49 protein-coding genes and 1 tRNA gene (2 of these 50 only partly in view) are annotated in these 57671 nt (G+C 31.4%); 16 read left to right on the forward strand and 34 right to left on the reverse strand.

What is annotated here, in order from left to right:
* On the reverse strand, window positions 1-184 hold the 5' portion of the coding sequence (locus G9F70_RS20050) for a hypothetical protein (protein WP_164946912.1). It extends 188 nt beyond the left edge of the window; only the first 184 of its 372 coding nucleotides appear in the window; it begins with the start codon at window positions 182-184; the stop codon falls past the left edge of the window.
* 330 nt (window positions 185-514) lie between these two features.
* Here G9F70_RS20050 and G9F70_RS20055 point away from each other — a divergent pair, with 330 nt between their 5' ends.
* From G9F70_RS20055 to G9F70_RS20075, 5 genes are all read left to right on the forward strand, one after another.
* Entirely contained in the window at window positions 515-1369 is an 855-nt protein-coding gene (locus tag G9F70_RS20055; RefSeq protein ID WP_164946913.1) for a Rossmann-like and DUF2520 domain-containing protein, read from the forward strand.
* Complete coding sequence (panB, locus tag G9F70_RS20060) at window positions 1370-2197, forward strand: 3-methyl-2-oxobutanoate hydroxymethyltransferase (protein WP_164946914.1); 828 nt, start codon at window positions 1370-1372, stop codon at window positions 2195-2197. It begins immediately after the preceding gene.
* A gap of 83 nt (window positions 2198-2280) precedes the next feature.
* A complete protein-coding gene (gene panC, locus G9F70_RS20065) occupies window positions 2281-3129 on the forward strand; it encodes a pantoate--beta-alanine ligase (RefSeq protein WP_164946915.1) in 849 nt (282 codons plus the stop codon).
* 21 nt (window positions 3130-3150) lie between these two features.
* A complete protein-coding gene (panD, locus tag G9F70_RS20070) occupies window positions 3151-3534 on the forward strand; it encodes an aspartate 1-decarboxylase (protein WP_125004503.1) in 384 nt (127 codons plus the stop codon).
* An 81-nt stretch (window positions 3535-3615) separates the two neighbouring features.
* A complete protein-coding gene (locus G9F70_RS20075) occupies window positions 3616-3837 on the forward strand; it encodes a DUF378 domain-containing protein (protein WP_125004501.1) in 222 nt (73 codons plus the stop codon).
* Between the two features lie 82 nt (window positions 3838-3919).
* Here G9F70_RS20075 and G9F70_RS20080 read toward each other — a convergent pair whose 3' ends face one another.
* Window positions 3920-4357: a hypothetical protein gene (locus G9F70_RS20080; protein WP_164946916.1), complete on the reverse strand. Its 438-nt coding sequence runs from the start codon at window positions 4355-4357 to the stop codon at window positions 3920-3922.
* 59 nt (window positions 4358-4416) lie between these two features.
* Here G9F70_RS20080 and G9F70_RS20085 point away from each other — a divergent pair, with 59 nt between their 5' ends.
* Together G9F70_RS20085 and G9F70_RS20090 are read left to right on the forward strand one after the other, a co-directional pair.
* Window positions 4417-4725, forward strand: a complete 309-nt coding sequence (locus tag G9F70_RS20085) for a hypothetical protein (RefSeq protein ID WP_164946917.1) — start codon at window positions 4417-4419, stop codon at window positions 4723-4725.
* A 183-nt stretch (window positions 4726-4908) separates the two neighbouring features.
* Complete coding sequence (locus G9F70_RS20090) at window positions 4909-6357, forward strand: NADP-dependent glyceraldehyde-3-phosphate dehydrogenase (protein ID WP_164946918.1); 1449 nt, start codon at window positions 4909-4911, stop codon at window positions 6355-6357.
* 40 nt (window positions 6358-6397) lie between these two features.
* On the opposite strand, the gene G9F70_RS20095 is transcribed toward G9F70_RS20090, so the two are convergent.
* Window positions 6398-7126 (reverse strand): lysophospholipid acyltransferase family protein, encoded by a 729-nt coding sequence (locus G9F70_RS20095; protein WP_164946919.1) that lies wholly within the window; start codon window positions 7124-7126, stop codon window positions 6398-6400.
* Between the two features lie 247 nt (window positions 7127-7373).
* Between G9F70_RS20095 and G9F70_RS20100 the strand changes: the two genes are divergently transcribed.
* A complete protein-coding gene (locus G9F70_RS20100) occupies window positions 7374-8246 on the forward strand; it encodes a ComEC/Rec2 family competence protein (protein ID WP_164946920.1) in 873 nt (290 codons plus the stop codon).
* Between the two features lie 152 nt (window positions 8247-8398).
* On the opposite strand, the gene G9F70_RS20105 is transcribed toward G9F70_RS20100, so the two are convergent.
* Window positions 8399-8475 (reverse strand) — tRNA-Ile (locus G9F70_RS20105).
* 186 nt (window positions 8476-8661) lie between these two features.
* Here G9F70_RS20105 and G9F70_RS20110 point away from each other — a divergent pair.
* Entirely contained in the window at window positions 8662-9072 is a 411-nt protein-coding gene (locus G9F70_RS20110) for a helix-turn-helix domain-containing protein (protein ID WP_164946921.1), read from the forward strand.
* Window positions 9073-9413: 341 nt separating this feature from the next.
* On the opposite strand, the gene G9F70_RS20115 is transcribed toward G9F70_RS20110, so the two are convergent.
* The 5 genes from G9F70_RS20115 to G9F70_RS20135 all read right to left on the reverse strand — a co-directional run bounded on the left by G9F70_RS20115 (window position 9414) and on the right by G9F70_RS20135 (window position 16702).
* On the reverse strand, window positions 9414-10196 hold the full coding sequence (locus G9F70_RS20115) for a serine hydrolase (protein ID WP_164946922.1): 783 nt from the start codon (window positions 10194-10196) through the stop codon (window positions 9414-9416).
* A gap of 538 nt (window positions 10197-10734) precedes the next feature.
* Window positions 10735-11562: an undecaprenyl-diphosphate phosphatase gene (locus tag G9F70_RS20120; protein WP_164946923.1), complete on the reverse strand. Its 828-nt coding sequence runs from the start codon at window positions 11560-11562 to the stop codon at window positions 10735-10737.
* Window positions 11563-11662: 100 nt separating this feature from the next.
* Complete coding sequence (locus G9F70_RS20125) at window positions 11663-12775, reverse strand: hypothetical protein (RefSeq protein ID WP_164946924.1); 1113 nt, start codon at window positions 12773-12775, stop codon at window positions 11663-11665.
* Between the two features lie 163 nt (window positions 12776-12938).
* Window positions 12939-14516: a phosphoenolpyruvate carboxykinase (ATP) gene (gene pckA / locus G9F70_RS20130; protein WP_164946925.1), complete on the reverse strand. Its 1578-nt coding sequence runs from the start codon at window positions 14514-14516 to the stop codon at window positions 12939-12941.
* 482 nt (window positions 14517-14998) lie between these two features.
* Window positions 14999-16702, reverse strand: coding sequence for a tetratricopeptide repeat protein (locus G9F70_RS20135; RefSeq protein ID WP_164946926.1), 1704 nt, complete (start codon window positions 16700-16702; stop codon window positions 14999-15001).
* Between the two features lie 248 nt (window positions 16703-16950).
* On the opposite strand from G9F70_RS20135, the gene G9F70_RS20140 reads away from it, so the two are divergent.
* From G9F70_RS20140 to G9F70_RS20150, 3 genes are all read left to right on the forward strand, one after another.
* Window positions 16951-18126: a CapA family protein gene (locus tag G9F70_RS20140; protein ID WP_164946927.1), complete on the forward strand. Its 1176-nt coding sequence runs from the start codon at window positions 16951-16953 to the stop codon at window positions 18124-18126.
* A 133-nt stretch (window positions 18127-18259) separates the two neighbouring features.
* Window positions 18260-19564 carry a Mur ligase family protein gene (locus G9F70_RS20145; RefSeq protein WP_263484341.1) on the forward strand — a complete coding sequence of 435 codons (1305 nt, stop codon included), beginning with the start codon at window positions 18260-18262 and terminating at the stop codon, window positions 19562-19564.
* Window positions 19565-19611: 47 nt separating this feature from the next.
* Window positions 19612-20340, forward strand: a complete 729-nt coding sequence (locus G9F70_RS20150; protein WP_164946929.1) for a type 1 glutamine amidotransferase — start codon at window positions 19612-19614, stop codon at window positions 20338-20340.
* 70 nt (window positions 20341-20410) lie between these two features.
* Here the strand turns inward: G9F70_RS20150 and G9F70_RS20155 are convergent, their stop codons facing one another.
* The 4 genes from G9F70_RS20155 to G9F70_RS20170 all read right to left on the reverse strand — a co-directional run bounded on the left by G9F70_RS20155 (window position 20411) and on the right by G9F70_RS20170 (window position 24408).
* Window positions 20411-21688 carry a helix-turn-helix domain-containing protein gene (locus G9F70_RS20155; RefSeq protein ID WP_164946930.1) on the reverse strand — a complete coding sequence of 426 codons (1278 nt, stop codon included), beginning with the start codon at window positions 21686-21688 and terminating at the stop codon, window positions 20411-20413.
* A 67-nt stretch (window positions 21689-21755) separates the two neighbouring features.
* Entirely contained in the window at window positions 21756-23054 is a 1299-nt protein-coding gene (locus tag G9F70_RS20160) for a helix-turn-helix domain-containing protein (RefSeq protein ID WP_164946931.1), read from the reverse strand.
* Between the two features lie 196 nt (window positions 23055-23250).
* On the reverse strand, window positions 23251-23427 hold the full coding sequence (locus G9F70_RS20165) for a YtxH domain-containing protein (RefSeq protein ID WP_164946932.1): 177 nt from the start codon (window positions 23425-23427) through the stop codon (window positions 23251-23253).
* An 18-nt stretch (window positions 23428-23445) separates the two neighbouring features.
* Window positions 23446-24408 carry a viroplasmin family protein gene (locus G9F70_RS20170; protein WP_164946933.1) on the reverse strand — a complete coding sequence of 321 codons (963 nt, stop codon included), beginning with the start codon at window positions 24406-24408 and terminating at the stop codon, window positions 23446-23448.
* 358 nt (window positions 24409-24766) lie between these two features.
* Here G9F70_RS20170 and G9F70_RS20175 point away from each other — a divergent pair, with 358 nt between their 5' ends.
* Window positions 24767-26527: an ATP-dependent metallopeptidase FtsH/Yme1/Tma family protein gene (locus tag G9F70_RS20175; RefSeq protein ID WP_164946934.1), complete on the forward strand. Its 1761-nt coding sequence runs from the start codon at window positions 24767-24769 to the stop codon at window positions 26525-26527.
* 82 nt (window positions 26528-26609) lie between these two features.
* On the opposite strand, the gene G9F70_RS20180 is transcribed toward G9F70_RS20175, so the two are convergent.
* The 6 genes from G9F70_RS20180 to G9F70_RS20205 form a co-directional block, all read right to left on the reverse strand.
* Window positions 26610-27614, reverse strand: coding sequence for a rhomboid family intramembrane serine protease (locus G9F70_RS20180; protein ID WP_164946935.1), 1005 nt, complete (start codon window positions 27612-27614; stop codon window positions 26610-26612).
* 50 nt (window positions 27615-27664) lie between these two features.
* Window positions 27665-28723, reverse strand: coding sequence for an HD-GYP domain-containing protein (locus G9F70_RS20185; RefSeq protein WP_164946944.1), 1059 nt, complete (start codon window positions 28721-28723; stop codon window positions 27665-27667).
* A 16-nt stretch (window positions 28724-28739) separates the two neighbouring features.
* Window positions 28740-29138 (reverse strand): DUF6762 family protein, encoded by a 399-nt coding sequence (locus G9F70_RS20190; protein ID WP_164946936.1) that lies wholly within the window; start codon window positions 29136-29138, stop codon window positions 28740-28742.
* A 15-nt stretch (window positions 29139-29153) separates the two neighbouring features.
* On the reverse strand, window positions 29154-29579 hold the full coding sequence (locus G9F70_RS20195; RefSeq protein WP_164946937.1) for a Fur family transcriptional regulator: 426 nt from the start codon (window positions 29577-29579) through the stop codon (window positions 29154-29156).
* Window positions 29580-29772: 193 nt separating this feature from the next.
* Window positions 29773-31233 (reverse strand): aminoacyl-histidine dipeptidase, encoded by a 1461-nt coding sequence (locus G9F70_RS20200; protein ID WP_164946938.1) that lies wholly within the window; start codon window positions 31231-31233, stop codon window positions 29773-29775.
* 17 nt (window positions 31234-31250) lie between these two features.
* Window positions 31251-31799 carry a manganese efflux pump MntP family protein gene (locus G9F70_RS20205; RefSeq protein ID WP_125004453.1) on the reverse strand — a complete coding sequence of 183 codons (549 nt, stop codon included), beginning with the start codon at window positions 31797-31799 and terminating at the stop codon, window positions 31251-31253.
* Window positions 31800-32060: 261 nt separating this feature from the next.
* Here G9F70_RS20205 and G9F70_RS20210 point away from each other — a divergent pair, with 261 nt between their 5' ends.
* Window positions 32061-32996 (forward strand): magnesium transporter CorA family protein, encoded by a 936-nt coding sequence (locus G9F70_RS20210; RefSeq protein WP_125004451.1) that lies wholly within the window; start codon window positions 32061-32063, stop codon window positions 32994-32996.
* A gap of 130 nt (window positions 32997-33126) precedes the next feature.
* Entirely contained in the window at window positions 33127-33501 is a 375-nt protein-coding gene (locus tag G9F70_RS20215; protein ID WP_164946939.1) for a hypothetical protein, read from the forward strand.
* An 83-nt stretch (window positions 33502-33584) separates the two neighbouring features.
* Here the strand turns inward: G9F70_RS20215 and G9F70_RS20220 are convergent, their stop codons facing one another.
* The 15 genes from G9F70_RS20220 to G9F70_RS20290 form a co-directional block, all read right to left on the reverse strand.
* A complete protein-coding gene (locus tag G9F70_RS20220; protein WP_164946940.1) occupies window positions 33585-33998 on the reverse strand; it encodes a hypothetical protein in 414 nt (137 codons plus the stop codon).
* 55 nt (window positions 33999-34053) lie between these two features.
* Window positions 34054-34638, reverse strand: a complete 585-nt coding sequence (locus tag G9F70_RS20225; protein WP_164946941.1) for a hypothetical protein — start codon at window positions 34636-34638, stop codon at window positions 34054-34056.
* 16 nt (window positions 34639-34654) lie between these two features.
* Entirely contained in the window at window positions 34655-35485 is an 831-nt protein-coding gene (locus tag G9F70_RS20230; protein ID WP_164946942.1) for an SLAP domain-containing protein, read from the reverse strand.
* 412 nt (window positions 35486-35897) lie between these two features.
* Entirely contained in the window at window positions 35898-39551 is a 3654-nt protein-coding gene (locus G9F70_RS20235) for a 5'-nucleotidase C-terminal domain-containing protein (RefSeq protein WP_164946943.1), read from the reverse strand.
* A gap of 428 nt (window positions 39552-39979) precedes the next feature.
* Window positions 39980-42208 carry an S-layer homology domain-containing protein gene (locus G9F70_RS20240; RefSeq protein ID WP_224617706.1) on the reverse strand — a complete coding sequence of 743 codons (2229 nt, stop codon included), beginning with the start codon at window positions 42206-42208 and terminating at the stop codon, window positions 39980-39982.
* A 130-nt stretch (window positions 42209-42338) separates the two neighbouring features.
* Window positions 42339-44837 (reverse strand): ABC transporter permease, encoded by a 2499-nt coding sequence (locus G9F70_RS20245; protein ID WP_164947965.1) that lies wholly within the window; start codon window positions 44835-44837, stop codon window positions 42339-42341.
* A gap of 32 nt (window positions 44838-44869) precedes the next feature.
* On the reverse strand, window positions 44870-45553 hold the full coding sequence (locus tag G9F70_RS20250) for an ABC transporter ATP-binding protein (protein ID WP_164947966.1): 684 nt from the start codon (window positions 45551-45553) through the stop codon (window positions 44870-44872).
* A 20-nt stretch (window positions 45554-45573) separates the two neighbouring features.
* Complete coding sequence (locus G9F70_RS20255; protein ID WP_164947967.1) at window positions 45574-46908, reverse strand: efflux RND transporter periplasmic adaptor subunit; 1335 nt, start codon at window positions 46906-46908, stop codon at window positions 45574-45576.
* Between the two features lie 211 nt (window positions 46909-47119).
* Complete coding sequence (locus G9F70_RS20260; RefSeq protein WP_164947968.1) at window positions 47120-47683, reverse strand: transposase; 564 nt, start codon at window positions 47681-47683, stop codon at window positions 47120-47122.
* Window positions 47684-47855: 172 nt separating this feature from the next.
* Window positions 47856-50168, reverse strand: coding sequence for an S-layer homology domain-containing protein (locus tag G9F70_RS20265; protein WP_224617707.1), 2313 nt, complete (start codon window positions 50166-50168; stop codon window positions 47856-47858).
* Between the two features lie 11 nt (window positions 50169-50179).
* Window positions 50180-51727, reverse strand: coding sequence for an efflux RND transporter periplasmic adaptor subunit (locus G9F70_RS20270; RefSeq protein WP_164947391.1), 1548 nt, complete (start codon window positions 51725-51727; stop codon window positions 50180-50182).
* 138 nt (window positions 51728-51865) lie between these two features.
* On the reverse strand, window positions 51866-52450 hold the full coding sequence (locus G9F70_RS20275) for an efflux RND transporter periplasmic adaptor subunit (protein WP_318011005.1): 585 nt from the start codon (window positions 52448-52450) through the stop codon (window positions 51866-51868).
* 91 nt (window positions 52451-52541) lie between these two features.
* The gene (locus G9F70_RS20280) at window positions 52542-54530 is read right to left on the reverse strand and encodes an ABC transporter ATP-binding protein (protein WP_164947393.1); all 1989 of its coding nucleotides are present in this window, start codon (window positions 54528-54530) and stop codon (window positions 52542-52544) included.
* The gene (locus G9F70_RS20285) at window positions 54527-56254 is read right to left on the reverse strand and encodes an ABC transporter ATP-binding protein (RefSeq protein WP_164947394.1); all 1728 of its coding nucleotides are present in this window, start codon (window positions 56252-56254) and stop codon (window positions 54527-54529) included. Before G9F70_RS20285 ends, G9F70_RS20280 begins: the two co-directional genes overlap by 4 nt.
* A gap of 44 nt (window positions 56255-56298) precedes the next feature.
* Window positions 56299-56748: a MarR family transcriptional regulator gene (locus tag G9F70_RS20290; protein ID WP_164947395.1), complete on the reverse strand. Its 450-nt coding sequence runs from the start codon at window positions 56746-56748 to the stop codon at window positions 56299-56301.
* A gap of 673 nt (window positions 56749-57421) precedes the next feature.
* Between G9F70_RS20290 and G9F70_RS20295 the strand changes: the two genes are divergently transcribed.
* Window positions 57422-57671, forward strand: partial view of a YhgE/Pip domain-containing protein gene (locus G9F70_RS20295; RefSeq protein WP_224617708.1) — the 5' end (the start) only. 1880 nt of this gene lie beyond the right edge of the window; 250 of the gene's 2130 nt are visible here — the first part of the coding sequence; the start codon lies at window positions 57422-57424; its stop codon lies off the right edge, out of view.

A 57671-nucleotide genomic window follows, 5' to 3' on the forward strand; every position in this document is an offset into this window, starting at 1 on the left:
CTACATATTTTGGCATATTTGGGCATATTATCGTAGGAAGCACAAATGATGCCATAGCTATTCCAAGTACTACCCACTTGTTAATCTTTATCTTATATAGTACATAAGTTTTTAAAACATTATATAACACAAGCGAAAGAAGTGAAACTGCCACAATGCTAAGTATTGTTATAAACATATTCATTTTATCCCTCTTTTCTATAGTTCACATTAAAATAAACGTATACTATACATTATCAAACATTTTTTAATATATATCAATAGCTTATGCATTAATTAATTTATATATTTATATTTGTATTAAGAAAAATATTATGCTAAAATATTTGTGGGTAGTATCGAACACGAACTGCACCGAATTGTTTAACATATTATTAGTAGCGGTTTAATCCACATTAGTGGTTTAATTTGTTTTTTTCTGCTCATATCTTTATGAATGAGACAGCTATACAGGAGTCTTCCACCCTCAGATACCTGAGGTGCTTTTACTTTGTATTACATTGGAGGCGATATTATGGTTATCGGCTTTATTGGATGTGGAAAGGTAGGTTTTTCCCTTGGAAAATATTTTTCATTAAAAGGAATAACGTTATCTGGCTACTATAGTAAATTTTATAAAGATGCTAAAGAAGCATCTAAGTTTACTAACTCAAAAGCTTATGAAAACATTAATGATTTGGTACGGGATAGTTCAATAATTTTTATTACTACTCCTGATGATTCCATTCATGAAGTTTTGCAGAGATTGTCAAATTTTGACTTAACTAATAAAATAATATGTCATACTAGTGGTTCCTTAACCTCTAGCATTTTTTTAGATATAAACAATTCAGATGCATTCGCATATTCAATTCACCCTATTTTCCCATTTTCCGATAAATATAACTCCTATAAAACCTTACAAAATGCTCGTTTTTCTATTGAAGGACCCGAAGAGCATATACCTGTGCTCAAAGATTTTATTCAGTCTTTAGGTAACAAATCCTTTACTATTAACAAAGAGGATAAGGCACTTTATCACCTAGCTAGCGTCACAGTATCAAATTTAGTACTATCTTTAATTAATACTGGGTGCAGTTACTTAAGTCAATGTGGGATTAGTGAAAATGATGCGCTTCAAGCATTACTGCCCTTGATCCAAAATAATATTGATAATATAAAAACCAAAGGCTTTATAAGTTCTTTAACTGGTCCTATTGAAAGAAATGATTTGAATACAGTAAAACAACATATAGGGGCCGTACCTACTGTAGATGTGAAAACATATAAAAATTTATCATTAAATCTACTATCCTTATCACAGGAGAAGCATAGTAATAAAGACTATAGCAAACTTAAAGAATTTTTAAAGATGCAGGAGGATAACTAAGTGAAAAATTCTATTTCAACCTTTATATCCGCAAAACACAACCGTGAAAAATTAACAATGCTCACAGCTTATGATTACTCCATGGCAAAACTAATTGATGAATGTGGTGTTAATGGGATTTTAGTTGGGGATTCTTTGGGCATGGTCTGTCTGGGCTACAAGAACACCTTAAGTGTCACTATGGAAGACATGTTACATCATACTAAGGCTGTTGCCAGGGGCACCACAAATGCTCTTGTAGTTTCTGATATGCCTTTTATGTCCTATCAAACTTCACTATATGATGCAGTTAAAAATGCAGGAAGATTTGTACAAGAGGCTGGAGCGGAGGCAATAAAACTGGAGGGTGGTGCTATAGTTTGCCCACAAATTCAAGCTATAGTGAATGCTCAGATCCCTGTAATGGGTCATATAGGGCTAACTCCTCAATCTGTTAATATGTTTGGAGGCTTTAAAGTCCAAGGTAAAAATATTGTTGATGCAAAAAAACTTATTGAGGATGCAAAAAAAATAGAGGCTGCAGGCGCATTTGCTATTGTACTTGAATGTATCCCATCTAAACTTGCAGATATTATATCAAAGGAAATATCTATACCAACTATTGGCATAGGTGCTGGTGGTGGCTGTGACGGACAAATTTTAGTATATCAAGATATGCTTAATATGTTCTCAGATTTTAAACCCAAATTTGTGAAAACCTTTGCAAATATTGGAGACCTCATGCGCGATGGTTTTAAATCATACATTAAAGAGGTTACCCAAGGAACTTTCCCAAGCGATGAACACTGTTTTAAAATAGATGATGAAATTTTAAGCAAATTATACTAATCTTAATTTATTTTTATTTAGGAAGGAAGTGAAGCGGACATTAATAGTGCGTGTAAAATTACACCTTATTTTGTCCACCAAAAATGAAGACTGTAAAAACTATTTTAGAAGTTAGAAATCAAGTACAAGCTTGGAAAAAAGAAGGCTACAGCATTGCCTTAGTTCCTACTATGGGATATTTACATGAAGGTCATGCAAGTCTTATAAAACGTGCTGCAAGTGAAAATGAAAAAGTTGTAGTAAGCATATTTGTGAACCCTATTCAGTTTGGTCCAAAAGAAGATCTAGCTTCTTATCCAAGGGATTTAGATAGAGATACAATTCTATGTGAAAGTGCTGGAGCCAATTTAATTTTCACTCCAGAAGTTTCAGAAATGTATTATGTAGATGCTCTAACAAATGTCTCAGTAAATGGCCTTACAAATGGCTTATGTGGTGCTAAAAGGCCTGGCCATTTTGACGGCGTATGCACTGTAGTTTCAAAGCTATTTAATATAGTTTTACCTGATAAAGCTTATTTTGGAGAAAAGGATGCTCAGCAATTAGCTGTAATTAAACGAATGGTTCACGATTTAAATTTCCCTATAGAAATTATTGGGTGCCCTATTGTGCGTGAAGAAGACGGTCTTGCAAAAAGTTCACGTAATAATTATTTATCCTCAAAAGAAAGAAAAGCAGCTTTAATTTTAAATAAAAGCTTAACTAAAGGTAAAGAGTTGTTATCAGCTAGTGAAAAGTCTGCTGAACTTTTAAAAGAAATCATAAAAAATGAACTTGAAAGCGAAGTTTTGGCTAAAATAGATTATATCGAAGTTGTAGATGCCCTATCCCTCACTACTATAGATATCGTTGACAAACCTATTCTTGTCGCTATAGCTGTATATATTGGCAAAACAAGACTAATAGATAATTTTATATGGGAATCAAAATAAAAAAAAAGGGAGGGTCAACAATTGATAATAACTATGTTAAAATCTAAAATACACAGAGCCACTATTACAGAAGCTAAATTAAATTATGTGGGAAGTATAACTATAGATAAAACCCTAATGGACAATGCAAATATCCTAGAATATGAAAAAGTTCAAATAGTTGATATCGACAATGGAGAAAGATTTGAGACTTATGCCATCGCTGGAGAGCCTGGTAGTGGAGTTATTTGTATAAATGGTGCCGCTGCAAGATGTGTTCAGCCTGGAGATAAAATAATAATTATGACTTATTGCCTAATTAATGAGGAAAAAGCTAGGAAATTTAAACCTCTAGTAGTATTTATTGAAGGCACCAATGTGATAAAAGAAGTTACCCACTATGAAATACATGGCGAAATAAAATAATTTTTTTTATAATCAAGTAATAATTTTTTAAAAATTGTAAACACTAGTACTGAAAACTATATTAAAAAGGAGATGTATACGTTGAAAGCATTAGATACTACTGCACTCGTATTAGTTATTATAGGAGCTGTAAATTGGGGACTAATTGGATTTTTCCGATTTGACCTAGTATCAAGCTTATTTGGTACTGGTACTGCATTCACTAGGATTATATTTGCTCTAGTAGGTATAGCTGGTCTTTATTCCTTATCTTTATTAGGAAGAGGCAGAGATACAGACAGAGACAGAACTGAAGTTAAATAAATGTGCTAAACATAATAAAAAAGAAGTTGAAGTTTAAAATTCAGCTTCTTTTTTATTGAAATAAATTTTACTTTAAAAACTTTCAAATAAACCTTAACTGAACTAAAGCAGTTTTATCCCTAACTCTTATTACAATTAAGCTATAGGAATCTTTTTTGTCTATCTCTTGTATAATTGTTAAAAATTTTTCATCTACCACCATTAATCTAATGCCTGTTTTGCTTTGAAGTTCATAACCCTTTGAACCTTTTACTATAAATAGATTATCCCAAGGCTTAGGAATATAATCACTAAAATTTATTTCGAAAATTAACCCTTCTTTCTGAAGTAATCTTATTAGACTATTATATTCATCATATAATACATCATTTGTACACTTTAATTTCTGCACTACAGAATTATTATGCGCCAGCAAATTATTTTGCTGCATTATTTCTAATTCGTATTGGGTCTTTTTAAGCTCTAGCTTCCTCATCTTATTTTTAATTGTCTCTAAATAATAATTATTATTTTTATCCATTAACTTTACCTTGCCTTTCCTAGTATTCTTTAGGTAGAATATAATTGAGGTGATTATATATGAATAAATTTATAGATTGGATTGTTTCTAATTTAAAATATATAGGTGAAAAAAATAAATTATTTCTAATACAATTTTATAATAAAATAAACTTTTTAATCAATAAAAATCTTACTTTAAACAAAATGTATCAACCAATTATTAGAGAACAAATGGATACAAACAAAAATTTACAGAAAACTTTAAAAATTCTAGAAAACAAAAATAATCAAGTCCAAAATAATATATTAAAACTAGAAAATCAAAATTCATTACTAGAATCTAAAATATCTATAATCCAAAATCTAATAACCAAGCGTCATGACTAATCATCACTTTGGTGCTGTAATCATCACTCTGACGCTGAGGTAATCACATACATTGCCAATCAATAATATACTTATCTTTGGTAAATACTATAATGAGACGCAAACAAACAAATTGCAAGCAAGTATTCTTGTTATTTGTTTGTTTATGCCAAACCTAACAATTTTAAAGCGAGGTGTTTCATATTGTTCAATAGTATTGTCAAAGATAAAAATTACAAAAATTTATTTAATGGTGATTGGGTTACATCTAATAATACCATAGATATTCTCTCTCCTGTAGATAACAGTTTAGTAGGTACAATACCTGCTATGAGCAAAGATGAAGCTAATATAGTTATTCAAAATTCAAAAACTTCTCAAAAAAATTGGGCTAATATGGCCATTAGCTCCCGTGCATCAATTTTGCATAAAGCGGCTGCCCTACTGGATGAAAATGTTGATTACTTGTCCCAGCTCATGCAAGTGGAAATTGCTAAAGATAAGCACTCCTGCATTGCTGAGATAAAAAGAACTGCGGATTTTATTAGATTTACTGCTGATGCTGGCAAATATTTAGAAGGTGAAACTATAGGTGCAGATAATTTTCCTGGTTTTAAGAAAAACAAAATATCCTTTGTCACCAAAGTACCAGTAGGCGTTGTCCTTGCTATTTCACCTTTTAACTATCCCATTAATCTTTCTGCATCTAAAATTGCGCCAGCCCTTATTGGTGGGAATAGCGTAATTTTAAAGCCTTCCACTCAAGGAGCTATTAGTGCACTCCATTTGGTTGCAATTTTTCATGAAGCCGGTGTTCCCCATGGAGTAATAAACACAATAACAGGTAGAGGCTGCGAAATAGGTGATTATTTAGTAACCCACAAAGATATTAATTTTATCAACTTTACTGGAAGTACTCAGGTAGGAAAACATATAGCTGTAATTGCTGGTATGGTGCCTATGATTATGGAGCTTGGTGGCAAAGATGCAGCTATAGTACTTTGCGATGCTGATATCGAAAGTGCTGGCAGAGATATCGTTACTGGGGCCTTTAGCTATTCTGGTCAAAGATGCACCGCAGTTAAAAGGGTTTTAGTTATAAATGATGTTGCAGATAGCCTTACTTACGAATTAATGAAAAATATCAAATTGCTGAAAATTGGGAATCCAGAAGATGATTGTGATATAACCCCACTCATAGATAATAAAGCTGCAGACTACGTTCAAGAACTCATAGATGATGCCCTAGCTCATGGAGCTACGCTATTATGTGGAAATAAACGAAATGCTAATTTAGTTTACCCAACCTTATTTGATAATGTAACTACAGATATGAGGCTCGCTTGGGAAGAACCCTTTGGCCCAGTGCTACCAGTGATTAGAGTTAAAAATATTAAGGAAGCTATAGATATAGCTAACAGATCTGTTTATGGTCTTCAAACTTCTGTTTACACTAAAAATATAGATGATGCCTTTAATATTGCCAATAAACTCGAGGTAGGTACCGTTCAAATTAATAATAAACCTGAAAGAGGTCCTGACCATTTTCCTTTCTCAGGGACAAAATCCTCTGGTATGGGTACTCAAGGCATAAGATATAGCATTGAAGCTATGACTAGGTTAAAATCTACAGTTTTACTCATAAATCCATAGAGAAATTTAAAGAAGCAGCTTTTACAAACTGCTTCTTTCTTTATTTTCTTTTATTCTCCATATTAATATTTGTTTGGATTATATTTTTTACAACTTCTGATATCTCAGCTTTCTCTTCCTTTGACATTTTATCCATATATATTGGTTTATCAAATATAAGCTTGGCATTTGCCTTTTTAACTTTTCCATTATTACCTTCCATAGCTTTATGCGTATCATAAAAGGTTATAGGAACAATCGGAACCCCAGCTTTTATTGCCAGTCTCATACTACCTTTTTTAAATTCCCCTATATTATTACTTCTACTTCTAGTACCTTCTGGAAAAATAATCATAGAATATCCATTCTTTAAATTTTCAACACCTTCTGAAATTGATTTTAAAGCCTCTCTTGGATTTTCTCTATCCATAAATACAGAATGAATTTGCCTCATCCAATAACTCATTACTGGTATTTTTTCCATCTCTTTTTTAGCAACTGCACCAGTAAGGCTATTCATATTAGCTAATATCACTGGTATATCAAGATTACTTTGGTGATTTCCCACAAAAACGCAAGGCTCTTTTGGTATGTTTTCTTTGCCTATAACGGTTAAATTTAAACCTGCAATCCTAATTACAAAATTAGACCAATTCCTAACCACCTTAGCTAAATAAGCATCCACCTCTTCTGTAGTTTTATGCTTTTTTATGCTATTAAGTTGTATTTTCTTAAAGGCTTTCCCAATCAAATCAATAATAAAACATAAATAAAAATATCCCGTTCTCATATCTCTGTTCCTTTCATTTTAAGATTAAATCATCATCTGAAATGTGGTTAAACTATAACTATAACTATAACTATAACTATAACTATAACTATAATTATACTATTTAATATGCCTTATTTCAAATTTTTCCACTAGCGCATGAGTAAATTGCAATTTGGAGCATCTTTTTTCTTAGATTTTGATATTTTTTTATTTAAATGGATAAAATTATTTATGTACTTGAAATATTATATAGGAGATTAATCATATGCCAAAGAAACCCTGGTTAAAATACGCCTTAATTTGCACTATATTAGTTTTTGTAAGTATAGCCGTAGCTGTAATTTATAAATATAATATAAAAACTAACATAAACCTTAAAAACAACATGGTCACTCATTTTATTGATGTAGGACAGGGTGATTGTACCCTTATTCAAGTAAATAATAAAAACTTATTAATTGATAGTGGTACCAGCGATTCAAGTAGAAAAGTAATTAGGTATCTAAAAAAAAATAAAATTACTAAGCTAGACTATTTAATTGCAACTCATCCCCATGAAGATCATATAGGGGGTATGGCTAGTGTAATTAAAACTTTTAAGGTGGATGAATTTTATGCCCCTAAAGTTACATCTGACACACAAGCATTTGTTGATATGATTAGGGCTTTAAAAAATAAAGGTCTTAAAATAAAAATAGCTAAACCTAATATAACTTTAGATTTAGGCCCGAGTGTCACCTGTCTTATGCTATCACCTAGCAAAACCACCTACAAAGATACTAATAATTACTCTTGTGCGATAAAAATATCTTATAAAAATTCGACTTATTTATTTACGGGTGATATTGAAAAGCTAAGTGAAGATGAGATATTAGATAAAGGTTACGATTTAAGTGCTGAGGTTCTCAAAGTAGCTCATCACGGTAGTCATTCCTCAACCACGCAAGAATTTTTAAATAGAGTTTCTCCAAAAATTGCAGTAATAAGTTGTGGAGCCTATAATAGTTATGGTCATCCAAATAGTGAAACTCTAGATAAACTTAAAAAGTTAAATTGTATTATCTATAGAACTGATTTAGAGCAAAATATTGTACTCATAAGTGATGGTATAACCACAAGTAGATTGGTCGTAAAGTGAGCCTGTTTTAAAATTGTACCTTCCATTTTATAATGTATAAGCTAATGAACTCTTTTTAATTTTATGCATAAAAAAATAACCAGCACAATAGCTAATTATTTTTTCAAAATTCCTTTTAAAATATTTCTTTTAATTTAATCCAAAAATAACAATGGTGGGTCTAAATGGACTCGAACCATCGACCTCACGCTTATCAGGCGTGCGCTCTAACCAGCTGAGCTATAGACCCATGATATCCTTATCAAACTGTGACTTTATAAGTATAATATCTATTTTTTACTTTGTCAACACCTTTCTATATTCTTATGATTCTATGATTCATTTATGATAATGTCTTAATATACCGCATTTGATTATGTCCCCAATATAAAAATGCTGTATAATAAACCTCATGACTAGAGATGAGGTGCTGATAATGAGAAAGATGAATTTAACTATGGAAGAAATGGATAAGTACTCTACTATAAAAAAATTAATAGAAACAGATGGCAATAAAAAGCGGGCAGCTATTGCTCTCAATTGTTCGGTTAGGCATATTAACAGAATGATTAAAAGGTATAAAAAAAGTGGAAAGGAATTCTTTATTCATGGTAATAGAGGGCGAAAGCCCGCACATGCTCTTGATGCTAATACCAAGCAGTTAATCCTAGATTTACACTGCACCAAATACCCTGAAGCCAATATTACTCACTTCTCTGGATTGCTAAAAAAACACAAAAATATAACGGTTTCTGCTAGCGCCATTCATTCTATCCTTATGCAGGATTTCATCCTGCCAACGCTACATACCACCAATGAGTCATCCTTGGAAACAAGCTTCATTTGAGAATAAAATTCAAAATATAATTAAAAGCAAATACAAGGGTTTTTAAATCTATTGTGCGGAGTATGATTTCTAAATTAAGTATTTTTTCTTATATTATGCTAACAAAAGTATATATTGCGTAGAATGCTTCTGAACAAGCCTTAGTAATTCTTAATTTATTTTATTTATAGATGCGTAAAGAAAATCACATGTTTGAGCGTTAGCGAGTTTGTGATTTTTAGCATCTATAAATAAAATAAATTTTAGAATTACTTGGCGAAGTGAAAGCATTCCTAGCAATATATACTTTTCGTTATAGCATAATATAAGAAAAAACTCTTAATCAAAATTCATTCTCTATCCTACTTCCAATCTTTATCTATAATATCCCACATCATCTTCCCAACCCTAGATATAGTAGTTATTCCATAAACATTGTTAGGTAAGTTGTTAGCCATTACTGTAAAAAGGAAATTTCCTTTTTCAATCATCATTAAAGTTGTATCATTTTCAACAGTTTCAAGGCTACCCCCTTTATTAGCAATATTCTCTTGGATCTGCTTTGGTGCATAAAAAGGCAATTTATTTGTAACCTGTTGTTTCTTTAATATTCTTATAAGCAAATCACTATTTTCTTCATTTAAGTATTGCTTTAGATATAATAGTTTAAAACACTTGCTTAAGTCAAAGCTACTAGTAGTATTCTCCAACTCTTCCTGTTCCAACTTAATATCTGTTGTAATCCTTTTCAATTTTGTGTTTTTAAGTCCCATATCTTTAAATAATTCGTCTATTCGCTGCATGCCCAAAACTTCAATTATTTTATTTGCTGCAGTATTATCACTTTGTATAAGCATTGCTATTAATAAGTCAAATATTGAATATTCTTTTCCTGAAAATTCATGTATAATTCCATTTGAGCCATGAATTTTATCCCCTGATTTTATTTTAATTTTGGATTGTAAATCTATTTTTCCATTTTGCACTTCTTTAAGCAAACTCATGGCTAGTGGTAACTTTATACATCCAGCCGATACCATTTCTTTATTCTCATTAAGACCATATAGATATCCACTATTTATTTCTTCAAAATAAAAACTATAATTACCTTCTCTTGTTTCTAAATATTTTTTTATTACTTTCATAATATCCTCCTGGTTTTTGTCTAGAGTATAGCAATAATCAATTGTTATCCTCAATATTTTAATTGCACTACTAAAAATCTCCAAGTTAAATTCCAATGCTTCTAGCTACTTTAACTAATTCTCCGCTGTGGCCTACATTTTTGGTATCCCCCATAATATTTTATTTCCTGTAAGACAATCCCTATTCCCAAATTTTGCAGTGTTAACTAAATCCACAGCCATCAGTCAATATTCCTACTATTTTTATATTTTGTACCATATACACTCCCCCAAACTCTATTTGACTTATTATACACCTTAAAGCAGAAAATATAAATGATACCTGCCTATTAGTTAAATATTCTCAACTTTTCACAAATAGCATAGCTTAATAAAAAAAACATCATATTATATAAATATTATAGGCTATAAAAGGCGAAAATCTAAATATTACTAGAGTATTGTGTAGCATATTAAATCTTTAATCAACATATTACTGTAATTACTAACTAAAGCTAAAGAAATTATTCATCAGCTTTAGTCCTCAAAATATTATTATTTATAATGAAATATTCGCAAATTTAATTATAAATAGCAATGTTATACCCACAATTATTCTATAGATGGCGAAAACCTTCATAGGTTTATTTTTTAAATAAGAAACAAATTTTTCAACCACAATTAATGCGACTAAAAAAGCAGTTACAAATCCAACACCCAAAGTAATAATTTCCCCATTACTAAAATTCATTCCACTTTTATATAGTGTTAATCCTGTGGCTCCTACCATAGTTGGTATGGCTAAAAAGAATGAAAACTCAGTTGCAGCAACTGTAGAAACACCACTAATCCACCCTCCCATTATAGTAGATGCAGACCTAGACATACCTGGCCATAGTGCAAAACATTGAAATAATCCTATTTTAATTGACTGTTTAATTGTTATTTGCTCTATACTTTTTGTTGTATCCTTTGATCTAAATTTCTTTTCTATAATAATCATTAGAATTCCACCAACTACTAAAGCCAAGGCTACAGTTCTTGGATTAAAAAGATATTCATCTATTTTATCATTTAGAAGAAACCCAAAGAATGCAGCGGGAATAAATGCAACTATTATATTAGTCCAAAACTTAATTCCTGAAGGTCTCCCCTTAAAAAACTCCAAAACTGAAGTCCATATTTTATTCCAATATAAAACTATAATTGCAAGAATAGCCCCCAATTGAATGACTACTTCAAATGAATTTGCAAATTCACCTTTGAAATTTATCATATTTCCCACAATGATCATATGCCCCGTGGAAGAAATAGGTATAAATTCTGTTATTCCTTCTACTATAGCTATTATTATAGCTTTTAACACCAATATAACGTTTAAATCCATGTATTATCCGCTCCTTACGACAATAATTTATAAAATCTTTTCTATTATACTATATTCAAGCAGTTAATATAGTTAGAATTATATTTTATTGTTTAAATGTTTATTTTTCTATTATAATTTCCTTCTGCATCGTCTTGCCATCTAGTGATAATTTAATAGAATTTATTCCTTTGACAATTTGTAAATCTACAAAAGTATCTACCTTTATATAGTCGCCGCCATTGATGCTTATAAAATATTTTTTAAGCATATAACTATTGATAAAAGCTCCCAGGGTAAATTTTTGTCCTTCTTTTGTGTCATTTTTCAAATCTCTCTTTGCAAGTATTAAAGTTGGAATTTTCTCCTCACCTTTATTCACATATTGTATTTTCGGAGATATATTAAAAACCTTTGGGTTATTAACAAAGATAGTAGGTTGAATAAACCCCTCCTTTGTTTCTATCTCTGGGAGCTGCCCTTGTTTCAAAAAAGTAAGTTTAGAATTGCTCCTCAGCTCCCCATATTTATTATTATCCACAGATATACTATAACTTTCATAGTAGCTCCCCATACTTTTAATATACTTCTTACTATCTTTTAAAAGATGGATTTTAACTTTTCCTATTCCCTTGCTTATTATTTCAATAGCACTTAGTGGAATCTCTTCATCTGTCATATACGTTCCATTGACACCATCTATCATTATCCATTTATTGTATTTACTGCTCCATATTTCACATACATTAAAATATGATTTTCCACTAATTTTTTTATCAGTACTTCTCAATACTCCAGGACGTACATTAATTCCAATAGAAGCTAAACACTCCTCATAAATAGTTGCATAATCACTGTCTGATATTTTATTTTCAGAAGTAGCTGCCTCCATTATTTCTAAAGCACTTTTATCACTAGTCATGGAGTTACTTTGAGCTTTTACTTTTCCATTAATAAATTCCATAATTTTTATGGAGTTATCAAATTGGTCCTTCTTTCCATCTATAAGTTTATCTAGTCCATAGTTTTTCTTAAGTTTTAATAAATTTTCATTTTGGGGATTTAAGTAGTAAAAATGAATATTATCTCCAGTATAAAAATTTTCCCATTTAGTAACTCTTAACCCTTCTTCCCTATTATTTAAATCAGCTCTAGATTTAAAACTCAAAAAAATTATAGCCGCTGTTATGATAATAAAAAATAAAATTCTATAAAGAATGCTATTTTTTTTCATAATTCCTCCTTAAGTGTTCTTATTGTTAATAAGAATAATTTATAAATTGTTATCTACACTACAGCAGATTCACATTTATTTAATGAGTATATCATATTTATAGCAAAATTTACATAAAAAACCCCAACGGATTTTAAAGCTTTTTAGCCGTTGGGGGTTTTTATTATATACTTATAGGACCAGCTTCTCTTATACTTTCTGGAACTCCTTTGAATTTACTGAAGTTAAGGGTAAATTTAGAAGCGAGTTCACTAGCTTTTAACTTATACTCCTTTTTATCTACCCATGTATTTTCTGGATTTAGTATTTCTGACGGAACATTTGGCACAGCCATGGGCACGGCTATTTTAAATATTGGATGCTGTGTATATTCTATTTCTTTAAGCTTGCCTTCAAGAGCCGCTTTTACCATGGCTCTTGTATAAGAAAGTTTCATTCTTGAGCCTACCCCATATCCTCCACCACTCCAACCTGTGTTTATTAAAAATACCTCAGTATCATGTTTATCTATTCTCTCACCTAAAAGCTTTGCATAAACTGATGGTTTCATTAGCATAAACGGTTCTCCAAAGCAAGATGAAAAAGTGGCTTTTGGCTGCGTAATTCCTCGTTCTGTACCTGCAAGCTTACTTGTATATCCTGAAATGAAATGATACATAGCAGCTTCTTTCGAAAGCTTTGAAATCGGTGGAATAACTCCAAAAGCATCTGCTGTTAAAAATATTATGGTACTTGGATGTCCACCAATTCCACTTAATTCTGCATTTGGAATGTATTCAAGTGGATATGCCCCACGAGTATTCTCTGTTAAGCTACCATCATCATAATTAGGCATCTTATCATCATCAAGTACAACATTTTCAAGCAAGGCACCAAATTTTAATGCGCAGTAAATTTCACTTTCTTTATCTTTATCTAGTTTTATAGTTTTAGCGTAGCATCCGCCTTCAAAATTAAAAACTCCACTATCACACCAACCATGCTCATCATCGCCAATAAGCTTTCTTTCTGGATCTGCTGACAATGTAGTTTTTCCTGTACCAGACAAGCCAAAAAATACTGCTGTCTCGCCATCTTTACCAATATTTGCAGAACAATGCATTGGGAATACACCTCTTAGTGGCAATAAAAAATTCATTATTGAAAAAATAGATTTTTTAATTTCTCCTGCATACTGTGTTCCACCAATTAACACAATTTTCTTGTCAAAATTAACTATTATAAAAGCTTCTGAGTTTATTCCATCAATTACTCCTTTTGCCTTAAATCCAGGTGCTGCAATAACTGTGAATTCAGCCTTGTGGTGCTCAAGCATTGCTTTATTTGGTCTTCTAAATAGTTGATTAGAAAGCAATGCCTCTGAGGCAAGCTCATTTACCACTCTAATAGGTAGTTTATATTCTTCCATAGCACCTACGTAACCATCAAACACAAATAACTCTTTATCGCTTAAATATTTACAAACCTGCTTATATAACTCATCAAAAACGTTTTCTTCTATAGGTAAATTTACCTCTCCCCAATTTATTAATTTCACAACACTTTCTTGTGAAACTATAAATCTATCTTTAGGTGACCTTCCTGTATACTTTCCTGTTTTTACAGCTAATGCACCAGTTTCTGTTAGAGTACCTTCTTCTCTTAGTAATGCAAACCTTACTAAGTCAGATACCGGTAAATTCCTATATATTTTTTTTGATGTTGCTATGTTTAAATAATCTAAGTTTTCTAAACAATCCACAATATTACCCCCCAATTACTATATTCACACGCTTATTAATTTTAGTTATTATACTAATATATTACAACATTTTAATAAAAATGCAAGAAAAAAATTATAAAAATATTAATTTAGTGTTTTTATGAATACGTTCCTTCATTATGCTGAATTATTGCTATTATAGCATATTCTTTTTATATTTTATGATGCAGTAATATACATTCTAATTATAGTACCCTTATTGTGGCTATAAGTTACCTCCAAGTACATATAAAAATATTACCTCCAAAGATATCCACTTTCATTCTGCTGCTTCTAGGTTATTTTCTAGATTAAATGCATTATTTAATCTTTATCAAAATGAATGATATTAGTTTTTAAAAATCACGCAATAAAAAAAATATATATTAAACCAAATAAGTTTGATTTAATATATACTTCACCCAAGATGATATTTAATTCCACCCTATAGTAAATTTTTTCCACAAATTACATGTTACAGTTTAATAAAATAGTGCAAACTCAGGAATTTTTAATTCTTGATTATCTTTGCCCTTAACATAACTTTCTTTAAGTTTGTGAGCCTTATCATAATTTTCAACAATCATTTTTTTAGTGTAATCATCATAGGAGTCATTTAAACCCTTATAGGCTTTGCTTATATTGTAAAAGCCTTTTTCTAAATCCTGCTGAAAAGTGATATAATAACATCCAGCATTATTTAAAGTCAAAATATCTTTTTCATCTCCTTGAGATGCACTTTCAATTTCTGCTTTTGCTTCCACTGCCTTATTTTTAGTCATGTATATAGTTGCTAAGGTTCTATGATATTTAGGCACTACTTCATTTAATTTACTACATATTTTTAAGATTTTTATAGCATCCTCCAGTTTTCCTTCAGTCAGCTTTATTAGTGCCATATTGTATTTTATCTCTGCATCCTGTGGTTTTATAATTGATGCTAAATTAAAATATTCTAGGGCTTTTCCCCTATTATCAGTCTTGTACCAATAATAGTTTGCTAAGTTAAGCATTATATTATAATTATAAGGCTCTTTAGTTAATGCAGTTCGAAAATAAGGCTCCACTGCGAGTTTTGCGGACCCTTCTTTCAATATTTCCGGCATTAAAAATCCATAGTTATCTGGGTATTCGCGATTAAGCTGAATAGATTTATTACAATATTCTTTAGCCTTTTTATAATCTTTCTTGTAAAGATAATAAAAGCCTGCACTATGATAGGCTCCGTAATCATCTGGATGCTGCGAAATTACATTTCTCATTAATCTATCAGACTTTTCTAGCTCATTCATGTTTTTGCACACATTAACTTTTATTAATTGGATTTGCATACTTCCTACATTTTTACTAGAGAGTTCATTAATTAATTTATTTGCTTCATCTACAGTATCTACGCTAAGGGAATATATCTTAGCTAACCACATTTTATATGCTAAATCATTAGGGTATTTTTTTGAAAGAGCAGTTATATTTTGCAATAGGGAATCCTTATTATATAATGCTACTTGGGCTAAAACATCATATATCTTGTATTCCTCTTTATTTAATTTCCATGCGTTTTTTAATTGAATATATCCTTCTTCCCATTTCCCCACAAGCATTAACATTCTAGAGTATTCTGCGGTATCGTAGGAAGACTTTGTATCCACAGGATATCTTGCCATAAGTTCATTTGCAACCTGGATTTTCTTATTTCCCATGTAAACAGTAAACATAGTTTTTATTAAATTTTTGTTTTTAGGGTATTTACTTAATGCAACCTCCCCATCTTTTAGTGCAGCATCATATTCTCCATTTATAAATTCCGTAAAAATAATAGAATTATAGCTCTCACCATCTATTGATTTATATTTCTTTGAGATATCAATATATTTTAATGAGTTCTTAAAATCATTTTTAACAGAATAAATCTCAGCTATTTTAATATTCCATTTTGGTGACCTCACATCTTTTTTTGCAAGTTCAATGTATTTCCCCATAGCCAAATTATATTCCTGTGCGAAAAAATGGGTTTCGGCCTCTGCAACTAATTTACTTAACTCTAACCTTTTATGTGTTATAGTTATAAATATAATGCTTATAACTGTAACACATAAAATAACTAAATAAAGAGCTATTTTTTTAACTCCTAACTCTTTTAGTTTACTGCTGCTTAATAAAGACTTTAGTTTATCTAATTTCACCATAACTCCACCTCTTTATAAATTTGGCAGGATTTTAATATATTACTAAGACTATTTATAATTTATTTTTCTTTAAATATACACTATAGTAATATTCTAACAAATTTATAAGTAAAAAGCTAGAATATTTAATAAAACGTTACATTAATAAGTTAGACAAACATACAATAATGTTATAAAATTATATTGACTTGAATATAGAATTATTTATTGGAAAGCAAAGTGCACTTATATAAAATGGGGGTGTGTTTTTGAAAAAATCACGCAAGAGAAAATTAAACAAAAAAAAGGCAATAAGAAATATATCTTTATTACTATTTGTTTCTGTAATTTTAACCACAGTTGTGGTTAAAACTATTTCTTTTTCTTTGAAGAAGTTTAATTGGAGCCATGCTACTTCTAAGGAGGAAAAAAAGAACCCTAGTGATAAATATACTTCTAATAATGAAGTTGCGAAAGCAAACACAGTAGAGAAAAATACTGAAGTACTCCTCTCTGCTGTTGGGGACTGTACTATAGGAACTGATAGTAAATTTGATTATGCTACTAGTCTTCCGGCTATGGTAACAAATTCTAACAAGGATTTTTCCTATTATTTTAAAAATGTACATAGTATTTTTAGCCGCGACGATGTTACCATTGCTAATTTAGAAACAACCTTTACAGACTCAAATGATAAAGAAGAAAAGCAATATAACTTCAAAGCCACCAGTGATTTTGCTAAAAGTTTAACTCTAGGTTCTATTGAAGGCGTGAATCTCTCTAACAACCATATTTATGATTATAAAGAAAAGGGATTTCAAGATACAAAACTTGCCCTTGAAAAAGAAAAGGTTAACTTTTTTGGAGAAAAAGCCAAATGGATAACCAAAATAAAAGGGAAGCCCTTTGGTTTTTTAGGTTACAGAGGTTGGTCCTTAGACCAAAGTTTTCTTGATAAATTAAAGGAAGATATTCTTGAATTAAAAAAGACTAACTCAGTTATAGTTATAAACTTTCACTGGGGAAACGAAAGAGAGTATTATCCAATAGATGCACAAAAGAAGCTTGCTCGCTTTGCTATTGATAACGGCGCAGATATAATCCTTGGACACCACCCCCATGTAATTCAAGGCATTGAACAATATAAGAATAGAATTATTGCCTATAGCTTAGGGAATTTTTGCTTTGGTGGCAACTCTAACCCTAGTGATAAGAGGACCTTTATTTTTCAAAATAATCTAAAGTTCACGAATAATACTTTAACAGCTATAGGCGTAAGGGTTATCCCTTGCAGTATATCTTCCGTGGATTATAAAAATGACTATTGCCCAACGCCACTTGATGGTGATGCTAAACTAAATTTACTAAGTAATTTAAACAAACTCTCACCAAATTTAGGTTTTAAAATAAGTGATGAATTTTCCTATATTAATGTCAATAATTAACTATAACAATTAAATAATAATATCTAATTGAATAATTACAAATAAATAATACTTAAGTCAATAAGTACAATTAAAGGATGTGTTGGAAATTAAAATTCAGTCATTGGTCAGTATACTCGCTTCAAAATTTATTATGAAATTATCAAAGGTTTTATTTAAAGGTGGCACAAATTTCCCAGGCAAAATCGCCTTAAAGCTTGATCCTGATATTTTGAAAACCATAGCGGCGAGTTATGAGGTTATTCTTGTAACGGGTACAAATGGAAAAACCACCACCACAAGCATGATTTATAGCATTATAAAAGATAGTAATAAGCTAGTAATTACTAATAACACTGGTGCAAATATGTATACAGGAATAGTTGCTTGTTTTATCTCTAATTTTTCTTTTAAAAAATCTCCTGAGAAAAAAATTGCCGTTATAGAAGTAGATGAAGCCAATCTTAAGTTTATAACTGATTATATCTCCCCAAGTATCATTACTATTACAAATTTGTTTAGAGATCAACTGGACAGATATGGAGAGGTCTACACAACTCTTAAGAAAATCCTGGAAGGCGTAGAAAAAGCCCCTAATTCCACGCTTGTTCTTAATGGGGATGAATCGCTACTTGGAAACTTAAACCTTAAAAATCCTATAGAGTACTATGGTTTTGCTACTAAGGTTAACGAAACCAAAATTGTAGATATAAATGCAGATGCTAAGTTTTGCACAATCTGCAAAGCTCCTTATGAATATAACTTTATTACCTATAACCATCTAGGTGATTTCTATTGCAGCAAATGCGGATATAAAAGGCCAGCACTTACATATTCCATAAATAAAATTCTTGATTTAACCACCAGTGGTTCTACTGTTCATATAAATAATAATGAATATTATATAAACCAGCCAGGTACTTATAATATTTATAATGCCCTATGTGCATATTCTGTAGCTAAGGTACTAGGCATTCCGGATAAAACTATAGAGCATTCTCTTAAAACTGTAGCCAGTAGCTTTGGTAGACAAGAAACATTAAAGATTGAAGGGAAAGAAGTTAAAATAATATTGGTTAAAAATCCCGCGGGCTATGATGAAGCTGTAAATACTATTAATCTGGACACAAGAAAAATAAATTTAGCTCTTCTACTAAATGACAATTATGCAGATGGAAAAGATGTTTCTTGGATTTGGGATGTTAATTTTGAACGTTTAACTTCACTTAATATTAATAAAATTATGATATCTGGCATACGCCTGTACGATATGGCAATTAGACTTAAAGTTGCAGGTTTTGAAGCAGACTCCTTCCTCTTATGCAGCCATGATGAAGACCTGCTAACTCAAATTAAATCTTATGATGGCGAAATAGTTTATATACTAGCTACCTATACCGCCATGATAGACCTAAGAAAATTTTTATACGCTAAAGGCTACATAGATAAGATTTGGTAATATATCAAACTTCAAAGATTTAAAAATTCAAATAGAAGGTGAATAATATGGAAATTAACATTTGTCACTTATATCCTGATTTATTAAATGTATACGGGGATGTAGGAAACATTTTAATATTGAAGCACAGAGCAGAAAAGAGAGATATAAAAGTAAATATTGTTAATATATCAATGGGCGATATTTTTAATGCAGAGGATTATGATATTGTATTTTTTGGCGGAGGACAAGATTATGAGCAAGCCATAGTTTCGCCAGACTTAATAGAATTTAAAAAATCTGCTATTGATGACTATATACAAAGTGGAAAAGTTTTTTTAGCCATTTGTGGAGGATATCAATTGCTTGGGAAATATTATACTACTCCAGACGGCGAAAAGCTTGATGGTCTTGGTATTTTAGATATTTATACCGAAGGCGGAGATAAGCGTTTTATAGGAAACACAGTTATTCATAATGAGGCTTTTGATGAAACCTATGTAGGTTTTGAAAATCATTCTGGAAGAACTTATATTAATGACTTAAAACCACTTGGCAAAGTTCTAGTAGGATATGGTAACAACGGAGAAGATGGTTATGAGGGCTGCGTTTATAAAAACACCTATTGTACTTATTTTCATGGCTCCCTTTTATCTAAAAATCCGGAACTTGCGGACAGGATACTTACACTAGCATTAAACAATAAGTATAATGAGGTAGCACTAACAACCCTTGACGATAGTTTAGAACTTAAAGCTAAAGAATTTATAATAAATAGGGAAACCTCAAATAAATAGAATTTTTTCCGGTAAATTTATACTGATATTTAAAATAAAAAAAAGATGTAGACTTAAGAAAATCTTAAACCTACATCTTTTTTTCTAATTGCAACGCTAAACTAAAATACTTTATAGACTCAGCTACACTAGCAAGTTTATGGTACATACTTCCCATTTCTAAGTAGCGCATATATATATCTTGCTTTCCACCAAATTTCAATAGGGAATCTAAAGATAAATTCATGTACATCTCTGCACTAGATGACTGTCCTTGTTTATCAAGAATAATAGCTTTGTAATAATAAGCTTTTTCAATAAATTTAATATCATCTAAATTAATTGCATAATTTAGAACTTCATCAGAAATAGTCTTTGCTAGTTCCAATACATCATTTTCAATGAGCTCATTAACACAATCAAGCATAAAGCTAACAAGTCCTATCATATTATCCTTAGGATAGCAGGCGAGTCCCTTATTTACATATTCAATCCCTTTATCTTTCATATTACAGTCAAACATTGTGGAACCATAATTGTAAATAGCTGTTGCCATGCTAGACGCTTTATCTTTATATAACTCATATGACTTCTTTTCATATTCCCCAAACTTGCCATTTTTCATTCTTATAGATAACATAGCCAACATATGATATATTTCAGCTGCTTTAAATTCAGTATCAACATACTCTACCAAATCTAATAATTTTATTCCTACTTCATAAGCCTTTTCATAATTTTTCAACATAATATTACAAGCCGCTTCATTATAAGTGACTACAATTAATTTTTTATAATTAGGAATTTCACTATCGCTTAACCTTATCCTAACATTACAATAGTAGCTAGATGCTTGAAGGTATTCTTCTTTTATATATAAATGCCTTGCCATATCTATATAGTAAGTCAGCTGGTTATCCTCTATAGTTGTTTTTAAATATAAATCGTAATACTCTGAAGTAATTGCTTGAGTCTTCTCAAAGGCTCTTTTATCTAAGTAAAAATTAAACAACATGTGTACTAGTTCAATAGCTAATTCATAGTAATTATACTTCTGTGCAAATTCCAAATTGTAGCATGCTTTAGTTTCAAACTCATCGCCTTTAGAATCTTGGCCACTCTCTACCTGTTCTCTCAATGCCTTAATATTTTCATCCACTTGTTCCTTTACATTTTCATTTAAATATGCAATATCTATGTCTAATTTTTTGCTAATCAATTCTAAAATCCAAGGTTCTGCCATAACCTTGTTGTTTTCTATACAACTCATTTTAGATACTGAAATTTTGTCATCGCACATCTCTCTTAATGTATACCCCTTATATATTCTAGTTCTTTTTATCTTTTCTCCCGTTGATAATATCTCCATCCTCATCACCTATCTACAGATTAAATAACTATTCTATGAAACAAAACATAAAATAGTTTCATTAAAATTATTTAATTATTCCTAATTTGTTAAATAATTCCACACCTTCATTTAGATATTTAGCTGCATCCTTGTCTCTTCCACCATCAATATAGAACTTTCCAAGCATTATATATATCTCGGCCGCTTCCTTTACTTTCTCTTGCTCTCTTACAAAATTTAGTGCCAATAATAAAGTGTTTTCTGCTTCATTCATATTTCCTTCTAATAAATCAATTCTATATTTTAATAAATAATATTGTTGTAATGCTTTATAATTACCCTCTTCTACATATTCTAAAATTTGCCCAAGTGCTACCTTCGCTTTATTTACATCCTTAAGCTTAATATAATTTTCACATATATTAGCCAATGTGTCTATTAACTTTGAGTCATTGCTTTTTTTTCTAATTTCCTTTGCTTTATTTAAGTGTATAAAGGATTGTTCCACGTTTTCAAACTCATAAAATAATCTCCCTAAATTGTTCTCAATTTCAGAAATATATTTTAAATTATTAATTTCATAGAATACTTTTAAAGTAGCCTTTGAATACTTTATAGCATTTTTAATGTCGCTTTTTTCATTATATTCATTAGCGAGTAATAAAAGTGAATTAGCATATTCTTTCTTACTATCTATTTGCTTAAACTTTTCTTGAGCTAAATATGAATATTTTATAGCACTGTCCACATTTTCTAATTTAAAATAAGTGTAACCTATATAGTAGTATATTTCACCGAGTAGAAAATCATTTCCCATTTCGTTGTCTACAAAAACCTTTTCAGCTTGCTTAAAATAACTTGAAGCAGACTGATAACCCTTAAGTTCAAGCGCTATTTTCCCAAGTTTTAGAAAAGTCTTAATTACCTCTTCATAAGAATTATTTTTGATGAAAATAACATTTGAGGAAAGAAAAACTTGTTGAGCTAATGCAATCTCTTCCCTAGCCATGTATATATCTCCTCTTAAGGATAAGTTTCTTGCTTTTCTATATTCCAATTTGTATTTTTCAGAATAATATAGTGATTTTTCAATGTTTTGCTCAGCTTGCACTAAATCGCTATTTAAAATAAGCGCTTCAGCAATATTTTCATAATACAAACATATTTTTTCGGCTTGAGTTTCTTCTGACTCCATTAGATATTCCACAGTTGTACTTAGTGCATTTGCTAAATATTCTAATAAATCCATGCTAGGATTAGATTTGCTAGACTCAACAAGACTAATTTGTCCTGGAGTTATTCGATCTCCTGCAAGGTCTTTTAATGTCATATTAAGCTCTTTTCTTTTTCGCTTTATTTTTTCACCTAAAGACAATATTTCCATAATCACTCTTCCTTTACTGGATGGTAATCTACATTCTATTAATATTTAAACCATGCTTAGACAATTTTAATTCAATTATAACATAGTTTCTATTTAAACTGCAAAATTTTTGAATAAAATATGGAATTTTTAACTACAAAATTAAAGACTCCAAACCACACATTTTTCAATATGGTTTGGAGTCCTTTAGTTATGTTTATAAAATATAATCCTTCACGCTATCATACATATCTTCTGCCATGTTTTTTACCATTTTACCAGTTTTTCTAACTCTCCTTTTTGTACTTCTATCCATATTAGGAGCAATCATCGCACCTGCAACTACACCAATTATAGCACCTGTTGTAATTGTTGATATAAGTTTACCACGCATAAATAACACATCCTTTCTTTATTTATTATTTATAGCATGTGCATTTTTAAAATAATTAGTCTGTTTATTGCCCTCTAATAAAAAAATAATAAACTCTGATTTTTCTTTGCTAGTAAAATTTTCTATTAAATTCTTAGCATATTCCGGCTTTATATTATACGCGCAGGCAATCTCATCATACCCATATATTTTAGTTTTATCAGTATTCTTTTCATCATAATTAGAATTTATAACATTTATATTTTTTTCTCCCATAGGAGCTATTTTTAAAATTTCTCTCTTTACATCATCACTTGCTACATTTATAATGTTTTTCGATAGCCACTTTTCTACAGTCTTGTCTGAATTTATCTCTAATTTTTCTTTACATTTTTCATCAACAAGTTCATTAAATAAATCGCCCGTGTGACTATCTACCTTTACAAATATGATTTCTAATCCACTGCTCATGAGTTCTTGCATTTTCTTGTAATATTCCTTTGAAGATTCTTCGCGCCGCACCCAAAAACCTGTAGCATGGTAACAAATACCTACATAATCATGGAATATTACTACCTTGCTTTCACCACTCTCCAGGGCATACTGAGCCCCTTTTATTGCTCCTTCTAGTTCCCCTGCTATTTGTCTTATGTTTTTTGCTGAATCACTTTTCCCAGCTCCACTCTCTATATGTACAACTACATCCTTTTGCACAGCCACCATTCCATAGGAATACTCCTGTGTTGAAGCATTATAGCTTCCATCAACATAAACATGAAGACAATCTTTAGGATAAGTGTTATCTGCTTTTGCACGTGAGTTTCCTGCATCACTTAAAAACTTTTCAGCTTCATTTATATCCTCAAAACTCTTATATTTAGCTCCTTTTACGCCTTTTACATATTTTAAGCACTCTGCCCAAGTGTTAACTATTTTATTTTCTATTTTTTCATTGGTAATAGAATTAAATCCTTCCTTTATTGCATAAACTTTCTTTCCCATTTTATCAATTCTCCTTATTTTAAATCTATCGTAAATAAATTATACAACAAATCATGAATTTATCAATTGCAATTTTTACAATATTTACATTTCCAAATTCTATGAGTATCGTTGGACAAGTCTTTATAAAAATATTATAATAGCCCTTATAGTCCACATGGATTTTTAGTACAGACTATATCACTTCAATATATTTTTGGTACAGTTTATAACATTCATAAACTAATATCAGCAACAAATATAAAAGTATACCCAATAAATCAGTAAAAATAATGTAAGATATATTACGCGAAAGGATGGTGAATGAAGCGACGTAAAAGCTATATTAAAGCTATAGTGGTTTTCTCGCTTCGAACTTATGAATAAAATTAAAAACAAGTATATTTTATTTCCTGTTATCACTGCAATTTTTTCCTTAGTATTTCTCGTTTTTGTGAGTAATACCTTTAAACTATCTAAAGATAAATTGTATGTGGATTTTCTTAAAGATACTACCTCAAATAATATATCCAGTGTATACGTAACTACTTCTCCTAAAATTCAAGTTAAACTTAAAGATGGTACTGTTTATCAGACTGATAATCCAAGAACAAATAATTTTAAAGAAAATTTATTAAAAAGTGGTATAAATGTTTCTGAGCAAACTCTAACTAATCCTGCTGAAATAGCTTCCATTGCAGGTTTTGTAATATCACTTATAGTTCTTGGAATTATGGCCTTCAAATCTTCAAAGATAAAAACAAAAAGTATGTTCTCAGCTACAAATCTTGATGTAGCCGCAGTAGAAGATATAGGTTTTAACTTTGAAAATGTAGCAGGCAACGAAGAAGCTAAAGATAGTGTACAGGATGTAGTAGATTTCCTTAAAAACCCTGGAAAATATTCTGCTTATGGCGCTAGAATGCCAAAAGGAATAATTTTATATGGAGATCCAGGAACCGGTAAAACCCTACTTGCAAAAGCTGTAGCTGGAGAAGCAAATGTACCTTTTTATGCGGTCTCGGGTTCTGATTTCGTACAAGTATATGTAGGGGTAGGTGCTGGCAGAATTAGAAGCTTATTTAAGAAAGCAAGAGGTCACGGCCGCGCAGTTATATTTATTGATGAGATCGATGCTATTGGTAAGAAAAGAGATAATGGAAGTGGTGGTGGTTCTGACGAAAAAGATCAGACACTTAACGCTCTTTTAACAGAGATGTCTGGTTTTAATGAAACAGAAGGCATAGTTATAATTGCAGCAACTAATAGGCTTGATATGCTAGATCCCGCTCTACTGCGCCCTGGACGTTTTGATAGACATATTGAGGTTACCTTACCTGATGTATCTGCCAGAGAGAAAATTTTAAAACTTCATCTTGAAAATAAACCTATTAAGGATATAAATTATGGTGAATGGGCACACAAAACTTCCTATTTTTCAGGTGCAAAACTAGAGAACTTAACCAATGAAGCTGCTATTATTGCTTGCAAGGAGAATTCTTCATTTATTGAAAATGAACATTTGGATAAAGCTTATTCAATAATGCTAGCTGGTTATGAAAAAGTTGACAGAGGTTATATTAAAGCTGAAGATAGAAAAATTACTGCCTTCCACGAAGCAGGACATGCCTTAATTTCACTTAAAATGCTACCAAAGGATAAAGTATCTAAAGTTACTATAATTCCAACTACCAAAGGTGCAGGCGGTTATACTTTGAGTATCCCTGAAGATAAGCTATATCAGAACAAGGAACATTTAAAGAAAAGAATAATGGTACTTTTAGGTGGTAGGGCTGCTGAAGAGATTATTTTTGGACAGGACTCCGTAACCACAGGTGCTTGCAATGACCTTCAAAGAAGTACTCAGCTTGTAACAAACATGGTAACAGAATATGGTATGGGTGAAGCATTAGGACTCCTCACTATGGATAAACTAAGTGATTCAGGTCTTACAAATCAAGAAGCAGTATTTTCAGAATGTAAAAACTTAATCTCAGAATTATATGAAGAGGTTAAAAATATTCTAAGGGATGGAAAAGAATCACTAGAAGCTGTGACAGATTTATTAATCCAAAATGAAACTATATATTACGAAGACCTAATTAATATTATCGGAGACAAAATCCATAATGTTGCATAAAATCATTCAGCCCCCCAAGGTAAACCTCTGGGGGGCCTATTTATTATATTTTCTAAATCATAACTTCAGAGGGTAACCCCCATTACTCTTCTGCTTTAAAACTAACTAAAAAGGCTATAAGCATTCCACCAATAAGTCCACCTATATGAGCAAAATTATCAATATTTGGTAATGATACTCCAATAAATATATTTATAAATATAACTGATAAAATACTTCTTATAAACCCCTTTCCAGTTCTACCTTTAGACTTAATTGCAAAAACAAGTACTGCACCCAGTAGTCCAAAGATTGCACCAGATGCTCCAATTGAAACACTTGTTGAAAAAATATAACTAAATATAGAAGCGCATATGCCAGAAATAAAATAAATAGCAATATACTTTACCTTTCCATAAACCTTTTCAACCATTGGCCCAATAGAATAAAGTGAATACATATTCACACCCAAATGCACAATGCCACCATGTAAAAACATACAGGAAATAAACCTATAGTATTCTCCCTTTGCGATTAACTCATTAACCTTAGCACCAAGTAGAACTAAAACATTAATATCACTGTTAAACATACTCCCTTTTGCATAAACATAGCTCAAATAAGCAGTAACTAAGTACATTATAACATTTATAGCGATAATACCTATCGTAACCCAGGGTTTATCAGCTAAATTTGTTTTTTCACTATTGCTTTGCAGATTGTTATTACTCATTACGCTTGCCAGTTCCTGTACCACTTGCAAATTTACATTTTCGCAGTAGTTCACTTTTTTATCTTTTATATCTACTCTAATCAATGGTTTTTCTAATAAATTATTTATTGAAAGAGCTTTTGTATCACTTTCCATACTGAATTCATCCTCAGAGAATAATATATATATATTGTTTTTGTCCTCTGGAATATCATATTGTTTTAATCCATCTAAGCTTTGCGAACTAATAAATATTAATCGATAGGTCACCCCATTAATATCTTTACTCACTGTCCACAGCTCAGATTTACCATCCACACTTCTAATGTCCTCTAATAAATATCCATATTGCTGAGTAATGCCCTCTATAACAATTTTTATAGTTTTTTCTTCCATATTTTACTCCTATAGGGTGCCACCCACATAGCAAGTGAGCAGCACCCGTATCATATTATTGACTTGACTGTAATGTTTTTGCACTCAAGTAAATCTATTTCATAAAATTTAATAGGTTTCCTAGTCTCAGTTTCATAAAGCACCCTTATTACAGGTCTATCAGGAAAATTTTTATTTTGCTTAATTACATATCCTTCAACTCCGTTGGATAACCTTAAACAAACACCTAATGGAAATACTGAAAAGGTTTCTTTGAATCTTCGTACTATTTCTTCATCAAAGGCATTTCCACTTCCTGCTAAAATTAACTCGTAAGCATCACTAGGATTAAATTTTTCTCTATAAGTTCTATCATTACTTACAGCATCATAAACGTCACAGACACAAATTATTTTTGCAAACTTAGAAATTTCATTGCTGGTAAGTCCAAAGGGATATCCCTTTCCATCAACTCTTTCATGGTGATGTTCCACTGCTTTTAAAACTTCAGTAGATATGGACAAATTCTTTTCTAAAATACTCCTCCCATAAATAGGATGTTTCTTAATTTCTTCAAACTCTTCAACTGTTAACTCGCCCGCTTTAGTTACTATCTCTTTAGGAACTTTAGTTTTACCTATATCATGAAGGATTGCTCCTATGCTCAATTCTTTTAATTCACTTTCCTTAAGATTCATTGACATTCCAAGAAAAATAGCCATAATTCCAGTATCTATAGAGTGGAGATAAGTGTAATTGTCATAAGTTTGAACATCGAACAAACTTTTATTTACATCACCCAACTGAATAATATAATTAACTAAGTCTTCCACTACTGCTAAGGACTCCTTAGTACCTTTCTTATCTCCCCCAGTTACATTTTTCATTATTTTAGACATATTTTTCATAGTTATTGATTTTAAGTTACTTAATTTTTCGTCTTCTATGGATATATCATCTAATCTAGCATCTTCCACATATACAAAAAAAACACCTAATTGTTTAAGTTTTTCGATATATTGCTGCGTCAACTTAACTCCTGTTCGTAGTAAGATACTTCCGTCATTTGTAAGTATATTTCGCCCTAGAATTTCATCAACCTTTATACTATTAATAAATTCGAGTCTCATGGCCACTCCTATACATCTATTTGTATTCTTCTTGTTTTCCTTTGATTTTTTCAAAAACTTCCCTGAGTTCTTGCTTTATTAATTCACATATTTCAATTATAGCTTCATTAACAGGCATATGATCTTTTGAATACTCGAATCTAACTACCCATGTTGGGTTATATTCATCATCCACAGCCTCAATAGAATATCCTTTATCTCTAAAGGCTTCTTCATTAAAATAATCATAAATTGCTGTAAATTGCCACTCTTCCACATCATCATGAGTATCAAAAAACAAGTTTATGAGTTCTCCATAATAATTTAATTTTGTAACAAATTCTGCACCTTCAGAAGCTTCATAGCTTCCAAGTTCCTTAACAAATTGATTAGTCTCTTTATCTATTTCCATTAAAACTAACGAAGAAAATTGCATAAAACTCACCCTCTCTTACTTATTATATTTATTACATTCTTTACATTCCCTACAAATTCCTTTTAAATAAACATGACTTTCTGTAAGCGTTATTCCTGTCTTTGCTTTTATTTGTTCTTCTATTTGAGGTATTGGGCAATCTATAACCATTTCCTTATGACATAAATCACATTGAATTATATGTTTATGAGCATTTGTAATTAGGGTATAGTTATACATATTGTTTCCCAAGTCAAATTTATTTAAAATCTTTTTACTTTCAAGCAAATCTAAAGTCCTATATACCGTGGACAAGTCTATTTTTATGTTGTCCTTTGTAAGTATAGAGTATATGAGATTTGCATTTATAGCCTCACTACTTGCAAGTATAATTTCCAGTATGCTTTTTCTTGGTTTAGTAACCTTAATATTATTGTCTTTTAAATATGAAATTACATCCATCTACATCACCTTACTACATTATTATAACAATTATAATATACCTCAATCCGCTCACCAATACAAGCAGTGCTTGAAATATTGCATTAAAAGTTTATTTTTAATTATGTACCCCTATCTTACAAAAAGGCTCCTACAAAAGTAGAAGCCTTTCTAAATAAAGTAAAATGGGTTTATCCACAATAGCGGATTTTGATTATTTTATTTCCGTAAGTATTGCCACTAAAAAACTCCACATTCTATCTGTTGAAGATATACTTAGGTGTTCTTTAGGAGTGTGTACATCATATATATTAGGTCCGAAAGATATTTGATCAATCTTACCTCCAAATTTTTCACTAATTAATCCACACTCAAGGCCTGCATGTATAGCTGCTATTTCAGGCTTGTTGCCATTTATATCATTATATACTTTTTCTAGTATAGTTCTTATCTGAGATTTCGGATTATATTGCCATTCTGGGTAATCAGATTGAAATTCTATAGTTGCTCCTGTCATTTCTGCAAGTACTATAGTTTCATCACATATAGCTTTCTTTAATGTCCTTACGGAACTTCTTACTGCAGAATCAAACACTACCTCTTTACCAGAAGTTGTAAGAACTCCTATGTTGGTTGAACTTTGTACCAAGCCTTCAATTGCCATACTCATATTTTTAACTCCATTTGGAATGAGGAAAAGTATTTGAAGTGCTTTTGTTGCAGTGTCATCAGAAAAAGTTCTTTTTACTTTATTGCCCAGTATTTCCATCGCTAAATTAACTTTTGGGTCAGTTACAGTTAGTTCGTCTTTCAATATAGTATTCCACTGTGCTATCTTTTCATTAACTATTCCTTTATCATTTTCTCTAAACAATATAATAGCATCAGCTTCACGAGGAATTGCGTTATTTTTAGCTCCTCCATTTATGCTGTTTATTTTGAAGTCAATAGCTGATTTTAAATCCATTAAGAAACGTCCCATAAGCTTTATAGCATTTCCTCGCTCTTTATTGATTTCCATTCCAGAGTGGCCACCACTTAAACCGATTAATTTTATTTCACAGTTTATAAAGTTTTTATCTGCTTCTTCCCAAGTTATTGGAAGCACTATTTTTTCTCTTACTCCACCTGCACAACTTACTAAAAGTTTGCCTTCTTCTTCTGAATCTATATTTATTAATATTCTTCCATCTAAATTTTTAGGATCTATAGCCTGAGCTCCACCCATACCTGTTTCTTCTTCAGTAGTCACTAATAATTCTAGTGCTGGATGAGGAATATCAGTAGCTGCAAGTACCGCAAGACCAAATGCCACTGCAATACCATTGTCTGCACCTAAAGTAGTGCCACTCGCTCTTAAAAAATCTTCTTCTACAATAAACTCAATAGGATCTTTTTCAAAATCATGCACTACTTCTGTGTTTTTTTCACAAACCATATCCATATGACCTTGAATTATTATAATTGGGGCTTTCTCATAGCCTTTTGTAGCAGGTTTTTTAATTATTACATTTAATGCACTATCTTGTATTACATTTAAATTATGCTTTTTAGCAAAGCTTACTAACCAATCGCTTATTGCTTTCTCATTACCAGAACCTCTTGGAACCTCATTCATCTCTTTGAAATATTTAAATGCCTCATATGAATTTAAACCTTTTAATTTTTCTAACATTTTTATCATCCTTTCTTTTAAAAAAACATCATTTTTAGCCCGAAAATTATTAGGATTGTTCCCCCAATATAATCTGCATATTTGCCTACAACTTCTATCTTTTTTAAATATCTAGAAATTATAAAGGCTAGTGTAGACATTATAAGGGTTATTCCCCCAATAAACAATGTATCTTTAAATAATACAACCTTTGTTATATTATTTAATACTGTAAAGCCTACCACCATTGCATCTATACTTACAGACATTCCCAAAATAAGATACATCTTAGGTTTAAGTAGTGGACACTTGCCTTCATTTTTAAAACCTTCCACAATCATAAGTACTCCAACCAAAGATATAATCATACCGCCAATTATGATTGGCAAGGTTGCTACATATGTGTTAAAAAGGAATCCAACATAAGCCCCTATATATGAAAATAAAAATTGAAATAACCCAAATGAAATAATAAAGCCTATCTTATTTACTGATTTAGTTTGGTTGTTTAAGCCTATACATAAAGCTACTCCAAAAGCATCTAAAGATAGTGCTAAAGCAATTGTAAATAATGGGTATAATTCCATAGTTTTCCCTCCCAAGGTAATACTCTACAATATGTTTAGTCTAATTTCACTATTATTATTCCAATTTTCTGATTCATCATGTATAGCTTTTCATATATCATTATGGATTATTATGTCTTTCTTGTCAACTGTCATTTAACGACAGTTGACAAGGAAATTAACCCATTTATGCAATCTAATGTCATACAATTTAATTATTAGTTGTGCATACTACCTCTTATGGCTTATAATATAAAGGGACTTATACTAGGAGGTGCAAATATGCTTTCAATATATAGCAGTGCAGAAAATAGACAGTTAACTAAGCTTGAAAATATAGAGCCAGGTTGTTGGATTAATATGATAGATCCCTCAGATGAAGAATTAATATTCGTATCTAAAAAGACAAATGTGCCTATGGATTTTTTAAAGGCTGCTTTAGATGAAGAAGAAACCTCTCGTATTGACATAGAAGATTGCACATTAATTATACTGGATATCCCCTTTACTGATATGGATGATAATTCATTAACCTATGATACTTATCCTTTAGCTATGATCCATACTGATAAAGTTATAATCACAGTATGTTTAAAAAATAGCAAAATATTATCAGATTTCACTGAAAGAAAGGTTGGCTCCTTCTTTACTTTTAAACGTTCAAGATTTATGTTACAGATTTTATACAGAATTGCTAATTATTACTTAATATACTTAAGACAAATTGATAAGAAAAGCTCTATAGTAGAAAAACAATTACATAAATCTTTAAAAAATAAAGAGCTTCTTCAATTATTAGCCCTGGAAAAATCTCTTGTGTATTTTTCTACTTCTTTAAAAGGAAATGAACTCACCTTAGAAAAAATGCTTAAACTGGATATTCTTGAAAAATATGAAGACGATAGTGATGTTTTAGAGGATGTTATTATTGAAAACAGACAGGCTATAGAGATGTGTACTATTTATAGTAATATTTTAAGTGGAACTATGGGTGCCTACGCTTCTGTTATATCAAATAATCTTAATATAGTAATGAAATTACTAGCTGCCATTACTATAGTTATGGCTGTGCCTAATATGGTTTCTGGATTATATGGTATGAATGTAGTTGGGATACCCTTCGCTACAAACCCTTTAGGCTTTTGGTATGTAGTTGCACTAATTGGAATTATTGGTGTTTTCGCCATTTATTACTTGAATAAAAAAGATATGTTTTAAAATAATTGAAACTAAATTGCTTTTTAAAGCGTAGTATACTATGGTATGATAAAACTACATATGAACTCATATTATTCACAGATAATGCATTTGTGAATTTAAAATTTATAAATGAAAAGGGGATATACTTATGAGAAGAAAAAAAATTCTATGTGCAACTCTTATTATAGCAGGACTTTCTACTATGTTTGCACTGAAAACTTATGCAGCTGAAGCTTCAATGCCCAACGGTACTGTAGTTATTGGGGCTAAAGCCTTTGATTTGGCTTATGCTAATGACCCTAAAAACCTAGATGAAATTAACGCAGCATTAGTGGCTGGTGGCAGTGTATATGTTAAAGATTTTACTGCAGTTTGGATTGACAATAATAGCGCTAAAGCTGTAAGCGCTACATCTATTCCTAGTGTAATTTATAAAGGACCAACTGGTACTTTAAGCAATTATGCAGTTGGAGATATATTAACCGATACTACGACTTCATTAGAAGTAATTAGTATAGAGTAATATCTTTATAAATAGAAGAGGAGAGATAGTTTTTAAAACTATCTCTCCTCTTCTATTTATAAAGACGATTTTTAACCTTGATTTTATTTCACATCAGTTCCCTTTTGCAGATTTAACTCTACTGAACCTACCTCTTTACCATCTGCTTTTATAAGCTTAATTTCTACTTTATCCTTTTCTTTTCTAGCGGGGAAAGCTGTGGTAGTTTTACCTATCACTTCTTTTTGTGTTATAGGTTTCTTGTCATAATAAACCTGGTATTTTGTAGCATCCTTATACTGTTTTTTCCCTGCATCTGAAAGATTTACATTTACTACAGATCCAAAAGAAGCCTTTCCTACAGTAGCAGTAATAAGTGCACTAACATCAGTTTTAGCTTTTGCATCAACCGAGCTAGCCTTGTGGTTTTTATTTATGTAAACCATACCTACAACTGCTACCATAATTAATACAATAACCGATATAATAACAACTTTTTTATTCACGTTCTTTTTCATTTATTCCTTCACTCCTATATTTCTCATGTATACTATAATACATTGATTTACTTTATTATTTATCATTTAATATTATTTTTAATTCCTTAATAACTTTCTTGTTTTCACCCAATAGCTTTAGTACTACTTCATTTCCAGCTTTTTGGTCTGGAAAGATGGTTGTCTCATTTTTTGTAATACTTACAATATTTGATATTGGCTTATTTCCCAGGAAAAATTGATAGTATTTATAACTAGTATTATCATTAGTACTATCCATAAGAATTTCTGCTATAGAGCCAAAGTTCCCAGCTTTTACAAAAACAGAAAATCCCTCTTTTTTATTGGTAGCTTTTGTAGCTTTGTCCTTCTGGCCCTCTGTAGCTGCTACTTTTTTTTGTTCTTTTGTATCCTTATTAGTTTCACTTGTAACCTTTTCTCCAGCTTTCTCTTCATTGGTTGTAGCCTTTCCTTTAGCAGTTTCTCCATCCTTCTTTTTTGACTCTTCAGTATTTATAGCGCTTTTAGTGCTTTTATCTTTGTTATCACTATTAACTTTATTATCCTTAGATTTGTTGAAAAAGAAAAATAAAATTATTACCAATATAATAACTACTAATGAAATTACTATTTTTTTATAATTTTTTTTATCAACTTTCATATTTTGTCCTCCTATACTATGCTTTAAAATATACTTTACAGTTACTTATATCGTAATCCTTGTTAACAATATACTCTTCTGTTATAGTAAAATCATAAATTTTCGCTTTATGAGGATTTACATTTATATTTTCAATATCAAATATTCCTTTAGCCACTACTTCCCCTTGTTCATCCACAATTAATATTGGAAGTCGCTCTAATTTTACAATTTTATCGTAACCATTAAGAATTAGAAAAACTATAGAAATAGAATTATCCATGCACCTTAAAGTTTTAAACACCTCAATATTAACATCTCCAGATCTTATTAAAGGTAATTTATTCAAGAACTTTATAAAGCTATTTTTCAAATCACGGTCCATATTTTTTGGCATCTCGTCAAGTTCAACCTTTACAGTTTTTATAGCACTAATAGATTTTTCAAATTGTATTTTCCAATCATCCATTGGAATTGTATCAACAAATACATTTATCTTATCAAAATAAACTTTATATGGTCTTGCAGAAAAAGGAGGCAATATTCCAAAATCATGCATGTCCATAATTTGCTTTGCTAGTACCTCACCCTTTTGGTTTATAATTACTAACGGAACTTTGTGAAAATTAATTTGATTTGCCAGTCCATTTCTTAAATAAACACTAACCTCAATTTTATCTCCCATATCAAAGGTGTATACACCATTGATAGATACTTGTCCATCTTCCAGTGGTGGCATACCAGCTAACTCTTCACTTAAAAAGTCCTTTTGAAAATCAGACATAACCCCTTTATCATATTCATTAAGATGCAGATCTATATTTACTGCCTCTTTTTCTGATATTATTACAGTATCAGTGTTTTTCATACTAAATTCCTCCTAATAGGTTCAATCCTAATATTTATCGTCAAAGATTACAGTTTATTATATCATATACTTTTGAATTAAATAATAAACTTTCGTTTTATTTATGCATTATAAACTACGTTAAAACTTGCAAATAGTTGCACTTAATTTTTAACGAGATGATATTTCACCCTTAGTGTCAATTTTATCTCCAGTATTTTATCAAGGAGTTTCAGTTTTTGCTCTTAAATTGTATTACAATTCTTACATTAAATCATCACTTACGGTGCTGCAATATCGTTAACTCAATTAAAAATGCCAAGTGACATACACTTGGCATTTTTAATTTATTATTTTTTTCCGTTTATATCAACAACTTTGCAAATTGCCTTATATTATCCACCTAGAGAAGTAACTGTTATTGTTTTTTGTATTACTTTGGCATTGCTGATAATCCTGTACGATTGTCTATCCAATTACCTGTAAAATCTTTAATATAAATTGCACCACCACTCACTATTGCACTATTGATTTCTAAAGCATGTAATGGATTATTAGCATAATTTAAAGTAAATGCTTTAGTTCCTATTAATACAGTTCCATTAACCATTGCATCAAAATCAGTTTGAAAAAGATTCGTATTTTGAGTCACAAAATAATCACTACAATAATTTATTTTAATAGTAATATACCCATCAGAATCAATTGAACCTGTTGTAATTGTTTCATAGGTATTCTTTTCTTCAAAGTACTTACAAACAGTTGCAGATTTCCCTGCCCAGTTCTTGCTTATATAAATTTTCACCCTTGCAGTACCTGGTAAATTACCATTATAATTAAAAGAAAATGGAATTAATAATTGATCCTTTCCTGTAACTTGATAAGCCTTTGTAATCTCCTTATTTCTTAAAACATCTGACACTGTCTTTAATGATAAATCTATATCATAATTTACAACTGAAGTAATGTCTTTTCCATTAAATGTCCAGCTTATTCCATTTTTTTCAAAAGTAATATTTTTATCTTGACCTTTAATAGTATTAAATATACCCTTGCTTACCACTGAATCAATTGTTAAGTCAACTTTAATATTTGAGCCAATTGCTGAATTATTAATGCTATTGATTATTGTAGCCACCGTTACTGAAGGCACAACTTTATTCTTATTACTACGCCCATCGTGTTCTTTTTTTCCTTTAGAAATACCACTAGTTTTAACTACATCCGCCGCACTACCAACTGCTAATTGTGAGTCAGTGTTATATTTGGATACTGCTGCTGTTATATCAGCGGTATCATTTACTGCCAATCCAGCTACTACTGGCATTGCATATACATTTATACTTCCTGTGGAATCTTTTATCGTAGATGTCTTTGCATTATCTATACTTGTGAATGTTACATTTTTAATTTTAACCAATTGTCCTTGTAAAGAGTCATTAATAACACCTACAGTAACTTCTTTAGGTGTAACTGCATTACCTGTACTTACTGTTACTACAGCAGCAGCAGAAGTTGGCGTTACTTCCAATAAACCGTTATATGTTGATAAGTTTCCTGTCACTGTAATTTTATCGCCTTTTTTAGCAGTAAAAGTAGTCCCAGCTTTGTTAAATACACAAATTCCTGCCGCAGCATCTTGCATAAATACATTATTACCAGTTACTATGGAAACTATTCCTGTAAGTGTAACTGCTGTTTTAAGTGTGGTTCTAGCTTCTAATATAGTCATTACTACAGGTTTTTCAACTACCATTTGATTATCTATTCTATTATTCATTACAACTGTCATTTTGCCTTTTGCTCTAACATCAGCATTTAAAGCATCACGTACAGTCTCATGTGAATCTACTAAGCTAGCTACTATCTCTGGTGCTAAGAACCCTGTAAAAGTATCTCCCCCAGTTGCAACAAAATCGGGTGCATTTACTTTTAGTATATCAGTATCCTTAACTATTGTACCGTTACTTTCTCTAATTATGCTTTGCACTCTTTGACCTGGTACTTCTAGTTTATATGATGGTTTTGACGAATCATATATAAATTTAACTCCAGAAATTTGTATTCCTTTACCATTAGTTTGAACCGCTTGTTCAAAAATGAACTTTAGCTGTGCCCCTGTCATGGTTGTTGTACAAATTGTATTATCAAAAGGCATAATATTAAATATTGTTCCAACAGTTATATCTCCTGCTACAATTGGACTTAATCTAATTCCACCATTATTCACCATCCCTACGTCTGCTGGTGATTTTGGATAGTTCTTTACGACATCTGCCATCCAGTTTCCAAGTTGTGATTCACCATAAGGTGCATCAACTTGGTCTTTATTTAAAGCAGTAGCATTTGTTCCAATTTTTTCATTAAATATTGGTAGCAACGCGTTACTAGCATCATCAACAATTTTCTTACAATCAGGGTCTATTGCTGATGCTATTTCGGTTGTAAGTGCATTCCAGTTTGAACCTTTAGGTGAAAAACCTATTATTTTATTTGCTTGGTCTACTGTAATCTTTAAATTAATAAAACCTTTACCTGTAGAAGCTGCATTTACAGTAGGGACATCTTTACCGTCGGCATCCTTGTTTACAACATCACCGCTAGTATGTGTATGTCCACCCAACACTGCATCTACTCCATGTAACTTATTAACTATAGTATTAAGTGATGAACCACCATCATGTATGTCTGCTAATACTATATCAGCTAAATGATTAGTTCTTAAATCTACAGCTACCTTATTAACTTCTGTAGCTACATCCTTAAAATCGTAAGGTGATGTCATAGCTGGCATAATTATAGATGGAGCTTCTTGAAGTATACCTCCAATAACTGCTATTTTCACTCCATCCTTAATAATTATTTTATATGGTGCATACGGCCTAGTATCTTTACCCTTGTTATACATGTTAGCACATACAATGCTGTAATTTGCATCTTTCATTGTCTCAGTATTAATTACATTAAGTCCCCAATCAAATTCATGATTTCCTAAAGCTGTAACTTCCATTCCTATGTTAGACAATACCTTTTGAACTGGAACCCCATGTAACACATTAGATATTGGTGTTCCTTGATATAAATCTCCTCCACCAATTATTAATGTTCTATCTGGATTTGCAACTTTTACGTCCTTAACTACTTTTGCAAGTGCTGCTCCTACAGGTTTTGTATTAGTGGAATCTAAAAGTTGTCCATGAAAATCTGTAATTTCTATTATATTAAATACTTTGTTTTTGGGTGGTGCGTTTGCAGTAACTGTAACTACGCATAATGATGTTTTAGCTCCATCCCCTGTAGTTACTGTTATTGTTGCAGTACCTTCAGTAACGCCTGTAACTACTCCATTAGCTACTGTTGCTACAGCTGTATTATTTGAAGACCAAGTAAGGTTTTTATTTGTAGCATTGGACGGTGCTATTTTAGCTACTAAAGGTGATGTTTTTCCAACACCTAGGGATAATGTAGCTTTATCCAATGACACTCCGTTAACGGTTACATTTCCAGCAGGAGTTGCATCTTGTAGGATTTTAACATCGTCTATAGCCACATTGCCTACTACCTTATTAAGGGTAAATCTAACTTGCTTTATATTACTATCTAATGTATAAGTTTGTATTCCCTTTGTTTCTGCAGTTAACTGAATGTCTTTTACAGTACTCCAAGTAACACCATCACTTTGCTCAACTAATACCTTTGAAGTACAAACAGATGGTGTACCACCACCTTGACCTTTAATCCAAAAGGAGAGTGTTGCTTTTGCTGTTAAACTAAAACTTGGAGAGGTTATCTGATTACCAGTGTCTTGCATCTTTACAGATGGAGATGCTACCCCAAAGCTAGTATTAGAAGTATAACATCCTATATTAGTACCAGTACCCTTTGTAAAAGTCCAATTTATTGCGGATGACGTTGTAGGCACTACAACAGTATTATCTGTTACTGCTATGCCGTCAAACCCTTCACTTAAAACAGTAATTACGTCTGCCTTTACAATTTGAGCTCCAATAAGCCCATTAAAATTAAATAACATTAACGTTAATGTCATTATCAAACTTAGTATCTTTTTCTGTTTCTTTTTAAACATCTAATTACCCCCAATTTGAGATTTTGATCCTTTTAAATTAGCCTCAAAATAATGATAATCCGATTCTATTCACACCTCCTTAAGCAAATTTCCAATATTTAATTTCGGCACTTAATTATAACTTATTTGTTAACTTTTTACAATGAAGGTATTGTAAAATACACTTTATTTTAATTATTATTCATAATTATTTCAATCCTCATCATCAGCCTGCAACATAGTTCATAATAATAAATATACTTAAACAGTTGTTTAAATACAAAAAAGATAAAGACAGTTGTGGAACTGTCCTTATCTTTTTATTCATTATTTTTCACTGCTATATCTTAATCCTAAGTTTTTTTATCAAGACCTTAAGGCTAACCCTGTATTTACCGTTAAATGCCTATACATATTTACCCATATTTACCCAAGGGTCTGACCCCTTCTTAATAAATGTCAACTATCTTACCATCAACACCTAAAACTAAGGTTTTAAAATCTTTAATATTAACATTAGTTAAAAAATTCTCTATACTGCCATCATAATTATTAAGTCTAGCTTTATTGAAATACTTACTAAAGGTATAGTTTACATTATTTATTGTTAATCCTGTTGGATTAAGCATATCTGGTGTGAAGGCTGAAATAGTTCCAAGCACGACCCTATCATTTACATAAATGAAAGTGTTTTTATTCCAGATATCTGATACAAAATAAACCACGTCATAAGCATTTAAATTAGATTCTTGTATATTAGCGCCTCTATAAATATGAGAATATCTTGTATTTTTAATCTGCTCTAGAAGTTTCGCATTATCAGCTTTATAGATCTGAGGTACACCAAAATTAGGATCCACAACAACTGCATAATCATAGCCTGATTTATCATCTTTCTTTATCAAAACAATTGAAGAATAAGCTCTAATAGCTTTTGCCGCAACTTCATAATCTACAGATACTCCATGATAGTAGTATAAATTAGCTTTTGGCAGTGTCATAGTTTTGGCTAAGTTATTGTCATCCTTATAAACTACTATTGAACTCGCTACACTTGTTACCGCATAATTTTCTACTGAATTTTCTTTTTTATCAATTTCAGTAATTACATTATTATTAGTATATAATTTGTACTTTCCACCGATTTCAAGAGGAGCAACACCCGTCTTATAGGTTAGTGTTCCTTTATCAGTAAGAATTTGATTATCTGCTAGATTATCTGACGTCTTATAATTCCCAAGTATTGTATATTCTGCAATGCTTCCAGTCTTATCATCTATACTTCTTATATCAACTACCTTGCCATCATGACCTAGTATTATAGATACTAAATCACCTTTACTAAAGGAAGAAAGCTTAGTAATATCCATATCATCACTGTAGTTATAAGTAACATTGTCTATTTTAATACCATTTGAACTATATGCATCAGCAAGTAAAGCTGTAATATTGCCCTCTACATAATTTTCAACCACAAGGATATACCTATTATCATTATTTATATCTGTAATACTATAAACTACATCCCTATCTTTAATATCACCTTTTGTTATAGGCTGACCTTCTTTTATAATCTTTGTATTTTCATCAAAGGTTATATCGCCTAGTTTATCTAACTTGGAATTAAAACCTAAAGCCAGCTGTGGTTTACTATAAGTAGCCTCGGTTATTACTGCATAACTAGATGCCACTTTATCATTATAATCAAATATTATTGACATATTCGCTAATAAAAGACTGCTTAAGCTAGCATAATCTTTCTTTACACCATGATAATAATACGTGATACTAGAAGGTAGCGTCATACTTTTTTCTTTGCCACTTTCCTCATAATAAACAATATTACCAACTATGCTGTTTACAGTTACGGTTACTGGTTGTCTTACCTTACCATAAACCTTTGTAATTTCTGCATCTTCTATTTTAAGTCTATAAGTTGCTCCCACTTGAAGTAATGTTTTGTTGTCTCCCACAGAGAGAACACCTTTATTTGTTAGCACTTCACCCGTTGCTAGGTTGTCATAGGATTCCGAATTGTCTTGTATAATGCAATCCGAATATAAATTTACTGCATCAGAAAAGATTATTCCAGGGGTCGTAGCCGTAGCACTCTTTACATTAGTGTCAAGAAGTCTATCAAACATTACTGCTGCGGCCCTAATTGTCGCCTTATCACTTTTTTTAAAGACTAATTTTTCTGTGATTTTTAAATTTTGCGCCTTACCCAAATAATTTAATGGCCAAGTTCCTGTTAAATCACTGTCTGCATACCCTAATAATTTTACAAGCACAGTACAAATTTCTGAATAAGTTATGGAAGCTTCAGGGTGAAATTTTCCATCCGCCATACCGCTGATTAGTTGTTTATTTAGCAATATATTTACATAACCACTTAGATCACTATAAGATGCAATATCAGCAAACACAGTGGAACCCTCCATACCAGAGGCTTCATCTAATAAATTATCCACTATTACTACAGCTTTAGCAAATTGACCTCTTGTCATATCCTTAGTAACATTAGTTATTGAGCTGTCCATTATTCCAAGTTGCTTCATCCTTGAAACTGCTGCTACGTAGTCAATAGTATCTGCTGCAAAGGCAAAGCTTGAGCTTATTGTACTTATTAATATGGTTAGTATTAGAAAAATACTCAATGTAGATTTTCTGATTTTCATTTTTACACCATCCTTTTTATTAATCACATTAATATATAAATTAGATTCTGTCCTAGGAGTCTGGTCTAACCCCATATTTTCCCAAGGGTCTGACCCCTAACAGGTTTTCCCAGGGGCCTGACCCCGGGTTTTATTCATATTTTATAGCTTCTATAATGTTGAGCTTCGAAGCTTTTGAAGCAGGTCCTATTGAAGCTATAATCATAACAAGTGTACCCAATATAAATGCTACAGAAAAAGTCTTTACGGAATAATGCATTGGCAATAAGAAGTTCAAAGTAGAATTCATTAAATATTGAGTAGTAGAAACCAATAAAATGCTTGAAACAATTCCTACAATTCCTCCGATAGCTCCTCCTGTAAAGGATTCAATAAAAAGTATTTTTATGTTTTGACTTTTGCTCATACCTAAGGAACGAAACATAGCTATAGATCGTTTTCGCTCAATAAAACTAATCATAAAATTATTAATTATGCCAAAGCTTCCGATTATCATTGCCATAATTGCAAAGCCGTTTAATAATGTCATATACATAGCATTACCTTCAACATTAGCAATAGTCATAGCCTCAATAGTCTCTGTATACATTCCACTTTTAGAATACTTTTTATCTATGGCTTTTTTTACTCCACTGGCTGCTATATTTGTTTTAACACAAAACTGAGAATACTTTTGTACATTCATATCCTGTTTAAAATATTTATCTGATATAAATGCCATATTTCCATTGTTCCACTGATAATCAACAACTCCAACTACAGTGTATTCTCTTTTGGTTTTGTTTAGTTCCAAAGTAAGCTTATTTCCTTTTACTAAATTTAGCCTATCCCCTAAACTTTTTGTTATAATCATATTTCTACCCATGGAAAGATCCGTAAGCATTGCTTCTTTATCCCCTAAAAATTTCATATCATAATAATCTGAAAATTTTCTATTGTTAACCCCGTCTACTTCACCAATAGTTTCTTTACTGTTATTAATTTTCACTTGAGAAGTTTGGTAAATTCCATAAACACCTTCTACGCCTTTTACATTTCTAATCTTATTTTGAATTTCATTATTTAATTCACTTCCATAAATAAACATTTCAAATTTCATTTGTTTATAAACCCTAGGAATTTCTATAGCCATACTACTACTAATTGTACTTATCATTAGTAATGCAGACATGCCTATAGCCAAAAGGGCAATATTATTAAGTACACTCTTATTACCTTTTAAATTTTTAGCTGCAATAACTCCTTCATTTCCAAAAATATAGCTATACAATTTTTGAAGAACAACTACAAAAATGCTAGTTATATAGGGTACCAAATAAACTGTCCCTATAAATACAAGTAACATAGCTAACCCATCAATTAAACCCGCTAAATTTTTTGGTACAATTCTAGGTGCTATGATAGCAAATAAAATAGCTATTATACCAAAAATCAGTTTCCAATGTTTATTTTTTCCGTTTTTTGTAACATTATTTAATACAATATCTTTTACAGATATTTTAGATATATTTATAATTGGTATCATAGAACTTACAAGGGATAATATAACTGACAGAATAAAAGCACCTATCATTTGACTAGTGGTATAATTAATAGTAGTCTTTATTCCCCCAAACATTTGGGCAAATACAGTTGCCATTAAATACAATACTCCAAATCCTACGATTATCCCTGTTATTCCGCCAATAATACCATATATTATACTCTCACCTAAAAGTACTAAATTCATCATTTTTTTTGTAGCACCTATACTTCTAAAAGTACCGACTATAGGTATTCTTTCTGCAGTTATTACCTTAAATGCGGAGTAAATTATAAACATACTAATAGCAAAAACAACCATTCCCATCATTTTTAAAGGAACTACTATACCATTAGAAGCATCCGCTAAATCTTTATCAGTTATTGGTTCTTTTACAGAATAATCCTCATAGATCTTTGATAACTTATCTATAGTATTTTGCTTTTGGAGAGGATTTTTAGTTTTAATATACAAAATCGAAACCTTACCGCGTCCCTCCCCCATATTATACAAGACGTCCTTTGGAACTATCCCCATAGTATTCTGTTTTTCTGACAAAAAAAGCCCTGCAATTTTTGCTATACCCACAACTTCAAATCTGGACCGGCCATCCTTTATATCTACATTTATAAAATCCCCCAATTTAAGTTTATATTTCTCTGAGGTATTTTTACTAATAATAATTTTTTTACCAACAAAACTTTCTGGTTTCACCTCATTTTCAAATACTAAGGGACTTAGTACTTCCAGTTCTTTTAAGTCATATCCATTTAAGTTTATATTTACGTTTACGTCCTTATCAAATGCATCCTTAAAAGATCCTGTAAGCTGAATTGCTCCTATAATATAATCCATATCTCCTTTAATAGCATCAGCCTTTTTCGCATACAAAAATGCTGAGGGAGATTTTTCATTTGCTGTTACTATAATTTCTGCACTTCCCACATAGCTGGTTATATAACTTGAAAACATATCTACTATGGTAGTTGACATAGCACTAGATGCAAAATACAGCGCAGCTGACATCATAATTGAAAATATTATAAGAAAAGTCCTAAATTTCTTTTCTTTTATGTTGTTCCAAAGAAATTTAACAATTATTTTCATTTTACCACTCTCCAGTTAAATATTTTAAACTGTCATACTATATTTTGCTGTATCTTCCCATCCTTAACATATATTATTCGCTTACCATATTCTGCTGCTTCTTTTGAGTGAGTTACCTGAACAATTGTCTTACTATTTTGTATATTTATCTTTTGTAAAAGTTCCATTACATCTGTTCCTGATTTACTATCCAAGTTTCCTATAGGTTCATCCGCAAAGATAACATCCGGTTCATTAATTAATGCTCTTGCTATTGCAACTCTTTGCTGTTGTCCTCCTGAAAGCTCCCTCGGAGTATGTTTTCTTCTACTAGAAAGATCAACAATATCTAATATATCATTTAACCTATCTTTATAGTCTTTCATCCTTTTTCCATCAAGTAATATTGGAAGCATAATATTTTCTTCTACATTTAGATTAGGAATGAGATTATAAAACTGAAATACAAAACCCACATCACGTCTTCTCATTATGCTCTGCTCTTTATCTTTCATGTTTGATAATTCTCTTCCATTTATTTTTATACTCCCTGAACTAGGTTTATCAAGGCCACCAAGGAGATATAGTAGTGTACTCTTACCTGATCCAGAAGGTCCCATAATGGAAACAAAATCACCTTTATGTATATTTAAGTCTATATTATTTAGCACTTCTACTTCTATATCCCCTAATTTAAAGCTCTTATATAATCCTGCAGCTTCAATAACCACATCCATTATTTTATAAGCCCCCTTTATTATTTTTTAATTTTAATTTTTATTTCTATATTTGCATTCATGCCACTTTTTATTTCAGCTACATTACTAATTGCAAAAGTTACAGGATAAGTAGTTGTACCATTTACTGTAGTTCCTTCGACTGCAATGCTTGTAACCACAAGTTCTAAAGGCTTTGTGGATGTTTGCGGAAGTGCATCAACCTTAACGCTTGCCTTTTGTCCTACTTTAATCTTTACAATATCAATATCATCAATAGGAACCACGAGTTCCATATGCATTAAATCAGACAAGTAAGAAATCGCCTCTCCAGCTTTTGGTATTTCCCCCACCTTTATGTTTTGTTTTGATATTATTCCATCCATAGGTGAATATATTTTATAATCCTCAAGTTGTTTTTTTGCATAATCAAGCTGTGTTTGAAGGTCCTTTATTTTAAGTTCTGATGCATCCTTTGTAGCTACAATAGCTTCATTTGTAAGAGTCATAAGCATAGTACCCTTATTTACAAATTGATCTTCCTTCAAATCTATATTATCTACTTTACCATCAGAATCACATTGTATAACTTGACTACTAGCATAGGATAATAAACCACTTTCTGGACTTGATATAGGCCCTTTAGCCCCCTGAATATCTGCGCTAGCTTTCTGTCCATCTTTTATTGCACCAGGGTTGTTTATTAAAATTTCTACACTAAATAATTTACCATTCTGTTCTGTAGAATGTGAGTTAGAATTTATATATGATACTATTCCTGTTACAGACTGACTTGTAGAGGTTAAATACACTGTTGCTTTAAGTCCAATTTTAACATTTTTTATTTGCTCACTATTAAAAGACACCGTTAATTTTAATTTAGTTCTATCAGCTATAGTGACTATGGGAGCTCCCTTTAAAATTATATCCCCTTTTTTTACAAGTATATTTGATACTTGTCCACTAATTGGTGCTGTTGATGCTAATTTTCCTATTAGAGCAAAATTATTATTTTGCTCTAGTTTAGCTTGTTCTATAGCATTCATAAGCTTATCTACATTGGCATCTACTGCTGAACTATCGATTTCAAACATTAAATCCTTTGTTTTCACTTTATCTCCTTCTTTAAAATAAACCTTTTTAATTTTACCGTTCACTGCTGGAGTTACCTCAAATTTGTTAGATGATTTTATAGTTCCTGAAGCAGTAACTATTTCAAATGGCACAACTTTTGTTGTTACTGAGCCTTTTTGATTTGCTGCAAGTTTACTTTTTCTATCCCTTATAACTTTTACTGAAGCTAAACTAACTATTGTAATTACAACGACAATACCAATTACTATTTTTCTATTAACTTTTAAACTACTTAGTTTCACAGTTTTTCCCCCTTAAATATATTAGTGAATTCGGAAAGCTTAATGTGAGTTCCCTAGATGTATTCTTTAACTCCTAAAGGTTAAATTTAACATATAATAAATTAACAATTCAGTTAAACTTTAATTGAATTTTCTTTACATGTCAATACATTGTTGTAATTACATCGCTGATTTCTTCTAATTGTTTTTTAACATATTTGCCCAGCAATATTTACCCAGGGGTCTGACCCCTTATAGCGCTTTCCACAAACTTTTTATATAATTCTTTTTCTTCTCCTTTGTTGAAATATGAAAGTACTCTTTTTGATGTTATTAGCTTATCCTCTTTTTCTCCTGTGTACGCAGTATAGCTGCTCCAGCGGTAATCCTCAGGTTTTCGAACCATTTTGGCCCTTACTGGATTGAGGTGCACATATCTACTAACTTCTAACATGTATTTATCATCTTCAATTAACTCTGACTTATATCTACCTTGGAATAAATGTCCTATGTAATTATATTTCTTATTAAAATTCCCTGCATATCTGCTATGTGCCCTTTTTATAAAATCAGATATATCACAATCTGTTGTTTCAATTACAAGATGTACATGATTTGTCATTAAAGCATACGCAATTATGTAATGTTTATTTTCATAATATTCCACAGCCTCTTTTATGTAATTTAAATATAGTTTATAATCTGTTTCATGTTTAAATATATCACTTCTATGATTTCCTCTTGCTGTCACATGCAATATAGCACCAGCATACCATTTATGTTTTTTCCTAGGCATATTTAACTCCTTTTTATCTTTTTTTTTATTTTAGCATTTATAATTATTAACTAATTATTTTTATTTCAAACAAAAAAAAGAGAACCGCCACAAAAATGACGATTCTCCTCTTACATATTTACCCAAGGGTCTGACCCCTTCTTACATATTTACCCAAGGGTCTGACCCCTTCTTAATAAATGTCAACTATCTTACCATCGACACCCAAAACTAAGGTTTTAAAATCTTTAATATTAACATTAGTTAAAAAATTCTCTATACTGCCATCATAATTATTAAGTCTAGCTTTATTGAAATACTTACTAAAGGTATAGTTTACATTATTTATTGTTAATCCTGTTGGATTAAGCATATCTGGTGTGAAGGCTGAAATAGTTCCAAGCACGACCCTATCATTTACATAAATGAAAGTGTTTTTATTCCAGATATCTGATACAAAATAAACCACGTCATAAGCATTTAAATTAGATTCTTGTATATTAGCGCCTCTATAAATATGAGAATATCTTGTATTTTTAATCTGCTCTAGAAGTTTCGCATTATCAGCTTTATAGATCTGAGGTACACCAAAATTAGGATCCACAACAACTGCATAATCATAGTCTGATTTATCACCCTTCTTTATCAAAACAATTGAAGAATAAGCTCTAATGGCTTTTGCTGCAACTTCATAATCTACAGATACTCCATGATAGTAGTATAAATTAGCCTTTGGCAGTGTCATAGTTTTGGCTAGGTTATTGTCATCCTTATAAGCTATTATTGAACCTGCTACACTTGTTACCGCATAATTCTCTACTGAATTTTCTTTTTTATCAATTTCAGTAATTACATTATTATTAATATATAATTTATACTTTCCACCGATTTCAAGAGGAGCAACACCCGTCTTATAGGTTAGTGTTCCTTTATCAGTAAGAATTTGATTATCTGCTAGATTATCTGACGTCTTATAATTCCCAAGTATTGTATATTCTGCAATGCTTCCAGTCTTATCATCTATACTTCTTATATCAACTACCTTGCCATCATGACCTAGTATTATAGATACTAAATCACCTTTACTAAAGGAAGAAAGCTTAGTAATATCCATATCATCACTGTAGTTATAAGTAACATTGTCTATTTTAATACCATTTGAACTATATGCATCAGCAAGTAAAGCTGTAATATTGCCCTCTACATAATTTTCAACCACAAGGATATACCTATTATCATTATTTATATCTGTAATACTATAAACTACATCCCTATCTTTAATATCACCTTTTGTTATAGGCTGACCTTCTTTTATAATTTTTGTATTTTCATCAAAGGTTATATCACCTAGTTCATCTAACTTGGAATTAAAACCCAAAGCTAGCTGTGGTTTACTATAAGTAGCCTCGGTTATTACTGCATAACTAGATGCCACTTTATCATTATAGTCGAATATTATTGACATATTCGCTAATAAAAGACTGCTTAAGCTAGCATAATCTTTTTTTACACCATGATAATAATAAGTAATACTAGAGGGTAGTGTCATACTTTTTTCATTTCCACTTTCCTCATAATAAACAATATTACCAACTATGCTGTTTACAGTTACGGTTACTGGTTGTCTTACCTTACCATAAACCTTTGTGATTTCTGCATCTTCTATTTTAAGTCTATAAGTTGCGCCAACTTGAAGTAATGCTTTGTTGTCTCCCACAGAGAGAACACCTTTATTTGTTAGCACTTCACCCGTTGCTAGGTTGTCATAGGATTCCGAATTGTCTTGTATAATGCAATCCGAATATAAATTTACTTCATCAGAAAAGATTACTCCAGGGGTAGCAGTAGCTGTAGCACTCTTTACGTTAGTGTCAAGAAGTCTATCAAACATTACTGCTGCGGCCCTTATCGTCGCCTTATCACTTTTTTTAAACACTAATTTATCTGTGATTTTTAAATTTTGTGCCTTACCCAAATAATTTAATGGCCAAGTTCCTGTTAAATCACTGTCTGCATAACCTAATAATTTTACAAGCACAGTACAAATTTCTGAATAAGTTATGGAAGCTTCAGGATGAAATTTTCCATCTGCCATCCCGCTGATTAGTTGTTTATTTAACAATATATTTACATAACCACTTAGATCACTATAAGATGCAATATCAGCAAATACAGTGGACCCCTCCATACCAGAGGCTTCATCTAATAAATTATCCACTATTACTACAGCTTTAGCAAATTGACCTCTTGTCATATCCTTAGTAACATTAGTTACTGAACTATCTATTATTCCAAGTTGCTTCATCCTTGAAACTGCTGCTACGTAGTCAATAGTATCTGCTGCAAAGGCAAAGCTTGAGCTTATTGTACTTATTAATATGGTTAGTATTAGAAAAATACTCAATGTAGATTTTCTGATTTTCATTTTTACACCATCCTTTTTATTAATATATAAATTAGATTCTGTCCTAGGAGTCTGACCTCTCATGACCCCATTTTTTCCCAAGGGCCTGACCCCTACTGATAAATAACCTTGTCGCCTTCATTTAATCCACTCTTAATTTCTACATATTTAACATTATTCTCGCCCAGTTCTACTGCCTTGCGCTGTCCACCTTCTTTGTTTCCACTCACAAATACATAATTCATCCCCTCAACCTTTGTTATGGCTTCTATGGGAAGGTATAACACATTTTGCTTATTAGTTACTTGAATTTCAGCATTTGCACTCATTCCACCCTTAAGTATATTAGCTCCACCCAAAACCTTAATGGTTACTGGATATGATGTTACTCCGCTTACCACTACGCCTTTAACCGCAACGGATTCAATCTTACCTATAACTGGAGTGATTAAAGTACTAGGAAGAGAACTCACCCTAATATTCACCTTCTGACCAGGCACTATCTTAGCTATATCAATTTCGTCCACAGGTACATCAAATTTCATTTGAGTTGTATCTAAAACCTCTGAAACCTGTATGCTAGGATTTACAATATCTCCAACTTGGAAATTAACAGTTGATAGTACTCCACTAATAGGGGATACTATTTTAAAATATTCAAGCTGTGAACCAGTTAAACTTATTTGATTTTGAGAAGTTACAGTTCCTATATTTGCCGCTTCTTGAGCTCTTATAACTGTACTATTTTCCATTTGAATAAGCAGATTTCCGGAACCAACCTTTTGACTTTCTTTAACTGCAATACTTTGAACAGTTCCTCCTGTCTTGCTAACAACTGCTTGCTTTTTTAAATAATTTAGACTAGCAGTATTTGTGCTAGCTACGTTACCTTTAGCGGTTTTAACCTCTCCACTAGCAATCATACCCCCAAGAAGAGCACCTGGGTTATTAAATTGTATTTCTACAGTATATAACTGACCACCAGAAATTGTTGCTGAAGGTTGGTTACTTATATAGGTTACAGTTCCATTAACGGGTTGCATTAATGAAGCTACATTTACATTAGCTACTTGTCCCACTGCTATCTGCCCTACATCTGCAGCATTAAAGGTAAGTAATACTTTAAGTTTTGAAGTATCTGTAATTGTAAGAAGAGTCCCTCCTGGTTGCACAGTATCACCTACATTTACAACTATATTGCTTACTTGTCCTGTAAATGGAGCACTAATTGATAAATTACCAACAGCTTCATTAGATGCATCTACAGACACCTTATTTTGCTGAAGTCCTTGCTTAGAAACATTTAAAGCAGTCTGAGCGTCTTTATCATCAAGTTCATATATTACATCTCCAGATTTCACCTTATCCCCAGTTTTAAAGTTAACCTTTTTTATGGTAGCAGTAACTCTTGAATATAGTTTATTACTTTTAGTAAAATATATAGGCCCCGCTCCTTGAACCACAATATCCATATTACCTTTTTTTACACTTACGATTTTCTGATTAGCATCAGTTTTTGAACCAGCTACTTTGTTACTCATCACTGTATTATTCAATATTACCCCAGTAACAGCAATAATCACTATTACCACTAGGCCCACTATTTTAAAAAGACTTTTTTTAGGCACCTTATTAGTTTTCTCATTTAACTCTAGTTTCAATATTAATCACCTTCCATTCATATTTATTAAATCATCTTCTGCGAATCTGCAATATTAACGACTTCAGAAGGAGATTTAGACTCCCACTTATAGAAGTAGGAGACTTCCTTCTGAAATGTCGTTAAACCACCACATGCACTATTTTTTTGTTTGTATTTTCACAATAGCATTTGTGCCTGGTAATAATTTAGTATCAACGCTATCAAACTCAATTTTGACTTGTACTCTTTTTTCAACCTTTGTAAAAGTACCACTAGTTTGAGCTGGAAGAAAAGAAAAAGCATCAGCTGCGGCCTGTCCCATTGATTTTACTTTACCAGTAAATTTTTTACCCTTAAATTGATCTATAGTTATATTAACTGGTTGACCTACCTTTATTTTGTTAAGGTCTGTTTCATCGATATTAGCCGTGACATAAATTTGCTGAGGATTCATTATAAGAGCAAGTGTTGGTACCTGTAAGCTCGATATGTATTCTCCAATATGTGTATTATTTTGAACAATCGTCCCGCTAATTGGTGCTCTTATATTTGATGCCGCACCACCGGAAGTCCCCGCATCTAAGCGTCCAATAAGCTGATCCTTAACTACAGAATCCCCTTCTTTTACATTGAACTCCAAAAGCTTTCCAGAAGCAAATGGTGTTACTTTTATAAAATCAGCGGATAGTACCGCGTTATCCGTTGACACATAATGAGTATCCTCATACCAGTAATATACCACCGTAGCCCCTCCTATCAATAGAACTAGGACTAAAATACTTGTTAACAATAATTTAAATTTACCCTTCATTTTGTACACCTACCTTTAATTTTTAATTATCTAAATTTGCACCAGTGAATTGACTGTTATAAAGATCTGCATAAAAGCCTTTTTGTGAAAGGAGCGCGTAGTGGCTACCCATTTCAATAATACTTCCCTTATCCATAACTAGTATTAACTCCGCATCTCTAATTGTAGAAAGTCTATGTGCAATAACAAAACTTGTTCTATTTTGCATAAGCTCGGCCATTGCCTTTTGTATATAAACTTCTGTTCTTGAGTCAACGCTACTTGTGGCTTCATCAAGTATCATTATTGCTGGGTTTGCAATTATTGCACGAGCAATTGTTAAAAGCTGCTTCTGCCCCTGAGATATGTTAGATGCTTCCTCATTTAAAAGCGTGTCATAACCCTCTGGAAGGGTCTTAATAAAGTGATGAGCATGGGCAGCTCTTGCCGCTTGCATAACATCTTCCTCTGATACTCCATCTTTACCATAAGCTATATTTTCCATTATTGTTCCATTAAATAGCCAGGTATCCTGAAGTACCATACCGAACATATTTCTAAGCTCCCCACGTTTTATATCATTAATGTTTACTCCATCAATGGAAATTGTTCCAGCATCTATTTCATAAAAACGCATCAATAGGTTAACAAGAGTAGATTTACCGGCACCAGTTGGTCCAACAATGGCTATGGTGTGACCTTGTTTAACATCAATATTCATATTACTTATAAGTGGTTCTCCTGCTTTATAGCTGAAATCTACATTCTCAAACTTTACTTCACCTCTAGGTGACTGCAACACTTTAGCATTAGGCGCGTCTGCTACTTCTTCCACCTCGTCTAAAAGTTCAAAAACACGTTCAGCAGAGGCCACCGTTGATTGAATTACATTTGCAATATTTGCAGTTTGAACTATTGGTTGAGTAAACTGACTTGAATATTGAATAAATGCTTGAATATCACCTATACTAATTTTTCCTTTAGCGGCAAGAATCCCACCTACCATGGATACTATAACGTAACCTAAATTACTTATAAACCTCATTAGTGGCATTATCATACCCGATATGAACTGAGCCTTCCAACCTGAATTATATAATCTTTTATTAATTGCATTAAACTCTTCTATGGAATCCTGCTCATGTCCAAAAGCTTTAACGATTTTATGCCCTGTATACATTTCTTCCACATGTCCATTAAGCGCTCCAATTTCTTTCTGTTGAGCTGCAAAATATCTTTGTGATTTTTTTGCAATAAAGGTTGTTACTATTACATACATTGGTAGGGTTAAGATAACTACCAGTGTTAATAATGGGCTTATTGATAACATCATAACTACAACCCCAATAATCGTAGCTATGGAAGTAATAAGTTGCGTAAGACTTTGCTGCAAGGTAGTGGCAATATTATCTACGTCATTTGTAACACGACTTAATATCTCACCATGAGTTCTTGAATCAAAAAATTTAAGTGGCAATCTAGATAGCTTATCTTCAACCTCTGTACGTAAACCATAAACAGTTTTCTGAGCAACTCCAGCCATAATAAACTGTTGAATGTAACTAAAAAGCGCACTAATCAAATATAATATTATTAATAGTAAAATTATACGTTCTATGTATGGATAATCTATGTTACCACCATTAAAATTTATTATTTGAGAGATGGCAGCCTTAACTTTGGCCAGGCTTCCTACAACTGTACCTGTTGCAGTATATGGATTTGCAGCCAAAGGAGTAAGCATAGCCTCTTGTGGTATTAGCGCTCTCAGTTGCGTCTTAGCCATTATACCTTCAAACAATTTAGTTGTTGCTTTTCCTAAAATCTTCGGACCCACTATACTAAAAACCGTACTAAGAATTGCAAATATAAATACTAAAATAAATTTAAATTTCTCTGGCTTTAAATAACCGAGTAGTCTCATTAATGTGCCCTTAAAATCCTTTGCTTTCTGTACAGGTTTTCCTAAATTCCCTCCAAAGCCTCCACCATCACCTCCACGTTGATTATCTTTTTTTGTATTTTCACTCATTCTAATTCCTCCTCTGAAAGCTGTGAGGATACAATCTCATGATATACTTTGCAACTAGTTAAAAGCTCTTTATGAATTCCCATTCCCGCAATTTTACCCTCGTCTAAGACAATTATTCTATCTGCATCCATAACTGTTGCAACCCTTTGAGCTATAATAAGAACAGTAGCTGTAGCGGTTTCATCTTTTAGCGCCGCCCGAAGTCTTGCATCAGTCTTAAAGTCAAGTGCCGAAAAGCTATCATCAAATATATATATTTCAGGTTTTCTAACTAAAGCACGGGCAATAGAAAGACGCTGTTTTTGCCCACCTGAAACATTAGTTCCCCCTTGTGCAATGAAATGATCAAATCCCATATCCATTCCATTTATAAAATCTGTGGCTTGAGCTACCTCCGCTGCATGCTTAATTTCAGCAAAAGTAGCATTATTGTTACCATATTTAATATTATCAGCAATAGTACCAGAAAAGAGAACATTCTTTTGAGGAACAAACCCTATTTTTACCCTTAAGTCTTCCTGGCTGATTTCCCGTACATCTACACCATTAACCAAAACGCAGCCAGAAGTAGCATCATAAAACCTAGGTATTAAATTTATTAAAGTTGATTTACCTGAACCAGTACCGCCTATAATGGCTGTTACTTCACCAGGCCCAGCACTAAAGGTTATATTACTAATTGCGGGTTGTTCTGCACCTGGATAACTAAAGGTTACTTCCTTAAACTCAACATATCCGCTTTTCTTGTTTGCCAAACTAGTCTTATCTAAATCTACGATTTCAGGTTCCATCTCCAGTACTTCATTTATCCGTTCAGCAGAAGCTTGAGCCCTAGGTATCATTATAAACATCATGGCAATCATTAAGAAAGAAAATAAAATTTGCATCCCATATTGAATAAATGCCATAAGTGATCCAACCTGCATGTTACCAGCATCTATTCTTTCACTTCCAAACCAAAAAATTGCAACGGTTGTAAGGTTCATAATTAACATCATAATTGGCATAAGCACTGCCATTATTTTATTTACTTTTATTGAGTTATTCATAAGACCTAAATTAGCTGCATCAAATCTTTCTTTTTCATTTTCTATACGGTTAAAAGCACGTATTACCCTGATGCCTGTAAGACCTTCACGTAAAACAAGATTTAGTTTATCTAATTTTACCTGCATTAATTTAAACAGTGCAATGCCTCTTTGAAGAACCATTCCAATAATAATAGTAAGTAACGGAATGACAACTGCAAAAATCCAAGTTAAAGGCTTGTCTTCTCTTAATGCCATAATAATTCCACCTATGCCTGTAAGTGGTGCGAATAACATTATAGAAAACATCATTACAGTTACTTGCTGAATTTGAGTAACGTCATTTGTCGTTCTCGTTATTAATGTGGCCGTACCTATTTTATCAAATTCATGTAATGAGAAGCTTTCAACTTTCGCAAAAATTTTACTACGGATAATCATTCCTAACTCTACTGCAGTTCTTGAGGATAAGAATCCAGCTACCACTGAACATATAACCCCACCTGCTGAAACAAGAATCATAAGACCACCAATTTTAAAAATGTAATTCAAATCATTATTAACAATTCCCTTATCAATAATATCTGAACTTAAAGTAGGTAAATAAAGGTTTGCAATCACTTGAAAGAAAATAAGTATAACTATTGCTGTTATTTGCGTCCTGAATTTATCTAAAAACCTGTACAATTTAATCACGAATTAATCATCTCCGATCAAAAAACTAACTTTAATCATTTATCTTATTCTCCTAAAAGCCTTTTAAGAGTGGTCAAACTATCAACTATTCCATTAATCTCTTCTGGAGTTCCCTTTTTCATTATGTTTACAGTATTTTCTTGAATTAATTTATGAATATCTTCATGCGTTTCATTGAATTTAGGAGATATTTTTACATACACAACTCTTCTGTCCTCGCAACTTCTTTCTCTTTCCACTATACCTTGCTTTTCAAGCCTGTCCACAATACCCGATACAGTACTATTAGATAATGTAAGCTTTCTGCTAAGTTCTGTCATTTTCATTCTTTTTTCTCTATGAATGATACCCATAGTCATAGCTTGAAGCCCAGTAACACCTGTATCTTCAAATATTTTAATTACTTTATGTTTAAATAGTCCAAGGACCTGGAGAAATAGCCTTGCCACTTCAACGTTATCATTTAACTGATTATCTTTATTTAACTCTTCCATATTTATTTACCACCTTAAATATATTTTTGACTAAATGCCTTTTTTATAAGTATTACGTATGAAAACATTTCGTATACGTAATATATTATATATTTGAATTTTTTACATGTCAAGGTCCTTTATGAATATATTAGAAAAGCAAGAAACATTACCCTGTCAAATACTCTATCTTCCTGTTTTTTCTGCCTATTCTTTGACTTTCTAAGATATACATTTACGTATAAAGGTGCTAAGATATATTAATACTTAAAGCTTCTAATAGAATTATAATTAGTTGTGAAAAATCTTGAAAGGTGTTGCTGTTAATTATGGAATGTACAAGTAGTATGCCTAATTCCTAATAAAACTGCATAGATTTATTAATGGGCTGTTAAAATGTAGAATTTAGGATTGAGGTATAACAGGGTCTGTAAAAAATACATAGGTAAGGTTGTGAATGTTTATGAAGAATATTTGGAGAAATTATAAAACATATATAAAAAATGTTTTTATAAGTCATAAAACACATATAAAAAATGTTTCGAAAAGTTCCAAAATGCATATAAAAAATGCTTGGAAAAATTGTAAAATGCATACGAAAAATATTTTGCAAAGTTGTAGGCTGCATACGACTAATATTTTAAAAGGTTATAAAATAAATATTAAAAGTGTTTTTAGAATTTATAAAAGAGATATGAAAAATATATTAACAAGCCGTGCAACATTATCCATGATATTATTACTACTTTTATTGCCCGCACTTTATGCTTGGATTAATATTCAAGCTGGATGGGACCCATATTTAAATACTAAGGGACTTTCAGTTGCAGTTGTTAATCTAGATAGTGGTTCGGAATTAAGAAATGTTAAAGTAAATATTGGAAATGATGTGATAAAAAATTTAAAAACTAATCAATCTATTGGTTGGACTTTTGTAAGTGAAA

The organism is Clostridium sp. FP1 (genome assembly GCF_011065975.2).
Lineage (GTDB): Bacteria > Bacillota > Clostridia > Clostridiales > Clostridiaceae > Clostridium_AD > Clostridium_AD tagluense.

Bases quoted from the DNA above. Each gene is read 5' to 3' on its own strand.
- G9F70_RS20220 (WP_164946940.1), bottom strand. From the start codon at position 33,998: ATGAAAAAGAACGTGAATAAAAAAGTTGTTATTATATCGGTTATTGTA.
- G9F70_RS20115 (WP_164946922.1), bottom strand. From the start codon at position 10,196: ATGAAAGTAATAAAAAAATATTTAGAAACAAGAGAAGGTAATTATAGT.
- G9F70_RS20100 (WP_164946920.1), top strand. From the start codon at position 7,374: ATGCCAAAGAAACCCTGGTTAAAATACGCCTTAATTTGCACTATATTA.
- G9F70_RS20280 (WP_164947393.1), bottom strand. From the start codon at position 54,530: ATGAGTGAAAATACAAAAAAAGATAATCAACGTGGAGGTGATGGTGGA.
- G9F70_RS20230 (WP_164946942.1), bottom strand. From the start codon at position 35,485: ATGAAAAACACTGATACTGTAATAATATCAGAAAAAGAGGCAGTAAAT.
- G9F70_RS20205 (WP_125004453.1), bottom strand. From the start codon at position 31,799: ATGGAATTATACCCATTATTTACAATTGCTTTAGCACTATCTTTAGAT.
- G9F70_RS20145 (WP_263484341.1), top strand. From the start codon at position 18,260: ATGAAATTATCAAAGGTTTTATTTAAAGGTGGCACAAATTTCCCAGGC.
- G9F70_RS20235 (WP_164946943.1), bottom strand. From the start codon at position 39,551: ATGTTTAAAAAGAAACAGAAAAAGATACTAAGTTTGATAATGACATTA.
- G9F70_RS20155 (WP_164946930.1), bottom strand. From the start codon at position 21,688: ATGGAGATATTATCAACGGGAGAAAAGATAAAAAGAACTAGAATATAT.
- G9F70_RS20080 (WP_164946916.1), bottom strand. From the start codon at position 4,357: ATGGATAAAAATAATAATTATTATTTAGAGACAATTAAAAATAAGATG.
- G9F70_RS20120 (WP_164946923.1), bottom strand. From the start codon at position 11,562: ATGGATTTAAACGTTATATTGGTGTTAAAAGCTATAATAATAGCTATA.
- G9F70_RS20240 (WP_224617706.1), bottom strand. From the start codon at position 42,208: ATGAAAATCAGAAAATCTACATTGAGTATTTTTCTAATACTAACCATA.
- G9F70_RS20175 (WP_164946934.1), top strand. From the start codon at position 24,767: ATGAATAAAATTAAAAACAAGTATATTTTATTTCCTGTTATCACTGCA.
- G9F70_RS20135 (WP_164946926.1), bottom strand. From the start codon at position 16,702: ATGGTGAAATTAGATAAACTAAAGTCTTTATTAAGCAGCAGTAAACTA.
- G9F70_RS20185 (WP_164946944.1), bottom strand. From the start codon at position 28,723: ATGAGACTCGAATTTATTAATAGTATAAAGGTTGATGAAATTCTAGGG.
- G9F70_RS20170 (WP_164946933.1), bottom strand. From the start codon at position 24,408: ATGGGAAAGAAAGTTTATGCAATAAAGGAAGGATTTAATTCTATTACC.
- G9F70_RS20250 (WP_164947966.1), bottom strand. From the start codon at position 45,553: ATGGATGTGGTTATTGAAGCTGCAGGATTATATAAGAGCTTTAAATTA.
- G9F70_RS20215 (WP_164946939.1), top strand. From the start codon at position 33,127: ATGAGAAGAAAAAAAATTCTATGTGCAACTCTTATTATAGCAGGACTT.
- G9F70_RS20085 (WP_164946917.1), top strand. From the start codon at position 4,417: ATGAATAAATTTATAGATTGGATTGTTTCTAATTTAAAATATATAGGT.
- G9F70_RS20125 (WP_164946924.1), bottom strand. From the start codon at position 12,775: ATGAAAAAAAATAGCATTCTTTATAGAATTTTATTTTTTATTATCATA.
- G9F70_RS20160 (WP_164946931.1), bottom strand. From the start codon at position 23,054: ATGGAAATATTGTCTTTAGGTGAAAAAATAAAGCGAAAAAGAAAAGAG.
- G9F70_RS20190 (WP_164946936.1), bottom strand. From the start codon at position 29,138: ATGCAATTTTCTTCGTTAGTTTTAATGGAAATAGATAAAGAGACTAAT.
- G9F70_RS20245 (WP_164947965.1), bottom strand. From the start codon at position 44,837: ATGAAAATAATTGTTAAATTTCTTTGGAACAACATAAAAGAAAAGAAA.
- G9F70_RS20095 (WP_164946919.1), bottom strand. From the start codon at position 7,126: ATGAGAACGGGATATTTTTATTTATGTTTTATTATTGATTTGATTGGG.
- G9F70_RS20165 (WP_164946932.1), bottom strand. From the start codon at position 23,427: ATGCGTGGTAAACTTATATCAACAATTACAACAGGTGCTATAATTGGT.
- G9F70_RS20225 (WP_164946941.1), bottom strand. From the start codon at position 34,638: ATGAAAGTTGATAAAAAAAATTATAAAAAAATAGTAATTTCATTAGTA.
- panC (WP_164946915.1), top strand. From the start codon at position 2,281: ATGAAGACTGTAAAAACTATTTTAGAAGTTAGAAATCAAGTACAAGCT.
- G9F70_RS20110 (WP_164946921.1), top strand. From the start codon at position 8,662: ATGAGAAAGATGAATTTAACTATGGAAGAAATGGATAAGTACTCTACT.
- G9F70_RS20260 (WP_164947968.1), bottom strand. From the start codon at position 47,683: ATGCCTAGGAAAAAACATAAATGGTATGCTGGTGCTATATTGCATGTG.
- G9F70_RS20210 (WP_125004451.1), top strand. From the start codon at position 32,061: ATGCTTTCAATATATAGCAGTGCAGAAAATAGACAGTTAACTAAGCTT.
- G9F70_RS20200 (WP_164946938.1), bottom strand. From the start codon at position 31,233: ATGTTAGAAAAATTAAAAGGTTTAAATTCATATGAGGCATTTAAATAT.
- G9F70_RS20195 (WP_164946937.1), bottom strand. From the start codon at position 29,579: ATGGATGTAATTTCATATTTAAAAGACAATAATATTAAGGTTACTAAA.
- G9F70_RS20150 (WP_164946929.1), top strand. From the start codon at position 19,612: ATGGAAATTAACATTTGTCACTTATATCCTGATTTATTAAATGTATAC.
- G9F70_RS20290 (WP_164947395.1), bottom strand. From the start codon at position 56,748: ATGGAAGAGTTAAATAAAGATAATCAGTTAAATGATAACGTTGAAGTG.
- G9F70_RS20180 (WP_164946935.1), bottom strand. From the start codon at position 27,614: ATGGAAGAAAAAACTATAAAAATTGTTATAGAGGGCATTACTCAGCAA.
- G9F70_RS20055 (WP_164946913.1), top strand. From the start codon at position 515: ATGGTTATCGGCTTTATTGGATGTGGAAAGGTAGGTTTTTCCCTTGGA.